Below are 55,730 nucleotides of genomic sequence, written 5' to 3'. Positions count from 1 at the left end.
GTAATAAGAATCCTGAAATAATTGGAATCAACAAAATTGATGTTTTCATGTTTGCCCTCTCAATCATTAAAATCAGGAACAGGCGCGGCGAGTTGCTGCTCATTGAAAGCCTTTTGCCGCTGCTGAGTCAGCATAATGGAACGTTGCTCTGCCTGTTTGACTGACATTTCCCACTGGCTGGTCAGCGCATTCAATTGTACGCTTTTGGCTGCGATGGCGTTAGCCAGGTCCTGCGACTCTTTCGTATCCTGCGCATTAGCAATACGGTCTGATAAATCTGATATATCGTCGAGCGTGTCCGTGATCTTGTTTTCAACCTCGGACGTATTTTCTATCACTACAGCCTGATTCAGGATCATCTGTTTGCAGCTGTCCAGATAGCGTGGTGAAGCGCTGGACGGGTTACAGGTATCGAACGTTTTATATTTGTTATACAAGCTATTCAGTTCAGACGAATATGACCCGCTTTGGTTGCTCAGCAGGTCATCCAGTGAAATACCGTTTTGACGAAAATTTTCAATATCGGTTTTCAGACTTTTGGCCTCGCGGAGAAATGCCTGAACGTCCCGCACGCCCGTTGCCGTGGCTAATTGCTGCTTGTAGGCATCAAGTTCACTTCTGTAATGGGTGACGGTTTCCTGCCATTGCTGGAGTTTCTGGATCCACTGATTCATGGATTCGGTATTCTGTACGGCGTCGAATACCGGTATTCCGGCGCTCATCGCCTGGGTGGACATCAACAGCGAGAATGCCAGTATGAGTTTTCTGAACCGCATTTTCATTACCTCCGTCGTGAATATTACATGGCTTGTTCAAGGAAGGCGGCTTTCCAGTCATCAGGCTGCATACCTTCCTGATACAGGGTGTCGAACAGTTTCAGGTTGTCTTCGCTCCCGCTCAGCATTTTGGTGAGTTTCCCGAGGCCCGATAAATCCATTTTCGCCACAGCCACAAAAGGCCGGGTTTCACCTGCGCGTAATGGCGTTTTCAGAACCACCATGTAGCGCTCACCCGGATCGAGGTTTCTGACGATGTCGTACACGCTTTCCGGCACTTTCATCTTTTCCACGTAATCCGCCCGGCTGGCCTTCGGGTTGGCGAGAAAAATCTGCGTACTGCACTGCTCGATAATCGCCGGGGCAATAGGGTGCTTGACGATTTCGTCAGGTGACTGGGTGGCGGGGACGAAGATGCCGTTCAGCTTGCGGATCACTTTCAGCATATTGAGCGAGAAGCGGGAGAATTCGACATCGGCCAGCCATTTCCAGAACTCGTCCATGAACATCACCAGCCGGCGACCGTCCAGCAGGCCGGTGACGCGGTACAGCAGATAAAACGTGATGGGGCCGCGAACATCGTCATCATCGAGAAATTCCGTACCGTCGATACCAAAATTTTCGACGTCGCTGATGTTGAAGGTGTCCTCCTCATTGTCAAATACCCAGCCGAACTCGCCGCCCTGCGCCCACTGTTTAAGGCGAATACGTAGCCCGTTGATGCGGGCGTCGGGGGTTGGTGGCTCCGGCAGGACTTCCAGCAGCCGGGTGATACCGAATTTGCGGTATTCCGGCGGGTAGTCGAGCATAATGGTATCCACGGCGGCACTGATGCGCTCCTCATCGCGCGGATCGAGCGGCTTGCCGTTGCGGCCGCACAGCATGCGTACCAGCCGTTTGATAAAGCTGATATTCCGCCGGGTTGGGGCCAGCGAAAACGGGTTGAAACCGGTAGGCACGCCGGTGCGAATACGAAAATAACGCCCGCCCATCTGACGTATCGCCATCTCCGCCGCCCGGTCCTTATCAAAATACACCGTGGTGAACCGCTGGATTGTGGCTGAGGCGCTGAACGTCGCCGGATTGCGGTACTTCTGCATCAGTTGCTGCATCATGGTCATCAGCATCGTTTTCCCTGAGCCGGTTTTCCCGATAATCGCCGTATTACCCGGCGTTTTTTCGTTGAAGTCATCCCGCCCGCTCTGGCTGTCGTGCAGGTTCAGGTAATACCCGCCACCACCCGGTGATTTGAGGATGGCGATGGCATCGCCCCAGGGATTACCGCTCCGCTTGTGGGAATGAAAATTGTGCAGGCTCGCCAGGTCGGCAAAGTTCTGGCTGCTGACGGCCACCAGACGGGGGCGCAGCGTATACACCCCCGGCAGTTGCGCCAGGTACGCGGCGGGCAGCGACAGCGTGGACAGCGTCGTCATGATGCCGAGGTCGGCGAAAGGCTGTGCCAGCGCGTTGGCATCCTTCACCACCAGCTCGGGGCTGTCTGAAGATACCAGCAGGGAAAAGTGGTATTTTCCGCAGGAGACATGCCCGGACTGGAGCAGGTCACGCAACACAATCAGCTCTTCGCGCTGCGAAATGGCGTCGTCATCTGCCGAAGTCAGGCGCTTTTCCGCTAGGCGAATATGCTTCTGCGCCTCATCGCGGGCCATGCAGGTGAAGGACTGCGTCAGCACATACTCGCTTTCGGCATACAGCAGCGCGTCCAGCAGGCCGGTCGCGGTCTCCGGCGAATAATCTTTGATTTCCAGACTGCGGAAAAAGCGGGAGCCGCTGACCGTCTGGCACTCGGCGGTGTCGGTGGTAAAAAAGACATCCGGCGTGCTTAATGTTTCGTAAAATGGTGCACGCGTGACCGCCACCTTTTGCCATTGGCCAGTGAGCAGGCGGTGATAAAAGGACAGTTGGGCGGAATACACCCGCCGGTTTTCTTCATACATCCCCAGCGGCGTCGCCGTATAGCGGGACAGCGCCGAATCCAGCGCCTCCAGGTGTTCCAGCATTACTTTCAGGGCATCATCCAGCGCCGCTTTGCGTTTACCCGATGGCTGCGCCTTCATGGCCTGTTTCTCAAGCGGAGAGAAGGGCACATAGCAGACGGTGAAAAACAGCCGGTGCCGCCAGAACGGCTTTTCGTTGATCGGCTGGTAATACCGCCGGGTCACTTCATCAGAAAAGGGAATACCTGAATTCGCATCAAAGCCATCGTGGTATTTCTCCCGGATACGGTGAAGATAGAAAGTGACCGGCAGACCTTCATACGCACGAATAACATTATTGAGATGCGTCGCCATTAACGTCAGGTGATGTTCATCCTCGCAATCAAAAATGGTGCCCTCCAGCTCCCAGCTGGCAACCAAATCACCCTGGCGGTTTCTGATGACGTGCGGGTGAAGATGGGAGGAATACGGAATGTATTTATCCAGCGTAACGTGCTCGTTTAACTTCATTTTTTCAATAAACTCCGAGACGTCGACGGCGTCATATCGGTTTGCCAGCAGGGCATTGGCACCAAAATGTTTATTGGTGCCAAACCGGCCACGGGTTTTAAAGGCCAGCCAGAGCAGGCCGAAATAGTGAATATCGGTTCTGGCCTTTGCCTTCATCTCCAGCCAGGCGGGAATAAGCAGTAATATCAGGTAATAGCTGACATAGACCGCCAGCAGGACGATGGCCCCGCTGACCATCACGAACGGCACGAGGGGAATGCCGGCTATGGCGGCAGGTCGCGTCAGCGCTTTGTTCAGCGTAGCCATCGTTGCCTCCCTTATGACGCCCAGTAGGCACCGAAACCTGACGCACCGACGATAAGGATGGCGCCAATGATGACGTTGCGCATGTCATGCAGGCTCTTGCCGTCAAATAAGACTTTGTATCCCACCCACATGGTGGCTAGCGTGATGGTGACGGCGGCCAGTCCGAGCAGGCCGGTAGAGGTGTTGCTCAGCGTCTCATTGGCTTTATTAAACCCGCTGTCTGCTGCCAGCACCGGGCTTGCCATTAACAGGCAAGTGAGGACGGGCCAGTCAGTCTGTTTTCGTTTCATCATTGTTCCTCCTGGGGGCCGGGGATGGGTAACGCGCCGCGTATCACGGCGTTGGGGTAGCGCAGGGATGTCAGAACTGGCGTGGCGTTATCGGTAAGCTCGCCACGCATGACGGCGGTGGGGTAATGGATTTCAGGCACGAGCTTTTCGGCAGGAGGTCGCTGCCGGTCTTCCCGCGTTGACGGTACGGCGTAGCCGATGCGCTGGATGTAACTGGTCTGGTTAAACGCGGATTCCGGCTGTTGGCCGGTCGTGAAATTTCCTGAGTAGTAGCAACTGAGCGCACGCTTGAGGGAACCGCCGCGGTGGTAGCAGTCGGTGAGGATGTGCTCAAACACGGACAGGTTGGTACATGGGTCAAGAAGGTCACTGGCGGTCACGCCGTAATGACGGAAATTGGTGCTGGTGATTTGCATCAGCCCGACCGAATAACGTCGGCCCCGTGCCGCCAGCCGTCCGGTGAGACTGACGGCCTCATCCCTGCTGGTGGGGAAATGTGAAGTCACGGCTTTGCTACCGGGCAGAATTTCGGCGATGGCATACGGACTCAAACCGGATTCGACACGTGCCACATCAAGTGCCGTAGACGGGTGAACGCTGGCGGCGCACTGCATCGACAGCGTAAGAAAGGCTGTGGTGGATAGCATGGTGGCCTCTTAACAGTCAGCCCGGCGGGTGTATACCAAGCCCCTGCCGGAGGAAGGTCAAAAGCGGATTAAGCAGAGGCGGTATCCTGCGAAATGCCGCTATCTTCTCTGGGTTCAAGCAGCACCAGCTTGCCGGAGACAGCAATACCGGGTGTCAGCATGATATTCAGGCCAGACTTACCGTTATGAGCGAACGCCACGCCAACCTTGGTCCAATACGTGTTTATTTCGCCCTGTGCATCGGGTTGACTTTCCTGGGTGACAAATACGTGATAAATGGGTTTTCGCATGTGGCCTCCTCTACTAAAAACAACGATGAGTTAAAGAAATGTCACATCCCAATTCTGCATTCCGGTTTTAACGGGTCAGCGAGAACATTCAGCGGCACCCTGAATTGTGGTTTCGTGACAGCCCGAACCTTATTTTTAAAGAGCAACGCCTGATTCAGGCGAATTTACGTCAATACGGGTAACTATTATGTAATGACGCTTTCAGGATCAGATATCCGGGGCGGTATATAAACGATAAATTCAAAGTTAAAATGAGAGAGATGAATTAGCGGTAGAAGGGGATAAGCTTTGGGGTAAATAAATGGAAGTGAAATAGTTAATAAAGAAGACTGTGTATTCATAGTTAATGATAGAGACATGCAGGGGAAATATTCCTGCATGTCTCTGTGACCATTATTAACGTCTTCGGCGTTCAAGTTTTTCCTGACATTCCGTGCAGGTGGTTATGCCCGGAAGTGCCTGCCGTCGCTTTTCAGGAATGGGCTTACCGCATACACGACAATGGAATAATGATGGCGTAGACCCTGGCTTAAAACGACTCTGTTCAATCATATCCTCCAGTCGTTGCTCATTAAATTCCTGATCGCGGTCAATCTCATCTGGCATGGGCGGCCCTCCGGTCTGACGCCTCCTGTTCGCAAAGTGCGATACGCTTCCAGACGATGGTCAGTGACAACCCTTCGACTTTCGGCAGCAGGGTTTGCGTTACCTGCATCATGGCGGCCAACGCATCGGTCGATTCCAGGTTGGCCACCCGGCATTGTTGCCATTGCCGCCAGATGGCCGCATCCGTCTCTTCGTCCGGCTCTGGCGTCCGGCCATAAGGCACACGGACGCCCAGTAAGCGGCGGCGAAGGCAAACTTCGTTGGAGGTGAGGCCAAAATACTTATTGAGGAGCGCAATTGACCCACCCAGCCGGATAGCGTGGTTGATACGTTGCTGCTGCAGAACCTCCTCACGGGATTTCGCCAGAAGCAGGTGTAACGCGTCGTGATGAACCGTCACAGCCAAAAACTGCGCAGACTCCCGACTGAGGATAAACAGCTCGTCTAGTGATAATTGGTTGAGGGCATTCATTTCGTCGAAAGTGAATCCTAGCGATTCACAGTAACGAATGTTGCCCTCCTTCAATGCATGCAGGGCATCGGTTAATACGGCGTAATTAAGTGATGGGATAATCATGGTATTATCTCCCTTCAGCCTATTGAGCGGCGGACTAATTTAATATTGATCCATTCGTCAATTTCCGATTCGAGCCAGGCGACACTGGCCGGGCCAATCTTGATTGAGCGGGGGAAGGTGCCGTCTTTCATATACAGATAGATTTGAGAGCGCTTCAGGCCCGTTTTTTCCTCAACCTGTTTCAGACGTAATAACTGATGAGATGTCACGTTATTCTCCTGTGGCAGATATAGCGCTAGCCGGGAGATAACACGACAACACAAAGTCGTGGTGTGGAGAAAGTTGATTAGCCCGTATTACGGGAAATACAATCCTTAATACGGGTTTTCATAGCGAAGGGCATCATCTTACTTTTGTGTTGGCAGGGAAGGGGGCGAGCCGCGCTCAAGCGCAGTCTTGAGCGTGTCGCCACTGAATCGATCGGTAATGCCTTCCTCAGATGCCCATTGTTCAAAAATGGACAGTAGTTTATACGGTTGCATGATTAACGGACTGATAGTTTCATTATTTTTGCAGGCAAGCCAGAAGAGGCGTGATAGAGGGGTGGATATCCGAGTTGGAGACGGTTGAAGTATTTCTTTTTCGATCGGTTTGTTGATCAACTTATCAAGTTCACTTTTTCTGAGGACAAAGCAGGCATCACTCGGTAATTCATGCATAGGAAAATAATATTTATGCGAATCTTTCTTTGTAGCGTTTAGTATTATATCTTCGTAATCATCTGATGAAATATCTTTAGGTAGCCTTTTTACGTGTCGTTCGATTCTTTCATGCCATGTCATCTTTTCGAAAAGTTGAAACGATTCCCCCAATAAACAGACGGTAATACCATAATTATTCGACTTTGCTCCTGTTACAGGTGATGGTATCTTTAATGAATGTGCAAGTAAACGCTGTATAAGGACATATTCATAGCCGAGTAATGTTGTGTCAATGACTCTTTGTACAGGGTGGATATATCTTCCTTCAGTACTGAAAGTTAAATTGTTCTCGTTGACAAAGGAACTTTCGGCAGGCATGAATGATTTCATCGTTGACGAATTTTTTATTGGTCTTAGCTTTAATTTATGATTTCGTGATTTAATTTTCCTCAATATTACTGGGGATTGAAAATATATTGAAAACCGAATTTTCCCTTGCAGAGCAAATCGATAAAAATCACTTTTTCTTATTTTACACCCATTCAATGCATTGAGAAGTCTTACCGCCTCCCTTATAGTTATCCAGTCTGGAATTCCATCTCTAATGTTTAGGCAAGTTGGATTGTCTGACATAATACATCTCCTTTCACACAATGATATTGCTGATGAATTTCGCTGTGTTTTTGAAAGATGTTTAAAATTCTGATTGATATGAAATAGATCAGAATGACATGGGCGGATTTTATAAAATAAAAAATAACCTATGTTTGGTTGTGACATTTTTCAAAGAGGTAAAATAAAATGGCTCAGTGATTTGGTGTTCACTGAGCCATTTTAAATGCTATGTGTACTATCAGGAGTAATCGGAGGTGGTGCGTCTTTTATTAGAATTTATTTGTAATAACATCCATAAAATACCAACGATTACTACTCCGCCTCCAACCCAAGTAGGGCTTGTAAGACCAGTAACATCCAGTGCTACCCCCCCCAATAGCGACCCTAATGCAATTCCTCCGTTAAAACCGGCAATATTCAGTCCTGCTGCCACAGCTGGAGCTTCAGGTGCATGTATGTGAGATAGCCCTATCACTCTTGCTTGCATTGAGGGGACCGCTGCGTATGTCAATGCTCCAAGCAACCCAATAAACAGTGCCATTAACATTAAGGATGAGACAGAGAACCACATAGCAAAGAGGACGATCGCCAGACCAATAAGAATTGTCATCACGGCACGATCTGCACCTTGCTTGTCAGTCAGGCGACCACCCCAAACATTCCCGATAGCGGCCATCACGCCGTAGACCAACATAAGCAAACTACTCGTACGCTCGTCTACATGCGTTACCTGAAGTAGAATCGGGGAAATATACGTATACAGGGCAAAAGATCCTGCATAGGCCAAAACTGTAATTCCTGCTCCCGCAAGCAGTAGTGGGTTGAACATGGCTTTTAAACCGTCCATGGCATTTGCTTGCAAGGAGGGATCATTTTGATCCGTGGGCATCAGCATTGCCAATCCAATGAAACCGATCGCTCCACTTGCCGTTACTGCCATGAATATAGACTGCCAACTCAACAGACTACCGATGTAGGTACCAAGTGGTACGCCTAATGCCAACGCAATTGTAAGACCGCCAAAAACGACCGAAACAGCGGCGCCAGCACGATGTCGCCCAGCCAGTTGGGTTGCCACACTTGAAGCAACAGCAAGAAACACTCCGTGCCCTAAACCGGAAGCAAATCGTGCAATCAACATAGGCGTTAGGGACTCAGACGCACCGACGATACCATTGCCAACTGTAAACAGGCCCATAGCAACAAGTAATAATCTTTTACGAGGCCATCGTGTTGCCAACGCAGTTAATCCCGGAGCACCAATTACGGCACCGAGGGCGTAGGCTGTCACCGCTGTACCTACATGACTGACACTGACGTTTAGATCAGCTGATATCCTGGAAACTAAGCCGATCGTGACAAATTCAGTGAATCCCAAAGCAAAAGCGCAGAGTGCAAAGACATATATAACAAAAGGCATGCGTTCTTTCATAACTCAGGCTCTTCTATTTTCAATAGAAGCCAACAAAGGCAGCATTGCCTCAGCGACTCCTTTTGCGGAAGCGGGATTCTGTCCGGTCACTAATCTCTCGCTGACAATCACCTGTGGCTGAAAATTTGCGGTTGCAAGATGCTCAGCACCTCTTTGCTTCAGCGTGTCTTCAAGTAAGAATGGAACAATGTCGTACAACCCTACAGCACGTTCTTCATCGTTGGTAAAAGCTGACACCTTTTTGCCCGCAACCAGATATTCATTATCGGAAAGCCGAATATTCACCAATCCGGCGGGGCCATGACAAACCGCAGCGACAACGCCACCCTTTTCATAAATTCGTGATGAAACACCCGCCAACTCTATATTGTCAGGGAGATCCCACATCGTCGCATGCCCTCCTGCATAGTAGACGGCGTCATAGACGTCAGGATCAATCTGCGAGGGTTTTAATGTGGTTTTAGTTGCCTCGCGTAAGGAATCATTATTCCAAAAGGAGGCGTTAACCGGATCGCTGAGGTCTAAACCGTCAACATGTGTCTTGCCTCCCTTGGGACTCACGAAATCAATTTCATATCCTTCTTTTGTGAGTACATCGTAGGGGTGAGACACCTCAGAAAGATAGAAACCACTGGGTGCGGCATCTTTACTCTCGGCTTGACCTTTACGGTCATGGCTGGTCAATACAAACAGGATACGTTTGGGCATTTTAACTTCCTCTATATGGGGGGACTTAAAGCAAAATTCTTCTGATTGCATGCGACATAACAGACTTGTCATATTGAGTCTTATTGTGGAACAATCTATTTATCCTTTAAATAGACCTAAACGGACAAACACTTACCCCAAAATGAACAAAATAAACTTGAGAAATGACGACCTTGAAGTGTTTTTACACGTCGTCGACAGAAACAATTTCTCTGCCGCAGCACGAGACCTACAGATACTCCCCAAGATGGTGAGCAAGCAGATAGCCAGGCTGGAAACTGCACTTGGCACTACACTTTTTGAAAGAAACACCCGTAATCTACGTATTACAGACGAGGGCAGAGCTATAGCTGAGAGGGCTCGCGTAGCGTTGGCCGTTCTGGATGAGATGAAGGAACTTTCCCGAGGGGATAGTGAGGAGTTAAGCGGAAATATTCGTTTGACTGCGCCCGCACCGTTTGGCCGAAAATATGTTGCTCCTGCGATCGCTGCATTCTGCCAAGTACATCCGAGGGTGGGCTTTGATTTAAGGTTATCTGACCAAATCCAGGATCTTTACAGTGGTGATTTCGATCTGGCTATTCGTATGGGGGATCTGGCTGATTCTCGCCTTCTGGCCAGAAAAATAGCAAATAATAGACGTATTCTCATCGCATCGTCCGAATATCTGAAGAATCATCCACCCATTGAGCGACCAGAAGATCTTTTAAATCACAACTGCTTAGTATTCGCTTACCCGGGTTTTTTACACAACTCATGGACGTTACGTAAAGCCGGTCATGAAAGAAGCATCAGCGTTACTGGCAACCTTATCAGTGACAACGGAGACGTATTGCATGCCTGGAGTTTGGCGGGGCTTGGCATATCTCTTCGAGAAACTTGGGATATTCATGATGAATTGAGAGCTGGGAAACTTTGCCGAGTTCTGCCTGATTGGGAAGCAAACACATCTCAGATCAGTGTTGTCCGGGCGCGGCGAGAACCAATACCCCGTAGGCTAAGTGTATTTATTGATTTCATGACTGAAAAATGGAAACGGGCACCATGGGATGATGATTAATGTTCCGAGAGGTAGTCCGAACCGGTCTAAAAGAAGCTAACCGCTTCGCTGACCAACGGAATTTGTGATAACTCGATTTGAGTTGAGGTCGTCAACGTTAATAGATAAAAATACAATGATTGTTTAGTCAATTTAAAGGTTTAGCGACTATCACTCCCCAGAGTATGTAATAGAAGACAACACGCCAATCCGAATCTCATGGCATGCTTGAAACCTTAATGCCAACCAGTATAACGCACGTAAAATATAGGTATATCAATGGGTTATCTTGATATGTTCTATCCTTGCCCTATAAAATCCTTTAATTGTTAAAATAAGTTAATATGTATAGAAGCATTAACGGAACATGTTTATAACATAATACTGTGCAGGCTTTCGATTTTATGTCGTAATCGGAGAGCTTCAGGCTCTTAAGGATGCGCAGTATGAGCTATCTGGTTCAGTTACGAAGTTTTGTTGAAGTATACAAAGCTGGTTCGATTTCAAAAGCGGCAATGCGGTTGGGCATAAGCCAGCCTGCAATGTCTGCCCACATTCATTCACTTGAGGCTTTTACCGGGTGTGTTCTCTTTACTCGTCGTTCACATGGTGTGGTGGCTACAGTGGATGGGGAGGAATTGGCGAGATTGGTGGCTTCAGATTTAGAAACTATTGAACTGAAGTTGTCGATGCTTAGATCACGTACAAGAAAGTCCTCGGGGACAGTATCTTTCATCGGGCCAGCAGAATTAATGTGGTCAAAATTACCGTACTTGGTGAAAATATTATTCAATGAAGGTATTAAATTTAAAGTTTTGACAGGAAATAGGAAGCGCATATACAGCTGTCTTCTGGACGGAAGTTGTCAACTAGGTTTCACAACTTCTATGCCGGATAAACAAAAATTTGGATATGCTGAAATTGGAATGGAAAAGTTAATAGTTGTGGTAGCGTCACTCATAGCAGACAACTTCAAAGAAAATGAGGACGTGATTGATACGCTGTCGAAGCTTCCTCTAATAGCTTACGATGAACAGTTACCCTTGATAAGGGAAGTTTTCCAGGATTCTTCGCGATTTTTTGCACTGCTTCGTCCGTCTATTACTGTACCGGATTTGCGGATTTTAGAAAGAATGATCCGAGAAAATATTGGTTGGACTGTGATGCCTGAGTATTTATGCGCCCAAAGCATAGCAGGAGGTCAGATCGTTGAAGTGAATGTCCATGAGAGACTCCCTATAAATTCAATCTATTTGGTATGGATTGATAGCTCATTACGTAACCCACTCGTTTCAGGAATAAGAGACAGAATTCTCGAACTATCAAAAAATAGCGGATTTATGGTTTGAGATACATAAAACAGGCAGCCTTATCGGCTGCCGTGTCATTATTTTATCCGTGGAGATCGCTTGGCAAAGTCATCTGCAATGTCATTCAATTTTAGGAATTTCACCCCTGGATGACCAAGCATATGAGTTAAGAGGCGTTCGAGCATCATTAACACGTGCGGGCGTCCAGATACGTCCGGGTGAATCGTAAAAGTAAAGATCGCATATTCATGCTCACGGTAGACCCAATCAAATTGATCTCTCCACAACTGTTCGATGTCCCTGGGATTCATGAAACCTTGGCTGTTGGGTTTTGTTTTCATGAACATGAAAGGAGGAATATCGTCGATTGTCCAACTGGCGGGTAATTCAATAAGGTCCGTCTCTTCTCCGCGTACCAGCGGTTTCATCCATTCGGTCGGTGTCTTGGAATAATCTATCTTGGTCCAGGAATCACCTTTCCTGACATAATAAGGCTGATGATCATGATGCATTAGTGAATGGTCATATTTGATGCCATTTTCTAATAGAAGATCTGTGGTTACAGGAGAAAATTCCCACCATGGAGCGACATACCCAGTAGGTCTCTTCCCTGTTAATTTTGTGACCATGTCAATGCCTTTTAGAAGGACTTCTCTTTCTTGGTCAGGCGACATAGATATTGGGTTTTCATGACTGTAATTATGAACCCCTACCTCATGTCCAGCATTGACAACTGCTTCCATTTGCCGAGGAAAGGTTTCGATGGAATGACCAGGCATAAACCAGGTGGTGGGGATATTAAACTGGTCAAATAGATTCAGAAGACGTGGAGTACCTACTTCGCCAGCGAACATACCGCGAGATATATCGCTTGGAGAATCTTCTCCCCCATAAGAAGATAGCCAGCCTGCAACGGCATCTACACCCACTCCAAAACCACATAGTATTTCTTTCGCCATGAGTTATTACTCCTCATACAGAAAAAATTGAAATAATATTGCGTTAAGAGGGTTTCTTGACTAATTTCAAGAGATCCTCGGTATCTAATTCATTAATTCCTTTTTGAAGTGCCATTAATTTATGCTCAGGGATGTTGTATCCCCAATTAGCCCAAAATGATTGAATGCCATGATCTAATGCATCAATAACATTTTGGATATTGTCATCAATAAATAGAATATCCTCGTTTTTATCGAAGGCTATTGATTTTAGCAAGGTAAGAGTCTTGTTTTTGTCAGTCATCCTCCCATATATTTTATTCGCGGGTATGTTTAAACCATATTTACTTAGAATGTATAATATAGACTCTTCATCCTTTCCTGATACAATATAGATATCATTAGCTGTTTCAAATAAATTTGAAACATCCAATAGCGGACGGTGTAGTTCAGCCCAAAAATCAGGGTAGAGACTTCTTGCCAGCTTCCTATAATGGATGAACTTATCCCTGAATATTTTCTTATCTTCAGTTGGAATTGATTCATATATAGCAGTGAATCTGTCATTATCTATAGCTTCATTACCAAATTCAGTGAATGAGGCAATAAAGTGACCGTCATGGCGTACAAAATTCCTTAATTTCCTGAATCGTTTAGCCATCAGGCGTGGGATGTTTTGAAGTACATCTTGGTTAAAATCACTGAGAGGTCTGTCATGTAATACATTCCATGTAATTAGCATGCATTCGTCTACTCCATCAACCACGACCCCGTCGAAATCCATTGCTATTAACATCGAATTATACCACCAGCGGTTCTTTAAGAGTTTCGCCGCGCTTCCATCTATCTATTGCATCGAATGTCTGACGCATAAATTTTCCACATTCAGCATAATAGGAGCAAGTTATGATATTCCCGTCGACAACTACATCTGCTTCAATTACATTGGCGCCGGAATTAATCATATCGTCTTTCAGACCAACATAAGCGCAGGTGAGTTTGTCTCTTAGAATACCGGCAGAAATCATAATCCAGGGACCATGGCAGAGCCCAGCCACAACTTTCCCCTGTATTACCATCTGCTTTAGAAAATCTTTAACTCTCTGATCTTGGCGAACTCTATCAGGCGCTTCATGACCGCCAGTGAGAATAACAGCATCAAAATCAGTGGCGTTGAGTTGATCAAAATTAATATTGTCTTTGGATCTTTTATCCATAGGAACAGTGATGCCATATTTCCCTGTCACTGCACTTCCATCCTTTGTTGCAATAGATATATCGTATCCTTCCTCTTTAGAACGATAGTAAGTATAAACTACATCGTGATCCTGAAAACCTGGACCAGTGATTATCACTACTCGTGTCGGATTAGACATGTTATTTTCCTTCTTATTGCGTTACGGGACGTTAATTAAAAATACATTCTGACCACAGTACATTTCTGAGATGGCATCTTTAGCTCGTAGGATATGAATCTTTCCCATTAGATGGCTTTTTACATCTAATGAAATAAAAATAAAATCATCCTCGTCATTCAACATTTTTCTATCAAGATTTTTGACGGAAAAGTATGCTAATTTGTGTAGGTCATGTTCTCTGATCAATGTGCCTGCAGCTATCTGTTGCAAAGGAGGTAAAAGATCATGTTCCTGTGATTTCTTTTCATATGCCATATTTTGCCGGCCATAATTATCTTTAAGTCTGAGTAAGTCGAATTTGTTTCTTGGATTTTCAACTTCGATTAATTCGATGCCTGATTTTCCCGAAATAGTCTGATGGAATACACCTTTTGCAATATATATGCTGTCCCCAGATTTTAACGCCTGATGTGTACCATCAAGAAATCTGGTCTCGCCATCACCATGTAGGCATATAAGGACGGTGTCTTTGAGTATATGACAATGCATTGAAGTGGATTGATTCTTTGATATATGAAGGCGCCATACATCAAAAATAGAATCACAATAAACTCTATACTCATATCCCCATGGTTTTTCTATGAATCCATTGAGATGTAAGTCTTTCTCAAATGACTCACCATTATTTGAAGTTGAAAGTAGGATTTTGTTTATTTCAAGCAAGTCATATACATTTGGAGTCCGGTTGTGGATTTCCATATGGTCGCTCCCCCGCTAATTGAATTGCTGAATGTTGATTTCACTTCGGTCAATCGTTCTGTGATTTCAGTCTATAACGGTTATTTAGTACGAGAGAAATAACTTTTATGATGATTGCCTATATTGTTTCTTTTGATCAGTCCTTCATACTCAATAATTACTGAAAACTATGCTTCTATACTTGGGTACTGTTAAAGATGCATAGATTCTATGCCGTCAGGAGGTCATAGCTCACAAGCGATTAAGATGCTTAGCAAGATGCCGAACTCGGACGTCAGCACGATACATCGCATAATGTAGATATCGCAGCGTTTACGTCCCTGTTTGTAGCTCTATCTTAAGAAGTTGCCCCCATAGTGGTAGACAACACCTCAATCTTAAAGTAATCTACCATCTAGTAGGTTGATTGCGTTTGGCACCAACCTTATCTTTGAGATCACTCGACACTTCAGGAGTTGTCATGACTAATTCAAAAAAACCTTTTGCTGACGCTAATGTTATTCGCGGTACACGAGAAGCTATTCGCCAGCAGCCAGAGCTGGGCAATCTCACCTTTAACATGAAGAGTAAATCCAACGGTGGGGTATCCGTCCGGGTGGAAACTCATGCGACTATCCAGAACGGCCAGGTTGATACCAGTCGCGCCGGAAAATTTGCTAATGTTGGCGATGAACCTGCTGATTTATCGGGTACTGATAGCGGTATGGGCCCAGCTGAGTACATTTTGCAGGCACTTGCCGGCTGTTATACCGCGACTCTGACTGTGATGGCGGCAGAAAAGGGCATTGAGCTTGATGGTATTGAACTTGACCTGAACTTCGACATTAATCTGAACGGTTTCCTGGGTCTTGACGAAAAAGTTCGCAACGGGGCGAAAGCGATCCGTGTTGGCGTTAAGCTCTCCAGTCCGACCGCCAGCCGTGAACAGCTTGAAGAAATGGTTCGTGCACTGCCAGAAAGCTCGCCGATCCACGATACGTTGGCGAACCCGGTCAATATTGATACTCGGTTGGCGTAGGTAAAGCTCAGAGAGGGAAATGACTGAACACTGTCATTTCCCTACTGCCTGATGGCTATTAACTCCGACCAAAACGCGTTATCAGAGAAGGTTAAATTACTGTTGTGAACTGATGTCCCCTTGCAGGGAACAACAGGCGCAGATAATATCTACCAACTAGTAGATTATAATTGTGAGGATTATATGTCAGTCATGACACGAGAAAGGCTTCTGAATGAAGCGGACCATCTGATGCGCGAACGGGGTTACTCTGCATTCAGCTATGCTGATTTGTCAAAGAGCATTGGTATCACTAAGGCCAGTATTCATCACCACTTCCCAACCAAAGATGTTTTGGGCGAACAAGTGGTGATTCAGGCCCATACCGATACCAAAAACCGATTTGAACAGATTGAAGCGACGGAGAATACGGTTGCGCAGATGCTTACCGCCTACGTGGAGCTTTTCATCGAAAGCTATCGCACGTCGCGTATGCCGCTGTGCTGTGCTTTGTCTTCGGAAATGGCCAATCTGCCACCGAATATCAGAGTTCGGGCGACCGAATATTTCGATATGCAGATTGCCTGGCTGACCAGGATTGTCAGCCGTGGCGTTGATGCAGGGGAGCTGACTGCTGACCTGCTGCCATCAAAAATGGCTCTGCTTATTTTGAATTTATGCGAGGGCGCCAGCGTTGTTTCCCGGGCGATTAATAAGCCTGAGCTTTTCAACGATACGCTTGAACAGATCCTAATGATTGTTAAAAGAAAATAATTCTGGAGATGACCCCATGTTAGATTGGAATGAATACCGCTCAGAAGTGATGCAACGTGTTGGTGATCTGGGTAAGTTGACCCCGGAAACACTAAAAGGCGTCATGGCTTTGGGCAACGCCGGCAATAAGACCAACCTCCTGGGCGCGAAAGTGCGTGAACTGATTGCACTGGCTTGTGCGGTGACGACTCGCTGTGATGGTTGCATCGCCGTCCATGCCGAAGCTGCCGTTAAAGCTGGCGCCACAGAAGAAGAAATTGCTGAAGCCCTGGGTGTGGCAATCAACCTAAATGCAGGCGCTGCCGTTGTCTATTCCGCACGTACGCTGGATGCGATTAAGCAACTGAAAGCGCAATAGTTATCGCGTTGAAAATATAAAAGGGCATGACTGCCCTTTTTTCACTTCTGACATACATTTTCATCATGCTCTCTGGCATTAGGTCTGATATGGCTTACATTGCCCTTTATCAGAACGAAAACAGACTTTATTCCTCGTTAAACACATTTCTTACCCATTCGGCCAAAGCCTGAACGCCCGGTCGGTTAAGGTTTTCTCGTGGCATAATGAGGTCATATCCTCGCCCGGCGGGTATTTCTATTTCAAAAGGGGCAATCAGTCGGCCCTCATCGAGGTAATGTCGAATGAGTCGTTTTCTGCCCATGATGATACCGCCGCCATTGAGTGCCGCTTCAATAGACATCTGACAATTGTTGAAGCTCAAAAAATTATCTTCAACAGGCAGGTTTTTGCCAGACTCCCTGCACCATTCTCGCCATTCGGAAAAAACATTCTGGGAGTCAACGGATTCAGACGTATGAATGAATGGGACTTCAGCTAACCAATGGTTTGCTTGCCTGATTTTTTTTGCAAGAGATGGAATACAGACGGGAACCAGCGTCTCTTCAGATAACCGTTCGCAGTAGAGATCGGGGTATTTCAGATTACTGTAGTATATAGCGACATCTACTCGTTCGAGATTAAAATCTACCAGACCGGCTCTCACTCTGAAATTGATATTCAGCCCCGGCCACCGTTCGGTAAATACCGGTAAGCGCGGCATCAGCCAGAGAAAAGCGAAGGTAGGTGGAAGGCCGACAGACAAGGTTCCTCTCAGCCCCTGCACGCGAATATCTTCTATTTCATCACTGATGCGTTTAAGTGAAAACGCGAGTACGCCAAGTAAACGCTCCCCTTCATCGGTCAACTGAAGCTTTCTGGTCATTCTAATAAACAGTCTGAATCCGAGCATGGATTCAAGAGAACGAATGCGTTGGCTAACGGCCCCTTGCGTCAGATTGAGAGTAGTCGCCGCCTTAGTAAAGCTCATATGCAGTGCTGCCGTTTCAAACGTATGCAATAGTGCCAGTATGTTCTGTTGAGCGAGCATTCATCATTTTCCTTCTTAATTTTCTCTTATGCATTATTTACAGTAATGCATACCCCGGAATTGATCGTTTGTCCACTAAGCCCCTTGTCCTCTTTAATTGGCCCAACAGACGTCCTGACAACAACGATGAGGGGAATATCTAATGAAGGGTCTTAAGTTAGTGGTTATTGGAGCGGGTTCAAGCTACACACCTGAACTGATGGAAGGCATTATCAAGCGTCAAAATGAATTTCCGATCCGCGAGTTATGGCTGGTTGATATTGAGGATGGCCGTGAAAAAATGGCGATTATCGCGGGCCTCACCCGACGGATGCTGGAAAAAAATGGGCTGGATATACCGGTTTATGAAACCCTTGACCGCACAGAAGCACTGCTCGGTGCCGATTTTGTTTGTTCTCAGTTCAGGGCCGGCTGCCTGGACGCACGGATCAGCGACGAAAGGATATCGCTGAAATACGACATGATCGGTCAGGAGACCAATGGTCTGGGTGGATTTGCCAATGCATGCCGCACTATCCCGATTGCATTGGCTATAGCGAAAGAAATGGAACAACTGTGCCCGGATGCCTGGTTGCTGAACTTCACCAACCCGTCGGGAATGGTCACTGAAGCGATACTGAAACACAGCACAGTCAAAACCGTAGGGCTGTGCAACGTGCCTGTTATTATGCAAAAGGGTATTGCCAGTGCTTTAGGTGTCAGCGATATCAATGAATTTATCATGCAGGTCGCGGGACTTAATCACTTCATTTTTGCGCGCCATATTTATCATGAGGGTAAGGATAAGCTTCCTCAGGTCATTGAGCTGATTTCAGAGGGGAATGATCCGTTGGTGCCTAAAAATATTCCTCCTTTCAAATGGCCGGATCGGTTGTTGGCGAATATGGGAATGATACCTTGCCCCTACCTGCGTTATTACTACATGAGCGACGACATGTACCGTCAGGAGCTTGGCGAAGCACAAGGGGAAGGGACTCGTGGTGAGATCGTAAAGGAGCTCGAAAGAGAACTATTCGAAATTTATCGAAACCCGGAACTCGCCGAGAAACCGAAAGCGCTGGAAGGTCGGGGAGGGCAGTACTATTCGGATGCGGCATGTGAATTGATGAGCGCAATATATAACGACAAACGCATCATCATGCATGTCAATACGCGAAACGATGGTGCGATTGCGGGCCTGCCGGATGACTGTGCGGTTGAGGTCAGTTCAATGATCACCCGTTCTGGACCGATACCACTGAATGTCGAACCTTTCCCGGAAGATGTACTTCGTCTGATTCAACTGATGAAAAGCTTTGAGCAATTGACCATTGAGGCAGCCATCAGTGGTAATCGGTATACGGCATGGCGTGCCTTGGTTATTAATCCCCTAGTCAAAAGCGGTCAACTGCTTGAAAATGCATTGGATGAAGTGATCGAACATAACAAAGCGTTGATGCCGGCCTTCCAACGCAATAAATAACGCTAAGCAGACTGGTCGGTTATTTTATAACAAAGCGGTTATCACTCTGAACGAGGGGTAACCGCTTGCCGATGATGCATCAGACCGCTAAGAGACTTTTTTAAACATAGATAAAATGGCATCACTGCCCTTTTTTCAGCTCTGACAATGCTTGCTGATAAAACCCTGCCGATTTAACACCCGGTATACGCTGGACCAACTGCCCATCCTTGAACATCAGTACGGACGGCAGTCCCCAAATTTCATATTTGGTGGTCAGTACCGGTGCCAGATCCACATTCACTTTGCCGACTTTGACGTCGCTTTCTATCTGCTCGGCAAAATGGTTAAAAATGTCTTCGCTCATCTGACAAGGTGGGCACCAGGGGGCAGAGAAGCGCACCACCGCAACCCCTTCATGCCTCTCGATTTCTCTAAAATTATCTTCATTGTAAAGGGGTAATTCACGCATCATTCACTCCTGCAGGATGTAACTTAATAGTAATGCTACCTACCAGTTGGTAGATTTGATTAACATAAAAAGCTATCATCGATAGAAAGGTGCTTAAGCGAAGACAATGCCATGTTTTATCAAGGGCTAAGCGTCATCTTATGTGGACGGCGTGCTGAGGATTATGATATTTCACTCCATCTGAATGAGAAAACTGACGTATTGCAAAATCGGGATTACTTTATAAAAAAGCAAGCCCATCCATAAAGTGTCGGCCTACAGGGCAGGCCTATTCCTTTTCGTAAGGCGATGATGGAAAGAACATTATCCAGTCGTATTAATGTGGGGAGTACAGCGCATGTGCTGCATACGCAGCCCCTGATGATGCGCCATATCACTATAGATGAACCCACAATCATCCTGGTCCGCCATGGCAGGAAAATAATCCGCTGGGCGCAAGAGGAGATAACGCTGGAAGCGGGGGACGCGGTGGTCATCGGGGAGGGGCACTCTTTTGATATCATCAATACACCATCACCTTTAACGGGTACGTACGAAGCATCATGGCTGAGTTTTTGTGCCGATTTCGTCCAAAACTACTGCTTCATGCATGCCCCACGTATGAGCATGAACGAAGCAAATAAAATGGCAGAGCCAGGCAACAGTTTTCGCCAGGCCTTTTATCACACTGCGGAGGCCATTACAGATACTGAAAACATACCTGAAAGTATCGTGGCCAGGCGTATGGAAGAGATGCTGAGTTGGCTGGATGAATACCGAATTTTCTTCGCGCTGAAACAACATACCGGACTGGCGATAAAAATCCGCAAACTCGTTGCAGCAGACATATCACAAGACTGGAATACTGCGCAGGTGGCGGCTGAATTGGGTATGTCGGCCACCACCCTGAGACGCCATCTGCATGCCGAAAATACGTCATTCACCCATCTGGTGACTGACATTCGCATGTGCCGCGCCCTGACACTTTTGCAGGTGACCGATCTTTCAGTCACCCGCATATCCCTGGAAGTCGGCTATGAAAATCCGTCTAAGTTCGCCGCCAGATTTCGAACTCGCTTCGGATTCAGCCCCAGCCTGGTCCGGGTTTCCGGCCAGGCTATCGGCAACCTGGCTGCGGTTAGCGGCCCTGCGTAATCTGAAGATGCGCTTCGCCCAGTGAGTTCGCTTTTGCCATAAAGCCGACCAGGGCGGGCGTCGAGTCCGCCGTTATTCCCGGAAGTTTGTCGACACGAAGTGCCGTCAGCGTGATCTCATAACGGTGCGTTTCACCCTTCGGCGGGCAAGGGCCGCCATAACCCGGGATACCGAAATCAGTCCGGGTCTGAAGAGCCCCTTGCGGGAGATTTTTGTTATCCGCCGTTATCCCAGCCGGTAACGAGTGAAGAGATGAGGGAATATTCACCACCTGCCAGTGGATCCAACCGAGGCCTGTCGGCGCATCCCTATCATAAATTTTGAGAGCGAAGCTTTGAGTTCCTGCCGGCGCGCCACTCCAGTTAAAAGAGGGGGCAAGGTTTCCACCACTGCACCCAAATCCATAAGGTGAACTCAGGGTCTGAGCTGCGGGGAAATGGTTTTTTTCAAGCTCATGACTTGTCAGCGTAAAACTGGCTGAAAAAGCGACCTGGCTCGACAACGCCAGGCATAATGTACTGATAACAGTAAGGTGAAGTTTGGACATTTACTCTTCTCCATCGGGGTGATTAATATCCCAATGATAAGGGGAGAGAAAGACTCCTCGCCGCCCTGAACCGGCCAGTCTTAGCTCCATAACGCCCAATAATGATATTTGTAATTCCCTGATTTCACAGGATGACAACCATCTCACCGACGGGAGCTCACCTTACACAGCATTCCCTGTGCCTGTCTCCGGTGACAAAAGGACAGCATGATTTGTTCTTTTACCTATTGACCAATCAACTAGTAGGTAGGTATAGTGCAGCCATACGCTTAACCGGCATCAGGAAGTGATCGTCAGCTCCCCGGCCCGCTAAGTATTAACTCCGGCCCCAGCGGGGCTTTTCTCACTTTCGCCTTGCGAGGTATACGATGAGTAAGTTGTTCACCCCCTACAATCTGTCAGGCATGCAGTTAAAAAACCGCGTGGTCATGGCCCCGATGACCCGCACCCGCACAATGAACGACGTGCCGGATGACGTCGTTGCACTTTACTACGCCCAGCGCGCCTCTGCGGGGCTGCTTATCACCGAAGGCATGCCTGTTTCTGAAGAAGGGCGCGGCTATCTGTATACCCCGGGGATCTACAACGCTGCACACGTTCAGGGCTGGCGCAAAGTGACCGATGCGGTACATGCGAAGGGCGGTCGTATTTTTGCTCAGTTGTGGCATGTGGGCCGGATGTCTCATACCTCAATTCAGCCGGGCAACATCGCGCCAGTTTCCGCCGGTACCGTACAAGCGGTTAACACCACCGTCTTTGCACTGACCGAGTCTGGCGAACCGGGGCCTGTCGTTCCAAGCCAGCCGCGTGCGCTGGAAACCGCAGAAGTTCGACGCGTTACCGCTGACTTTGTCCATTCAGCGCGTCTGGCAATGGAGGCCGGGTTTGACGGCGTGGAAATCATGGCGGCTAACGGCTTCATTTTCGACCAGTTCCTCAGCAGTGAACTGAACCCTCGCACTGATGAATACGGTGGCTCTGTGGAAAACCGTCAGCGGTTCCTGCTGGAAACGGTTGATGCCATCTCTGCGGCTATTGGTAGCAATAAGGTGGGCTTGCGCATTTCACCGTTCGGGCGGATTTACGACCTGGCGCCTTATGAAGGTGAAGAAGAGATTTGGGCAAGTATCGCTGCGGCCCTCGGCCAACGTGAGCTGGCTTATGTGCACCTCTATTATCAACCTGTTTATACCCAGGCACCGGTACCTGCCGGTTTCAAAGCCGCGTTCCGTAAAACCCTGAGGGGCACCGTTATTGCCGCCGGCGGTTTCACCCGCGAGATTGCCGAAACCGCACTTGAGGCAGACGAACTGGATCTTGTTGCGTTTGGCGTGCCGTACATCGCCAACCCTGATCTGGTCGAAAGAATGCAGAACGGCTGGCCGCTGGCTGAAAGCGATCGCACGACGTATTACGGCGTGACGGGGTCGCCGGAAAAAGGCTACACCGATTATCCCGCCTGGGAAGCCAACTAACGCCACGTAGCTGGTGGTATTTGCGGTGCCCACATAAAGAGGCACCGCCAGACGACATTAATGGGGTATTCAGGAGCCAATATGCAAACCCTTAAGCCGATTATTACGATAGATATCTGGTCAGATCTGGTCTGCCCCTGGTGTTGGATTGCCAAAAAGCGTTTCGAACAGGGCCTTGCCGCCTTTGAACACAAGGAGCAGGTCGTGGTCCGCCACCACAGTTTCCGTATTTCCGGCGACCGGCCTGCCGTGCCGTTCCGCAAAGCCCTTTACAAGAAGTTTGGCGGGGAACATGGGGCGGAACTGATGATGAATCAGGTGGGCACGGCCGGGAAGGCAGAAGGGCTCCAGTATAACTTTGACACCATGCTCTTTGGCGATACCGAAGATGCCCATACGCTGCTCGCGGCTGCACGTCACGCCAATATGGGCGACGCCATGGCAGAACGGTTTTATCGGGCCAGTGTGACTGAGGGGCGTTCCATTTTCGATCCGCAGGAGCTCATTGCGTTAGCTACAGAAGTGGGCATGTCCAGAGCCGACGCTGAAAGTGCCCTTGCCAATGAGGCCTTCCGTGCATCGGTGGCTGAAGATGAAGCCCATGCCCGGTCGATCGGGGTCAGCGGTGTCCCGCTGTTCCTGCTCAATGAAAAATATGCCATCAGCGGCGCGCAATCTGCGGACAACTTCCTGAACGCGTTGAAGCAAGTCTGGGAAGAAAAAGCGGCTGAATTGGCAAAAACCGACGGCCAGACCTGCGGCGCTGACGGTTGCAGCATCTGAAACCTGAACGAGCCGGCTGCATGACTGCCGGCAAATCTACCCTGCAAATAACGGAGTTCAAAATGAGCGATGACTTTAAAGGCAAAAAACTGCTTGTCGTGGGTGGCACCAGCGGCATGGGTCTGGAAACGGCGCGTATGGTGCTGAAAGCCGGTGGCAGCGTGGTACTGACGGGCAATAAAAAAGACAAGGCAGAAGCGGTACAGAAAGAGCTGAGCCCACTGGGTTCCGTGTCCGTGATTGCGGCAAACCTGATGACCGAAGAGGGCATGAACGCCATTCGTCAGGAGATTAATGCTAATCATCGCGATATTAGCCTGATGGTCAATGCGGCCGGGATCTTCATGCCGAAAGGCTTTACCGAGCATTTGGAAGCCGATTACGACATGTACCTGATGTTGAACCGGGCAACCTTCTTCATCACACAGGACGTGGTGAAGAACATGCTGGCCGACGGCCGTGAAGGGGCGATTGTGAACGTGGGCTCCATTGGCGCGCAAGCCGCACTCGGCGACTCACCGGCTTCCGCGTACTCCATGGCCAAAGCCGGTCTCCACGCCTTGACACGCAACCTGGCCATTGAGCTGGCCAGTGCGGGTATCCGCGTGAACGCGGTCTCGCCAGGGATCGTGCATACCCCGATTTATGAAGGCTTCATGGCGAAAGAAGACATTGCCGGCGCAATGCAATCGCTGAACGCTTTCCATCCGCTGGGGCGTGTCGGCACGCCGGAAGATGTGGCCAATACCATCTTCTTCCTGTTGTCCGACAAAGCCTCCTGGGTGACTGGCGCAATCTGGGATGTCGATGCCGGTATCATGGCCGTTCGCAGATAAGCTCGTCGTAACCTCGCAAAGCCGCCCCATGATGGGGCGGCTGATAGGTATCTTGCTTGTAATTCAACCATTCTGAAAGTTAACATAATGAAAAAATTGAAATTTACCTTCAAAAATGCAGAAGGTGAGGAACTTGCCGGGTTGCTTGAATTGCCAGAAAATCCAAAAGCCTTTGCCCTGTTGGCGCACTGCTTTACCTGCGGGAAGGATCTGAAAGGTGCTGCACGCATTGCCAGGAAACTGACAGAAAATTCAATTGCGGTGCTTCGCTTTGATTTCACGGGGTTAGGCAACAGCGAAGGCGATTTTTCCAATACTAATTTTTCCTCGAATATTTCTGACCTGCTGTGCGCGGTCGATTATCTTCGTCGGGAATACGAGGCTCCTTCGCTGCTGATTGGTCACAGCCTTGGCGGTTCGGCAATCCTCTCTATTGCAGGCAAAGTGCCTGAGGCCAGAGCGGTCGTAACCATAGGTTCGCCAGGCGAATTGACGCATGTACAGCGGTTGTTCAAAGACAATATCGAAGATATTAGGAACCATGGCGCTTTCCCGGTAGAGCTTGCAGGCCGGGTATTCACGCTCAAAAAGCAAATGCTGGATAACATTCAGGAGCATAAAATAGCGGAAAAGGTATTTACCATGAATAAGCCGCTGCTGATTTTTCATGCTCCCAATGATGATACCGTGCTGATTGAACAGGCAGAGAAAATTTTTAAAGCCGCCAGACACCCGAAAAGCTTTATCTCACTGGGTGAAGCAGATCATCTTCTGACGCATCCTCAGGATGCGGAATATGTTGCCGGGATTATCGTTGCCTGGAGTTCTGCTTACATTTAGAGGGAGTGTAAAGCTTCGCGAAGCTGCTGGTGATGTCGTTGGCCACTGAATAAACGGGCGTAGCATTTTGATTGCACATACAAAACTGCGTAGCATGCTTTCTTTACGCGAAAAAAGCCCTGCTTAGATGCAGGGCTAAGGGCATTGTTGCTATGGTTTATTTTTATTATTTCCCTGGCATTGCTCAACTTCCAGGTTTATTACCTTCAAGTTGAGATTCAATTAATTTAACTTTAACGCTCTCTTATTTTCCTGGAAAAATTGAAGTCACTTCGCGGGCGGTATCGACCAGAAGCTCACCGTTTTTGTACCTCTCGCTCACTTCTCCATTGTTGCCGGTAGCATTTTCAGGTCGTTCAATAAACTGCCCCAGCGGAGTCGCGTTCTCATCCAGTACCACGGCAAACGGAATTTTGACTTTATCGACACCAAAGTGTGCCTTAAAGACGGCTTCAGCCTTGTTGCGGGTGATAATACCCAGACGTATTGCCGGCGCTGACGCGGCAATGGCATGGATTACAGGCAAGTTTTTATGGCAGTCGGGGCACCACATTTCAGCAGCTACCAGAATGCTGTACGAACCCGGAAGTTGCGAGAGCTTACTAATGACATCGTCAGGTAATGCCTCGTTGGCAAGCCCCTCAAAATGCCGCAATGCGTTGCGGTCTTCTTCTGCTCCGCTGCCAACAAATTCGTTATAATCTGATGCTGCTTCGAGCAGTACGTTGAAATCTTGCATATGTTCTCCTTTGTTAGTAACAGGTCTACGGCTTCACATAAATCTGGCAATGATAAAGGCCAATGCTCCAGGCATGACCTGAAAAGGCGTACCATTTTAGTCTGGCTGCCATAAGTAGATATTGCCATCCTACCTACTAATTGATAGATTGCCACGTAATTTATTAATTTTGAGGCGTCACGCTGATGGGGCGGTCTGTTGGATTCAAGATAGTGATAGCAATGATGGCATTCGCAGCCAATTCTGTGCTCTGTCGGATTGCGTTGAAAGGCGAACATATTGACCCGGTGACGTTCAGTGACCTTCGCCTGATGAGCGGGGCGGTGGTCTTGTTACCACTGTTGTTGAGACGTGAGGGGAAAAAGCAGGGCGTCTGGAGCTTGAAAAGCGGGTTCTTTCTTATGACCTACGCCCTGTGTTTCTCCCTTGCCTATATCCATTTGGATACAGGAACAGGTGCTTTGCTCTTGTTTGGCGTTGTGCAACTGGCGATGGTGGCTCATGGCCTTTTCCATGGGGAAAGGCTGTCTTTTTCCAGAGCAACGGGGCTTGGGCTGGCTGTAGCCGGCATGGCTGCTCTTCTCTTACCTGGTGCCAAAGCGCCCCCCTTGGGCAGCGCTGTTCTGATGGCGCTTTCAGGCCTTGCCTGGGCGGCTTATACCCTTTGCGGAAAGCGCTCTCCCAGCGCAGCGCAGGCCACTGCGGCAAATTTCATCCTTGCTGTACCTTTTGCCCTGGTGTTGTCGCCGTTCATTAGCCAGGGAGCGCACTTCGACGGTATCGGAATTGTCCTGGCAATACTCTCTGGTGCCGGTGCTTCTGCCGGAGCCTATGTACTCTGGTATTCACTTTTACCTCGTCTTGAGTCTGTTGCAGCCAGTACGGTTCAGTTGAGTGTGCCCTGTCTGGCGATGCTGGGAGGCGTAACATTTTTGGGCGAGTCACTGAGCCTCAGAATGGCATTTTCAACGCTGGCAGTCCTTGCGGGCATTCTGTTGGTGATCAAGGCACCGGGTCAGAAAATACGACACTGATATCAACGTGCCAGTGATGACTTGATCACTCTGCAAATGGTTTTTTAGGTTTTAAAGCAAAGGAATATCTAATCGTTAGCAAAATCAGTGACGCTGTGACCTCTTTGGATAAACTAATCGGGTAACCTCTATGAAATACGATTTTGATGAAGCAGTGGACAGAGCAGGGACAGACAGCTTAACCGTCGACGGCTGGCGTGAATATATGTTTGGTGCCCATGAAGGCCCCGCGCCGGAAGTACCGGCGAATGGTTTTATAAACCTCTGGGTAGCAGATATGGCTTTTTCCACACCCGAGCCGGTGCTTGAAGCCATACGTTCCCGGTTAGATAAAAAAATTCTTGGCTACACCCGCGTTTATGACAGGGACTACTATGAGATTTTTGGGGCCTGGTGTGAAAGGCATTACGGATACCGGTTTCAGGAAGAAAGCATTGTTTTCTCCCCCGGTATTATCCCTGCGCTTAACCGATTGGTGCCGTTACTCACCCACGAAGAAGATAGCATCCTCATCCTGACCCCTTCTTACGCACCGTTTAAAAAAGCCGGGGACTATAGCGGTCGTCGCGTCGTCGATTGCCCGCTTAGAAATAACGAAGGCCACTGGGCGGTAGATTCTGAGGCAATGGAACAAGCCCTGAGCGATGACCAGCAGCGAATTAAAGCCTTCTTTCTCTGTAACCCACATAATCCCACCGGGCGAGTTTGGCGACGTGATGAGTTGCAGAAAATGATAGCGTTATGCCTTAAACATGATGTGTGGGTTATTTCTGATGAAATCCACTGTGATTTATCCCGCTCGGGCGTCACGCATATCCCCGCCGCGTCAATTTTTCCTGAAAATCATAAAATTATCACCTGCATGTCGACCAGCAAAACGTTCAACCTGGCGGGTAACCTGCTTGCAAACATCATGATCCCTGATGCCTCAGTGAGAGCCGAATGGCTTCGCCTGCATGATGATTTTATCTCTCCGCTGAGCCTGGTGGCTAACAAGGCCGCCTGGTCCGAGTGCGATGAGTGGTTGACTCAGGTCAGGCACTACATTGACGAGAACTTCCGTTTTCTGCAGGACTACCTAGGGACATATCATCCGCTGGCCCGTTTTATCATTCCGGAAGGGACTTATCTTGCCTGGATTGATATCTCTCGTCTGGTAGATGACAGTAATCAGGAAGAAGTAACCCTCTTTTTTGCCAGACATGCGGGTGTATTGCTTGAAGGGGGGCAAATGTTTGTCAGTAACGGCGACGGGCACATCCGCCTTAATCTGGCTTGTCCACGCGCTATGCTTGCTGAGGGGCTCAACCGTATAAGCAAGGCATTGAGTGCGAGTTCTGGCGATGCTACCTGAACGATGACCGCAGCGATGCTGCCTGGAGAACAAAATGACGAAACACTATGACTATATCGCGATTGGTGGTGGTAGCGGTGGTATCGCCTCAATCAACCGTGCGGCGATGTATGGGCAGAAATGCGCTTTGATAGAAGCGCGGGAGTTGGGCGGGACTTGCGTCAATGTGGGGTGTGTACCGAAAAAAATAATGTGGCACGCTGCGCAAATCGCAGAGGCCATTCATCTTTATGGCCCAGACTATGGCTTCGATACCACATTAAACCGCCTCGACTGGACTAACTTGCTAAAAAACCGCAGTGCCTATATCGATCGTATTCATACTTCATACGAAAATGTGTTAGGTAAAAACAAGGTAGATGTCATCAAAGGTTTTGCCCGGTTTGTGGACGGACATACGGTGGAGGTCAACGGGGAAACGATTACCGCTGACCATATATTGATAGCCACCGGTGGTCGCCCTAGCCATCCCTCTATTCCGGGGGCGGAATACGGAATTGATTCAGATGGTTTTTTTGCGCTTGAGGCGCTACCGGAGCGCACTGCAGTTGTTGGTGCAGGCTACATTGCTGTTGAACTGGCAGGTGTTCTCAATGCATTGGGGTCAAAAACCCATTTGTTCGTACGTAAGCATGCGCCTTTGCGCAGTTTTGACCCGTTGCTCACAGAAACACTGGTTGAAGTCATGAACGTCGAAGGCCCAACGTTGCACACCCAAGCGATCCCCACTGCAGTGGTCAAAAACCAGGACGGCAGCCTGACACTGAAGCTGGAAGATGGTCGTGAACAAACGGTTGACTGTTTGATCTGGGCGATTGGCCGTGAGCCAGCCAATGACAAGTTGAACGTTGAGATGGCGGGTGTTGAACTCGATGAAAAAGGGTACGTCAAAGTTGATAAATATCAGAATACCAACGTGCCGGGTGTTTACGCGGTGGGTGATAATACCGGTGCGGTTGAGTTAACACCGGCAGCTGTTGCTGCGGGCCGTCGCCTTTCAGAACGCTTGTTTAACAACAAGCCGGATGAGTATCTGGATTACAACAATATCCCCACAGTCGTCTTTAGCCACCCAACAATAGGTACCGTTGGCCTGACTGAACCCCAGGCGCGTGAGGAATATGGTGATGATCAGGTGAAAGTTTATCAGTCATCTTTTACCGCCATGTACACCGGCGTGACGCGTCATCGCCAGCCATCCCGCATGAAGCTGGTATGTGTGGGGTTGGAAGAGAAAATCGTCGGTATCCACGGTATCGGTTTAGGCATGGATGAAATACTGCAAGGCTTTGCTGTTGCGCTGAAAATGGGAGCAACGAAGAGAGACTTCGACAATACCGTGGCAATTCACCCAACTGCGGCAGAAGAATTTGTCACGATGAGATAAGGGTGAGTAGTGCCATTTAGCACGTGACGGGAGGGCCGGAGGTTTGTTAAACAACGGCCCGTAATGAGTACGTATTATATTGAGATAAGAATGAACAAATACATCCTCGCGTTATCTGCTGCACTTATCGGCTCGCAGGTTCAGGCAGCAACGCCCGCAGCGCTTCCCGCACCGGTCAAGCAGTTGGAAAAACAAGGTATAGAAATAATCAAACCCTTCACGGCTCCAGGCGGGGTCCAGGGCTGGTTGGGAAAATATCAGGGAACGGGGGTGACAATTTATCTGACCCCCGATAAAAAACATGCCATATCAGGTTATATGTACGATGAGAATGGAAGTAACCTCAGCGAACAGGTCATAAAAGAGGAGATTTACATCCCTGCTGGCCGCGAGATGTGGAAAACACTGTCCAAAGCTGCCGGTATCACGGAAGGCAGTAATAATGCAAATTGCCAGATTGTCGTGTTTGCCGATCCCTTCTGTCCTTACTGTACAAAATTCAGACAGGACGTGCAGCCCTATATTAAGGACAATAAAATCGCTTTGAAAACGCAGTTAGTGGGTGTCATGCAGCCCGACAGTGGCCGTTACGCGGCTGCGATATTGTCTTCTGAAAACCCCGCGAAGGTCTGGCAGGATTTCGAGTTGTCGGGTGGCAAAAACAAGCCTGCACTTTTGGAGAAAACGCCGCAGCCGATTTTCTCGCAGATCCAATACAACCAGAAATTGATGGAAGATGTGGGGGCAAGCGGTACGCCAGCAATTTATTATCTTAACCACGCCAACATGCTTCAACAGATCGTCGGTCTGCCGGACCAGGAACAGATGGCCAATCTTATAGCGTGTAAATAGTTTCTGAGTCACTGGCTACGAAATGGGTAAATTCACACATGGAAGTGAGAATTTCATAAGTGCATCCCTTAAAATTCTATGTTTTATCTTGCACCTAAGTGGCTATCAGATCTTTTCGCTATGTGTTTTGTACTGATTTAGAATGGCGCAGCGCAAAGTGAACGGATTGAAATGTAAATCAGCTACCCTAACTAACGAAACCCGATGCAACCTGGAGAAAAGACATGAACAGAGCTCAATTGTTTTCTTATCTTTTTTTAACGGGATTTTCCGTTATAGCGTTTGCCTGTCAGGGAGGTGAAGGCGGGAAAGGCGGAACTGGAGGAAAAGGGGGATCCGTGGTAATCGGTAATCAAAACGGTGGGGCTGGTCTTAATGGAAAAAACGGAAAATCTGGGATGAATGGTTGTCCCGGTGGAACTCAGGCCGCACCCGATGGGCATTTTTATCTGCGAGGAACACATGAGCAATGTAACCCGTTTCACGCCAAAAAACAGAAATCACAGGCCACAGCGTCACTGATTGAGAGCACATAATGTAAAGCCTTGCCACCGTCTAAAAAACTCTGGTCTCTTCACCCATTATCATCAGATGTGTCAGCTATCACACCGCCAAAAGATAAGACTCATTTGCTCATGTCAAAAGAGCAGGTAAAAGTGTACTCTTATGAGTAAATTGCAGGGGTAACAGTTTAACTCAGCTGATATTGTCTTTGGATGAAGATGGAATGCTCTATGCCTAAACGTATAAAAAACAGCCGCTGGTCAGGTTACGATCCCCGCTATATCTATTCTCTCGTCGTCCGACGTTACTTTGTTGAGATGAAGACCAAAACTGAGATTGCTGAAGAACTCGAGATTTCGAGATTTAAAGCGGCGCGTCTTATCGATGAGGCAATAAAGGAAGAGTATGTGAAGTTTCTCTTTCCAAAGCAGCAACTGCTTGACGAAGAGATCGCACTTAATCTCTGCGGAAAGTATGGTCTGCAGAAGGCAATCGTGCTTTCCGTGTCAGAATCCTGGTCCAATCAGGAAGAACTGAATGAGAAGCTGGGGGGTATCACTGCAAGTTATCTCAACAATAATCTCGCTGAGGGAATGAAGGTTGGTATTGCCTGGGGACGCGTTTTATCCAGCACAGTGAGTCAACTCACCAGCTTGCCGGCATTAGATGTTGTTCAGCTATCTGGCGTTCATCCGGGCATTGAATTTAGCCAGGGCCCGATCGACCTTATCCACAGACTGTCGACTATCTCTCAGGGCAAGGCACATCCTATGTATGTGCCGATGTGGGTGGATGATGAAAGCCTGGCCCAAAAACTGGCCAGTGATCCGGCTGTGGTGGATACCCAACAATATTATTCTCAGCTGGATGTTGTCATCACCGGTATTGGCGCCTGGAAAACGGGCTCATCCAGTTTGTGTGATATTTTTCCCGAGTCGTGGCAAAAAAATCTGTTTGAGAAAGATATCGCTGCGGATGTCTGCATTACTCTCGTTAACAGTAAAGGCGAGATCCTTGATAGCCCGATGAGCCGTCTTGGGTTTGGTATTTCAACCGAACAATTGCGTAACACGAAAACCGTGATTGGTGTGGCGGGGGGAGAACAGAAGTATGAAGGCATCGTCGCTTCACTGAAGTCAGGCCTTTTAGATGTGTTAATCACTGACTTCGATACTGCGGTGAAGCTTGTCAATTCCTGATTGAAATAGATCCCGGAACATCAGCAACAGGGGCGTAGCCCGCGCCCTTGATCACCTTCCTCTCAGGCATGCATCAGGCACTGCTATCAGTCATTCTGTAAACCCTCATGACTTAGATCAGAGCATTGCCAAATCCTCTGACATAGGTCAGTTCGCATATATAAACCTTCAAAAAATCTACTATCCGTCTGATTTATAATAAAAATTTCACTTTCCCTCTCCGGTTGACTTGATTGATCTAAACGATGAATTACTCGATATTGCTCATATGAGCAATTATTTGCGTGCACTTATGCATTTATTTTGTGATCAGCTTATAACTTTTGCATGTTTTCTGTTTGCGCGGAAAATTGGCATGCTATAACTGCTCATGTGATCGATTATATTTGCTCTAATGAGCAAAAAGGCGAGGTGAAAAGGTGAGTACAGTCACTATTAATGTTGCAGATGGTGCAGCATTCAAAAATTACGATGAGGTGCTGCAGCACATCCATGAAAAGCTGTATTCAGAAGGGATAGTGAAAAAGACCTATCTGGCAGCACTGCGCGAACGCGAAGCCATGTATCCAACCGGTATTTTGCTTGATGGTTATTCTGTGGCGATCCCACATTGCGACAGCAACCAGGCCAACAGCCCGTCGATTTATATTATTCGCTTACCTGAACCGGTTCAGGTTGATCAGGCTGATGGCGACGATAAATTGTGGGTCAAACTCATTATCAATTTGGTCGTTACCGATCCGGCTAATCAGCTGCAACTGCTGAAGGCCCTTTTTAGTAATCTTCAAATGGAAGACTTTTATCAAAATTTACTTGAGCTTCCTTCCGAGAAAGCGCAGGCACTTTTTATTTCCACCGTCATGCAATAAGAGTTCAGGAGCATAATGATGATTAATATCCTCGTAGCCTGCGGGAGCGGTGTCGCAACGTCAACTATCGCTGCTGATGAAGTGAAATCCGTGTGTACAGAATATGGCATTACTCAGTTCAAAATAAATAAATGCAGCATGTCAGAACTTCCTTCTGAATTACAGAATGCTGATGTGATTTTAACCACGAATAACTACAAAGGTGATATCGGAAAACCGCATATGAGTGTGGCCGGGTTTATCACCGGGATTAATGAAGCTGTGTTACGAAAAAAACTAGGGGATTTATTAACAGAGCTGGCTAAAAACTAATAAGAAAACACAGGGGATGACAAGATGGACATGTTAAAAAACATAATGCTAACGATAACAAGCATGGGGGCAACGGCAATCCTACCACTTGTCATCTTCATTTTGGGTTTGGTTTTCCGCATGAAAGTCGGTGCTGCCATTAAGTCTGGTATCACCGTGGGTATCGGTTTTATTGGTTTAGGTTTGGTTGTTAATCTGTTGAGTACATCCCTGCAGCCGGCAATTGCCTACTATTCAAAACTGGGAAGCGGATTCACTGTGGCTGATATCGGATGGCCTGCGGTGGGCGCGGCTGCATGGGTGGCACCCTTTGCCGCTTTAGTTGTTCCAGTGGGTATTATTCTTAATTTGCTACTTGTTCGTCTTAAATTAACCAAAACGCTGAACGTTGATATCTGGAATTATATGCACTTCCTGGTTCCCGGCGCGCTGGCCTATTTCGTGTTTGACAGCTTCTTTATCGGTTTTGGCGTGGCAGTCGCACTTAGCGTTATCGCTCTGTTTATTGGCGATTTAATTGCTCCCCGTTGGCAGAAATATTATGGCCTGGAAGGGACGACCTGTACCACCATGATCCATATAGGCTGGACATTACCTTTTGCACTGCTGGTCAATAAAATTATCGACCTGATCCCCGGCCTGAACAAGCTCGACGTTGATTTGGAGAGCGTACAGAAACGTCTGGGTGTGTTTGGTGAACCCGCTATCATCGGTGTCATTGTAGGTTGTCTGCTTGGACTGCTGACGAAACAGCCTGTGACCACTATTGTCCCGATGGCAATGGGGGTGGCTGCGGTAATGGTGCTCCTGCCTAAAGTGGTGGGTGTCCTGATGGAAGGACTGTCTCCAATTGGGAAAAGTGCCAAAGATATTATGCAAAAGCAGATGGGTAAAGACGCCGAACTGAACATCGGTATGGACTGTGCCCTGGCATTGGGCGACCCAGCGACCATCACCGTCACCGTTATCACCATTCCGTTGACCATGCTTTGCGCACTGATTTTACCGGGGATCATGATTTTCCCCATCGGCGTTCTGATGTCAATCATCTATATGACAACCATGACCGTAATGGCCAGCAACGGAAACGTCATCCGCTCAATTATTTCAACCTTACTGTTCAGTATTGTCGTGATGTATTTAGGAGGGTATGTGGCTCCGGGTGCAACCCAATTCCTGCATGGCGCAGGCGTCGGCTTGCAGGGGCAGGGTACTGACTTTGTACTGACTGGCCCGTGGGAAGTATTGACGTATTGGTTGAGCACTGTATTCCATTGATTTTAAAAATGAGGTTTGCTTACCATGGCACAGATTTTACCATCAATTTTTGGCGCGAATATCTTAAGTCTGCAAGATGAGCTGCGTTTTTTAGAAGAAGAGAACACTGAAATATTGCATGTTGATTTAATGGATGGAACCTTCGTAAATAATATTGCCTTTGGGCCGAATCAAATTTCTGCAATGAAAAAAGCCAGCAAAATGACTTTCGACGTACACATGATGCTGGCTAATCCTGAAAGACATATTGATGATGTTATTAATACCGGCGCAGAAATGATCTCAGTGCATTATGAATCAACGCCGCATGTGCATTTTATTTTACAGAAAATAAAAAAGGCCGGGCGAAAAGCCGGTGTGGTCATCAATCCGGGTACGCCTGAAAGTGTTCTGGAATATTTGTTGGGCGATATTGATTACATCCTGATTATGACCATTAACCCGGGGCAACCCGGGCAGACTTTCATCGAGAAAAGCCTGGAGAAAATCAGGAAAACCAGAGAAATGATTGCTGACCGGCACATTCAAATTGAAGTCGACGGTGGCGTTAATCTGGAAATAGCGAAAAAAGTACAGGAGGCGGGTGCTGATTTAATTGTTGTCGGTGGCGCGTTATTTAATGACAACCCTAAAGCAAGCTATCAGGCATTAAAGTCTGTCATGCATTAAGTATCCAACATATATTCACGCGCTCTTAATTGAGCGCGTAATCATTATGTAGACCGCAGACGTGGGGGATTTCTCTCACGTTAAGTACAAAGATTCAGGAGAACAACCGATGAGTCATTTTGAAGGTAAAGTTGCGCTAATTACCGGTGGTGCGCATGGGATTGGTAAAGGAATTGCAAAACAATTCGCCGAACGCGGTGCGCATACCGTCATTGTCGATTATAACGAGGCTAATGGCATCAAAACTGCGCAAGAACTGACCTTTGGCAATGTTAAATCGCTCTTTGTCAAAACGGACGTCTCTGATCCGCAGGCACTGGCTGAAGTGCGCAGAAAAGTTATCGAGGCTTATGGCCGTATCGACATTCTGGTTTTGAACGCAGGTGTCGCTTTTGCTAATAAAGTCAAAGACATTACTTTCGAAGAGTGGAACAAAACACTCTCAATCAACCTGACGGGTTTATTCAATACGGTCAAAGCATTCTACGATGACTTCTTAACTAACCAGGGTTCAATCGTTTACATCTCCTCCGGTTCTGCGCTGTCAGGTACTGGCGGGGGGGTGAGCTATCCGGCCAGTAAAGCGGGGGGGGAAGGCCTTATTCGTGGTCTGGCGAAGGAATTGGGGCCAAAAGGTGTTAACGTCAACGCTATCGCGCCGCGTCTTATCGACACCGGCGAAATGATGCGTGTTAATTACCCGACGCAGGCAGATTTAGATGCAGTACTGGAGAAAATTCCGGTCCGTCGTCTGGGCACCATCAATGATGTCGCAAACCTGGCCATTTTCCTTGCTGATAAGTCGAATTCCTACATCCAGGGACAGACGATCCTCATGGATGGTGGCCGTACAATTGCCTGACCGGAGGGAAAGAAAATGGGTGTTCAGGAAAATACAGTCAGTATTCTCAGGGAACTGGAGCAAAACGCGCTCAATATCGACAATGATCAGGCGCAGCATTTTATCGGGCAGATTAGAAATGCGAAGCATATTTTCCTGCAAGGGGCGGGGCGCAGCGGTATTGCCATCCGCGCGTTCGCTAACCGTTTATTGCATTTAGGCTTCTCGGTCAGCGTAGTCGGGGAAATTTCATCACCTCATACGAAAGCGGGTGATTTGTTAATTATTGGTTCAGGCAGTGGCGAAACAGGCAGTCTCAAGAGCCTGGCGCAGAAAGCCGTTGAGTGTGGTGTCGACGTGGCGCTGGTTACCATGAAGAAAGACTCTGCGATTGGCCAGTTGGCCAACTGCGTGCTGGTATTACCGGGAACGGTCAAAACTGAAAACGATCGCACACCGGGCCAGTTTTCGCAGCCAATGGGTTCCTCTTTCGAGCAACTCTGCTTTATCACCTATGATGCCATCGTGCTGGAACTCATGGAACAACTGCGTGAAACCAGTGAAACCATGTTCAAACGACACGCTGATTTTGAGTAATGACACTGAGCGCTTCGCCGGAAGCGCTCATTCGCTTATAACATCGCATCATTAAAATTAACGTGCTGAATGTGTTGCCCTGCATTGTCTCTGCGCATACCCGAGATGTAAAAGTCTGCCATTTTTTTGCCCTCTCGCCGCTGGCACGTTAATTAAACGCTGAAACAAAAACGGCCAGCTAAGCTGGCCGTTGGATGCGTTCAGTTCCGGGGAACGAGTGCCCTAAGCCTGGGCTTCAGCATGCTCCCATGCGGCTTTGCGGAGATCTGCGGGTTTAAGGTCGCGTGCAGGAATGATCACACCATCGCATTTACCCTGTCGGAACACCGTAATGGTATCTGCCACGTCCAGCAATTCCTCTTCCTCACTCGATACCACGATGACGCAGCAGCCTTTATCCGCCAGCTGATGGATGATGCGATAAATATCCGCTTTTGCCCCAATGTCGACGCCTTTGGTCGGCTCATCCAGCAATACCAGATTGGCGTTTTGCGCAATGACCCTGGCGAGCAGAACTTTTTGCTGATTGCCGCCGGAAAGCGATTTAATCGGTCCGCTCAGCGTTCCCAGCGTATTCATCTTGCTCAGCAACTCAGCGGCGGCCTGCCGCGCCGCGCTGTGACTGACAAATCCGCCAGAACGGAATTTTTTCAGAACCGGCAGCATGGCGTTGGCATAGCTCGACATCTGAGGAATGAAGCCATCTTTTTTACGTTCTTCTGTCAGGTAAGCAATCCCCTTATCAATGGCTTTTGCCGGTGAAGAAGGATGGTATTCTTTGTGACCCAGCCGGATGTCACCACCGGTAACGGTTTCCAACCCAAACAGCGTCTGGCACAAGCGCGTTCGCCCTGCGCCGGCCAGCCCGTATATACCCAAAATTTCCCCGCGATATGCCTCAAGGTTGATGCCTTTCAGGCGATCAGTCTGCAGGTTGGTGACCGAGAGCCAGGGTTTGCCCATCGCGCCGCGTATCAGACTACGGCTGTTAGACGGCGCCTGATAGGCATTTGCATCGCCCACAATAGCGTCAATGATGGCGCTTTTGCTCAGCGTCTTTTTGCCTTCGTTGTAAATCACCCGGCCGCCGCACATGACGGTCGCTTCATCACAAACACCCAACACTTCATCTAATTTATGAGAAACCAGCACCACGCCAATCTGCTTTTCGCGTGCGATACGTTGTACTGCCTGCAGCAGTTCTTCTGCCTGCGCACCTTCCAGCGCGGTCGTCGGTTCATCGAGGAAAAGAAAACGGGCGTCGCGATCAAGGTTAGAAACCACTTCCAGCATCTGCTTTTCAGGATGTGACAGATTTTTGACCAGCGCGGTAGCGCTGAAACTCAGATGGTAATCATTCAGTACTTTCTCGGTATGCGCGATCATACTTGCATCATCTATAAAGCCACTGCCTTTACGACATTCACGTCCGAGAAAAAGGTTTTGCCAGACGCTCATGCCGGGAATGAGACGGAGTTCCTGATACACACAAGCAATACCTTTGTTGAGTGCATCCCGTGGCGAAGCAAGGTGCACCGGCGTTTCGCCGATCATCAGCTCTCCACTATCCTGCGTGTTAACGCCCGCCAGGATTTTCAGTAGCGTTGATTTACCCGCTCCATTATGGCCAAAGAGGCCGTGGATCTCGCCAGGCTTTACGCTGAAATCCACACCGTGGAGAACCTGCACACCCGAAAAACCGATTTTGACCTGCTTCGCCACATAATTCATCATTCTTCGCCTTTCACTTAAGTCAGTATGCTGAACCCATTACCGATGCTGCGTTGTCTTTGGTGACCAGCAGCGGTGGGTTGTTGATCATGGCGGGAACCTGTTCACCGTTCAGACTCTTCCTGGCATTTTCAACCAGCAACTGAGCCAGTTTAACCGGCTCCTGAATCGCACCGGCTTTCAATATGCTGTTGTTCTGAACGGCTTTGACGCCTTCTTTATCCACAAACGCATACAGCTTCACTTTGTCACTGACACCCAGTTGCTGGATTGCCGCCAGTGACCCGAGCGCGGAAGGTTCGGTGTCTGAGTACACGACGTTAATTTCTGGCCTGCCCTGCAGCATTTCAGTGGTGACTTTCAGGGAGGTTGTTTCTTCTACTTTGCCATTGACCAGCGCGACGAACTTAATGTTTTTGTTGGATGCCACGGCTTCCCTGAAGCCTTCATCACGTGCATTTGCGGCAATGGATGTTGGTTCTCCCACGATACCCACTGTCGCCGTGCCATTTTCACCAATGTCTTTCAACAGCTGCTGGCCAATGAGCTTGCCGCCTTCACGCTGATCGGTCTGAACACCTTGAACCAGCGTGACGTTTTGCTGCTTCATCCCCTCGGTATCCGGAAGGATGTTGATGGCAAACGCCGGAATTTTTGCCTGATTAAGCTGGTTTATGATCGACACGCACGGGCCTGAGGAGACGCAGTTCACTGCGACCGCATCCACCTTCTGTTCAATGAAGTTCTGCACCTGCGAAAGTTGCTTGGCGTCGTCATTATCAGCAATCGAAATTTTTACGTTCAGGCCCTGTGCCGCTGCATTGTCTTCAAAGCTTTTTTTCATGGCAACGTAATAAGGGTTGGTGAGGTTCGGCAGCGTAACGCCCAATGTTTTTTTGCCGGCACCCACGGTGCTTTCAGTATCCTCACGGTTACAGCCGGCGAGCATGCAGGACAGTGCGACTATCGCTGCACCTGCGGTGATTGTGGTACGGAGTTTCATGTTTATCTCCTGGATATATGTAGGTCAGGGTTTAAGAAGCGTTATTGTTGTGTTTTGCGTGACTTCCTGACTTTGAGCCAGGGGATCACGATTTTTTTCGAGGTACGTAAGGTATCGAAGGTGACGCCGAACAGGATGATCAGGCCGATGACCAGCGGCTGCCAGTAGGCACTGACGTTCAGTACGTTCATCAGATTCGATATTGAGGCAATAAGCATGGCGCCAATCATCGCGCCGATAAGGCTGCCGGTGCCGCCAAACAGACTGACGCCACCGACCACCGCACCCGCGATTGAGAAGAACAGTTCGTCACCACGGCCCGCCGTCGGATAGCCTGTCATCAGACGCGATCCATAAATCAGGCCGCCGCATGCCGCACAAAGCCCGGAAATGGCATACACCAACAGGGTGATGCGTGGAATGCTGATCCCCGATAAGCGTGCAGCATCTGCGTTACCGCCTACCGCATAGATGTGAGTCCCGGTGATGGTGCGGCGCAGGAAGATGACACCAATAACAATGGCCAGCAGCAGCGCTATGACAGGGAACGGAATACCCAGCGGTTTTGACTGACCGATGAGGCTGTAACCAATTTGCGTCACGCGTATCGATTCGGCGCCGGTGATAATTTGTGGTATGGATGCCGCAACCCCCATCATCGCAAAAGTGACAATGAATGGCGGCACGCCGGTGCGTTCGATTATCAGACCATTTACCAGACCACTCAGCGCACCCACCGCCAACACGATGGGTACGGCAAGCTGCCACGGAATGCCAAATTTCTCCATCAGCAACGCCGCAACCACGCAGGTCATCGCCACGATGGAGCCGCAGGAAAGGTCGATACCCCCGGTCAGCAGGACAAAGGATTGTCCCAGGCAAAGGAAGCCGATGACCGCGCCGTTCAGAAGCAGCACCATCATGTTCGAAACAGTCAGGAAGTTAGGCGTGGCGATAAACCCGCCCAGCATGACCAGTAAGAAAACCACGGCGATACCCGCTTCTGCAGGGACTTTGAGCGGCTGCTTAGGCGGTTTGATTTTGGCAGGGGTAGTCATTGAACTCATTGCAGCTCTCCTGATAATGCATTGGCATAGGTAACGTAAGCGTCCAGGACATGGCGCGCATCTTGTTGTGGCCCGGCCACTTTCTCAAGCGGCACACTCCAGCGATCGGCCATTTCAATATTTGTGCATCCCAGCACGGCAGCGGCAGCCTGAATGGCTGCACCCGCGGCTGCCGTTTCACCCACCGGAGAAATCCATACGGGCCTGCCCGTCAGGTCAGCCAGAATCTGACGATAGGCGCGCGACTTTGCGCCACCGCCGGTGACAACAATGCGACCGTCGTCAGTGAAACCGTGTTGTTTCAGTACCAGACCGCCCGCCAGCAGGCCGCACAGCACGCCTTCCACGGTGGCGCGTGCCATATCCTGCATCGTTGTGGTGGTACGTAATCCGCGCATGTGTCCCGTGGCGTCAGGAAGGTTGGGCGTGCGCTCGCCGTCCAACCACGGAACAAGCTGAAGACCGTTGGCGCCGGGTGGTGAACTCAGCGCGAGCTCGTCGAATTCGTCAGGGGTAACGCGCAGCATTTTGCGAAACATATCGGTGACTTTGGCGGAGTTCAGTGTAGTAATCATGGGGATAAAGCGATCGGCCGCATCGGCATAACCGTTGATGGTGCCGGTGCTGTCGGTAATCCCCTTATTGGTGATGCCATACAACGTACCGCTGGTCCCGATAGAGATACCGGTATCACCGGTTTTCAGGTTCATCCCTAACGCGGCGGACATGTTATCGCCGGTCCCGACACCCACGATTGCACCCGCCAGTTCCTCCAGCTCAGGCATCAACTTCACCACGCCTGCAGGTTGATGCGACGGGATGATAGTGGGCCAGCGGGAAATCCAGTCAATTTGACTGTTAACCACCGCTGCCAGCTGTGGTTCCCAGCTATTGGTGAAGGGGTTGAAGTAACCCGTACCGGATGCCCCGCCGCGCTCGCACACAAAGCTACCGCTCAGACGGTAAACCAGATAATCAAACGGCAGCATGATGCGGTGGGCTTTTTCCAGCAGCCCCGGATAATTTTGTTCTGTCCAGGCCAGTTTAGAAATGGTCATTGCCGGCCCCGGAACGGAACCCGTCAGGCGTGCCCATTCTTCCGGAGCAATCTTCTCGCACAATTCACGCGCCTGCGGCGCAGACTCCGTGTCATTCCACAGCTTCGCAGGACGCAGCGGGCGATCGTGATTATCAAGCATGACGAGGCCGTGCCCCTGGCCACCGACAGCCAGACCTGCAATACGTGGCCACCATTGTTTTAATTCAGTGAGCGCGGAGACTAAAGCATCCCACCAGGCTTGCGGATCCTGCTCGCTACACGGCGGCGTGGTCGGTGGGTGCAACTTACGAGCCTGTGCGATCACCTTGCCATTTTCAAGACTACGCAGCATGACGGTGCAAGACTGGGTGGAGGAATCTATACCCGCTACAAGGTCCTGTTTCATAGAACTACCTCTGAACTATCGTTAAGAAATGACAGAGCTGAAAGTGATAACTGAACGACAAACAAACGGGTTTATGGTTTTAGATACTCAGCTTTTTGCTCATATGATCAGTTTTGTTTGCTCGTTTGTAAGATATAGACAATACCCACGGCAAAACATTCGTCAATTGTCGTGTTAAGGGAACGTTACACAGCTCTCACTTTTAGTTTCACCTGACAGCTCTGACGGTTTGTTCATTTGATCAGTGGAAAAACCTTAATTTTTTGCAGTAGGGTAGAAATTAGCGCTGAGAGTCATCTTCTGTTCGGTGTTTAAGATTGTTTATTTTGGCGAGGGCAGTGATGTGAAGAGGTTTTATTTGCAAATAATCAGGTGAGATGAACGTGCCGGGGATGTGGTACAGAAAGCTCATAATAAATCGTCTCAATGTTGAAGAGACGGTTAATCTCGGAGACTTTAAAGGGTTTATCAGAAGGCCTGAGACTGCTCATTTATTTATCATCCGGAGACATTGGGTAGTCACGCCATCATCGAACCGCAAATGCCACCCGGTCTGAGCACCAATCGACGCTGATGAGCGAATCAGGGGGCTGGCACGTACTTACTTATTGTTGGAGTTGGGAACATGCTGCTGCATCAATTCAACGATCCAATCAATAAAAACTCGCAGTCTGGCGCTGACATGGCGGTTTGGCGGAAATGCCAGGTACAGGGGCATTGGATTAATACGCCAGTGTTCAAATAGCGGGATCAGGGAGCCACAAGCCTGATGTGCTGCCGCCATATAGACTGGCAGCGCAATCACGCCTAACCCGGCCAGCCCAGCTTCGAGGTAAGCATTGCCATCATCCACTGCAAGCACATAACTGCTCTTGATTTCAATACGTTCACTCTCACAGTGCAGTACCAGAGAATCAATCTTGCCGGTGCGTGAGGACAAGAATCCCACTATGCGATGGTCAGTGTTTTCCAGCTCTTGCGGGTGCGCAGGGGCGCCAAGGCGTTCCACATAACTGGGGGCGACGTAGACGCCGATTTGCAAATCGCCGACATGACGGGCGATCAGGGACTGGTCGTTGATTTCGCCACCGCGCAGGACGCAATCCACATTGTCGCCGATCAGATCCACCACCCGGTCACTCACGCCCATGTCGAACTGGATATCAGGGTAGCGCGCGTGGAAAGCCGGTAACGCCGGCACCAGCACAAGGCGGGCCAGCGGACTGGGCACATCCACCCGTAGCCGTCCTCCGGGCGTAATCGCCGTCCTTGACAGGCTGTTTTCAGCATCATCCATGTCCGCCAGCAGGCGAAGGACGCGCTCGTAGTACGCCGCTCCATCAGGAGTGACACCAAGCTTGCGGGTGGTGCGATGGAGTAACCTGACGCGCAGCCGCGCTTCCAGCTGCTGAATGAGTTGTGTCACCGTGGTTTTGCTCATATGAAGTGTTTGGGCAGCCTTTGTGAAGCTACCTGCCTCCACCACACGAGCAAAGGCGCGCATCGCATCGAAACGATCCATTCCTTACCCTCTCTTTTCACCGATTGTTTGGATTTTACAAACAATGATGAACAAAGTCGCTTGTTTATCCACCCGATCTGGCACCTGTAAAGTGTCTTTATATTCATTGGGCAGATTTCGCCCCATTGCAAAGGTACAAACATGACAACACGTGAAGCAGTTTTTCCCTTCGGGCGACAGGCGCTCTATGAGCGCAACCGGTATTCACCGGCCATCAAATCTAACGGCTTCTTGTTTGTTTCGGGGCAGGTGGGTAGCCGGGAGGACGGTTCGCCTGAACAGGATCTTAAAGAGCAGATCAGGCTGGCATTCGATAACCTTAATGCTGTTCTCACGGCTGCGGGCTGCACGTTCGGAGACGTGGTTGACGTTACCCTCTTTGTCGTCGATCCCGAGTCAAACCTCGACGCTATCTGGAGTATCCTGCCAGAATATTGGGGGGAAGCGCCTTACCCTACGTTGACCGGGATCGGCGTGACGTGGCTTTACGGATTCAAGTTCGAGATTAAGGTGATTGCCAGGCTGCCCTGAGCGTTACGGGTCTTTCCGCCCGTCGAAAATTCAACAGGGCAGCCCGCGCAGCCTGCAGAGGCAACAGAGAGATTTCTGACGTGCTATAGGCCGGACCGGGATGGTTTGCCGGACCGGTCCGGATTGACTGATGAGGCAGAGGAAAATTTATGAAAGCAGCGGTTTATGATGTGGAAGGCGCTCCCGGCGTCCTGAAATATGTCGATATCCCGGATCCGGTCACAGGGCCTGACGACATCCTGATTTCTGTCGAGGCTATCTCGATTGAAGGTGGGGATCTGATCAACCGCCGTTCAACTCCGCCGCCTCATCCTTTATGGATCGTCGGCTACGCGGCCGCGGGCACAGTTATTGCAGTCGGATCGAAAGTCAGTAGCCGTAAGGTTGGGGACAGAGTCGCCGCTTTTAACATACAGGGATCACATGCGGAACGTTGGGCTGTGCCTGCGGAACGAACCTGGCTGATACCCGACGGGGTGGATACGGCAGAAGCGGCGGTGTTACCGATTTCTTTTGGAACCGCGCATCATTGCCTTTTCACACGAGGCATGCTCCGGCACGGGGAAACCGTCCTTATTCAGGCAGCAGCGGGTGGCGTGGGGCTCGCGGCCGTTCAGCTTGCCTCACAAGCAGGCGCGACGGTCATCGCCGTGGCAAGCGGGACGCAGCGAAGAAGCCGGTTGCTTGAACTTGGTGCCCATCATGTCGTGGATCGTGCAGAGAATAACGTCGTGGACAGTGTCCGACAGTACACCCATGGCACCGGTGTTGACCTCGTCGTCGATCCGGTGGGGACGACGTTACCTGCTTCGCTTGCTGCACTCGCTCCGCAAGGACGTCTCGTCTTCGTCGGTAATGCGGGCGGTGGCAGCCTGACTGTCGACTTGTGGCCGCCAATGCAGTCTAACCAGACACTCATGGGGGTATTTATGGGACCCCTTTTTGAAAAGCCCGGAGTTCGGGCAAGTGTGGACGACATGTTGCAGGCTCTAGCCGCAGGGCGCATCAGGGTTGTCATTGACCGCATCTTCCCCCTGGCCAGCGCTGCTGCGGCCCACGAATTCGCCGAGACAGCGAAACCGCTTGGCCGCATCGTTATGAAGCCATGAGGCGCGTTTGACCAGTATGAGTGCGCTGGGCTAATTACTGGGTTCTGGTATCAAGGCTAAGTTCAGATGTCAGGGGTAGGGCAAAGCTGAAATGCCCGCTCTGTGCCAAAGCAGACATTGCTAGCTCTACACTGCATTAATTATTGGGGAACATGTCAGCATGGCTGTTGATAATATATCCAGAATGGGTATCGCCAAAGTGGCACTTTTGATGGATGAATCAGGTCATCAGGTAGTCGAGAAATGTCCTGTCAGTAATGTTGAGTATAGTTTTTATCAACATGCAGCAAAGAGCCTCGCTAAGGTAGACATTGCCACCCCAAAGCTCTTGTACGCCGATCCATCCTTAAGCAAGCTGAGACTGGAATATATCCCACATAAAGTTGGTCAGGACGAAGTTGCAGGAGATGAAGTTTTGTCATTTCTGTCTCGCTTGCATTGCTATCCATCTGACCCTTCGTGGGTTTATCACAATCACACTTGGTCAGAATCAGCGCTCGAAAAATCGCTCAATCTTTTGGCATTACCTGGCAGATCAGCACAACAGTTACGGCATTTCCAGCAGGCAAGTGATGCTCTGTTTAGTGGTCAGTGCTTAATTTCAGGTGATAGTAATGCCGGTAATTGGGGAAAAAGGGATGACGGTGATTTAGTTCTTTTCGACTGGGAGAGGTTCAGCATTGGAAGCCCAGCAATTGACCTTGCCCCCCTAATAAAGGGAATGGGCTCTATACAAAAATTTACCGATTTTTCAGAACGCTATAACTGTATATCTCGCCATTCTAAGCCTAATGATTTGGCTAAAGAAATTGCAATTGCCAAAGCATGGATTGTTACCGAGGTAGTGGTACTGCTTAATGAACGGCAGAAAAGTGATTTTCATTTATATCTCAACTGGTACAAAGAAAATCTTCCCGCTTGGTTAGATTACACTGTAAAAATGCTTTGATGTTCTCAAAACCACAGATCTACCATTGATGTGGATTCAAGTATGAATAGCGATGTCCGCTCCTCGCTCTTAACAAGCAATGAATTCGACGTTTAGACAATTTCGGGTATGAAACGAATGCTAAAAAATGAGTCATTACAGGGGGATTGTAAATTGAAAATAGATTGGCATAGCTCATTGCTTACACGTGCTACGAATGTTGATAAAAACTACAAAAACACTCAAAACGTCCGTCGTTTCATGATTAAGGAGTGTGGGGACGACTTTCGATTTAATCGAGAATTTATGGCCTGGATACGTAATGATGTTCCAAAAAATTTAGGTGATGTAGTCGATGAGTGGAAACGCAGACAGTAATTGCAGGTCTGCATTTCGCTCATAGGTGCCCTGTTCCTGTTTGGCCGTTGTGTGCCAGAAGCGGACGTTGTATCTTTGCACGCTGCGATAACTTTTTGATAATTTTGCAAACGCATTAAAAAGACAATTATCAGAGTGGCCTCTTAAGTGTTCTTATGCAGATTGCGGTAGCCTCCTGGCGTTCTTCCGGTATGACGTTTGAATGCCAGCGAAAAAGAGGGAACAGATTTATATCCGGTTAATCTTGCTATCTCACTAATACTTAAGTGATGTTTCCTGAGTTCAGCGCATGCCAGCTCCATTCGCCATGACGTCAGATAATTCCCGGGCGTTGAACCGGTAAGCTGGTGAAACCGACTAGCGAACGCACTGCGGGACATGGCTGATTTAGCAGACAGACTTGCCAGCGTCCAGTCTGCAGATGGAGAAGAATGTATCAGTGACAGTGCGGTTCCTATTTTCCTGTCACCGAGCGCTTTCAGCCAGGATGTCCCTTTCTGATTACCCTCTAAGTATTCCCTCAGCATCTGCACCAGAACAAGTATTGCCATGCTACTGGCCACAATGTCGTGTCCGGGACGAAGCGCTGATGTTTCATGCGAAAGCAAAGTGATAAGGGCGGTGAGTGCAGGAGAAGAACTTTCCTCTCGTCGTGAAACCAGAACCGGAGGCAGATGTTTTAAAAGCAGCGGGCTGGAAGCCTCCTCAAATACGAATCTTCCCCCAATCCCCTCACTGATAAGTTCTCCCTGGCCGTAGCGGACCACGCCATCCGCTTCACGGTGAGAAGAGAATATCTGCCGTCCGTCACTCACCATCAATGCCGGACTTGAGCCACAGCAGTAAGCGTCACCCGAGGTCAGAAGATAGAAGTCCCCTTTTTCAAGCAGCAGAGGCTGCATTCCGACCATCCAGAGCCAGAAGTTCCCCTCAAGCACAGTGCCGAACTTAATGTGTTTATAAGAGGGAAACCGCATTGCCCAGGGGCCACGTGCTTCCATACGGGCCGTAAGAATGGCCTCTACCTTCAGGAGTGAAAGAATATCAGACAGCGGATCCATAACATCCTGGACGAATGAATAATAAAAAAGGGATTTCTATAATAAAAGAAAGCTTTTATCTGCGTCATTATCATTTGGAGCTTAACGGAGAAAACCAAATGAAATACGCAGAACTGGGTAAAACAGGGGTTTATGTTTCACGCATTTGTCTCGGGACGATGACATTTGGCGGGGCGGATAATGCCGCCGGTAATGCCATCGGCCGTCTGACGGGCAAAGAGGCGGATATTATCGTTGGTGAGGCGCTGGACGCCGGCATCAATTTTATTGATACCGCCGATGTCTATGGTTCGGGGGGCTCTGAAAGCGTGCTGGGCGAAGTGCTGGCGCAGCGCCGCGGTCAGGTTTTCCTTGCAACAAAAGCGCACAGCAGAATGAATGCGGGCCCAAATGATGCAGGCCAGTCGCGCTATCACTTGATGCAGGCGCTTGAAGCCAGCCTGCGGCGGCTTAAAACCGATCACATTGACTTATATCAGGTTCACAACTTTGATGCTGCAACGCCGCCTGAAGAGGTTTTACGGACACTGGATGATATGGTGCGACAGGGTAAGGTCAGGTATATCGGCTGTTCGAATTATGCGGGCTGGCAGCTTGCCAAAGCCCTGGGTGTCTCGGCTGAACATAAGCTTGAGAAATTTGTCAGCGTACAGTCTTTTTATTCGCTGGCCTGCCGCGACATTGAGCATGAACTCCTGCCGGCAATCAAGGACAGCCACAGCGGACTTCTGTGCTGGAGTCCACTGGCAGGCGGGCTGCTTTCAGGCAAGTTTGATCGCAGCGGCAATCATGACGCTTCGGGCAGGCGCGCGAAGATCGAATTTCCACCCGTCGACAAGAACCAGGCATGGGATATCGTGGATGTGCTCAGAGCAGTTTCTGAAAAACACAACACCACACCAGCCTGCATTGCGCTCGCCTGGCTGCTTTCGTCACCGCAGGTGACCAGCGTTATAGCGGGCGTGCGTAATGTGGAGCAACTCAGGGGCAACCTCTGCGCACTGTCTGTTGAGCTCAGTGAAGAAGAAAAAGGAATGCTCGATGAGGTCAGTCATCCAGGGATTCGTTATCCGGGCTGGATACAGTCATATAATGCCGCGAGTCGTTTCCCTGCGGGCTTTACCGATACCGGACCCAGTTGGGTGCTGGGCGAGTCACCCGTCTGAAATAAAATATATATGGGATGTCCGGTTCGTATTTAGGCCGAAAAGGGCTGGTACAAAATAAATGCCAGTAGAAGCTGAATATCTCAGTGTCAAAGATCCGCTGCTCGCTCGAAGCAGCCTGATGGGCTTCACCTACAGCAGTTTGGTGCCAGAAGCGGACATTACTGGCAGACTGAAGCAGATAAAGTCCTGCCCGCATGCGGCAATTAGAGCTCTCACATTGTTTATGCTGCAAACCGGCTTTCTGGTAAACCGGCAAAGACTGCAGATTCGGCCTTCAGTAAAGCACCGTCATAAATTGATGGCGCAGAAAGCCCCACAGAAGCAGTGGTGCAGTAGAGGTTGGTGAAGCCCTCACCGGCCAGTATCGGACAGGTGCTCTGGATACCAGGGGATGGCAGGATAGTGTCTGTGGTCCCATCCGGACTGTAACGAACAATACGATTCCCTCCCCATTCAGCATTCCATAAATAGCCCATCGCATCCACGCAGGAGCCGTCAGGTGCACCATTGCCTGCTGTTTCGGTGAACACGCGCGGGTTCTCCAGAGATGGATAATCGCAGCAGAATATTTTGCCCTGCATCGAGTCGCTGTAATAGATCGTGCAGCCATCGGGGCTGAAACAGATGCTGTTCGGGATGGCGACCTCGGGCAGCGCAAGCGTTTCAACAGTCAGCGTTGCAGCATTTAGTCGGTGAAACTTACCGATGACTTTTACGGGATAACCTTCATCCATAGTCCCAAAGACAAAATTACCGGCACGGTCGCACCGTCCGTCACCTGTGCGGGTGCCTGTTTCTCCCGGTGAGGCTGCCACCGTTGTAAGAATACCGGTGTTGAGATCATAGAAAGCCAGCCTGGACGCGAGTCCCATCAGCAGAATGTGACTCTTTTCGGTCAGGGCAAAGGATCCAAGGCGTTCTGGCAGCGACCAGCGCATCACAGCGTCATCGCCTTCTTCTAAGGCGAGTAGTTCACTGCATTCAATGTCAGTCCAATAGAGTCTGCATGTTCTTTCACACCACAGGGGGCACTCTCCCAGCGTATTCCTGACATCAGCTGCAATTGAAAACATGTTAATCCTCCGGATAAATAAAGGTCGTACTGCACATTGAGCGTGACTCACCCGCGTCTGCGCTGTGGTAAACGTGGGTAAACGCAGTTACTGCAGATAACGCGCAGAAAGTCGATCGCTGAAAAGCATGACGGCAAGTCCGATCAGCATAACCAGCATTCCCCCCAGCCTGAGTAACGAAACCGGACGCCGCACAGCGCCCAACAAGCCAAAATGATCAATCATCTGCGAGGAAAGTAACTGTCCGACAATCGCCAGCCCGAGCAGAGCTGAAAACCCAATTTTCGGCGCAAGCACGACATAGCTGAACAGTGCACATGCACCTATCATTCCGCCCGCCAGACTCCAGAGGGGTTGCGACGGGATCGCCGCTAGCGATGTCATCAACCCACCCCGCAGCAGCGCGTAAATCCCTAGACTGAACGCGCCCGCCGTAAATGAAAACAGCGCCGCAGTGACCGGGTCGCCGCCCAGTCCCTTTGCCAGCTGGCTGTTCAGGGTCGTCTGCAGGGTGATCCCCAGACCTGCGGCAAAAGCGATTACGTAATAGGTCATGCCCATGCTTTTCATCCTGGTCAGTCGGCCTGCACCAGCGGCAGGAAGGTGTCAGCAAAAATGTCAGGCTGGTAGCCAGAGGCTGCAAAAAGGTGCTCACGCGACTCATCAATCGCCGCACGTAGTCGCGCGCTGTCTACGCCCAGCACCTTACCGTTCTGTTTAACGATGCGTCCGCCGATCATGACGGTGTCGATGTTGCTGCGCTCGGCGGCATGAACCACCGTGCCAAAGGCATTGCCGGACGGGTAAAGATTGAGATCACTGACGCTAATCAGCACCAGGTCGGCTTGTTTGCCTGGCGTCAGGCTGCCAACTTTGTCCTGCAGCCCTGCACAGGCAGCGCCATCAAGAGTCGCGGCTTTAAGGAGTTGCGCCGCCGGAAGCGTTTTCAGCGCATGTTCAGAATCGCAGCACTGCTGCTGATGCATGCCCATCACGCGCTGCAGGTAAAAGGCGACGCGCATCTCCATAAACATATCGGTGCTGTACGACGTTTCATTGTCTACGCTCAGGCCAGGGTTGATGCCATGACGCTGCGCGGCCTCAATGGCGAACATCCCGCTTTCGATGCCATAGTGCGAATCTGAGCGCGGGCAGACGTTCACCCGGACACCGGCCTCCCGCAGAATTTCCCATCCCCTGTCGGGCAGCGCCGTGCAGTGATTGAAAATATTGTCCGGACCCAGAAGCCCCTGCTGATGCAGCGACTCAAGTTCAGACCCCATCTCAGCGCCAAAGAACTCAGTGACAATCGACAGTCCCAGCCGGCGGGCTTCGGCCCACAACTCCGGCTCCAGCTGGGCCATGACGGCGAGAGAGACCAGGCTTTCAGGGTTGTCGGTGAAATACTTATCCTGCAGACGCTGCCAGTTTCCCGGCCAGTGCGCTTTATCCCATTCGCCAGCTACCGGTGCGCCGGAAGCATGAATGGCACGAATGCCGGTATCAAGCAGGGCCTCGACGGCGGCATCGGAATGCGCTGCGGTTCGGCTGTTGTGCGAGTTATCGATCATTGTGGTGATGCCCGCGTCAATAGCGCCCAGCGCCGTCAGCAGGTTGCCAACATAGATATCGGCAGGACGGTAATATTTAGCGAAGGAGAAGTGCGTGGCGTTGCTGTAGTCGTCCAGGCAGGTGGCGTTTGGGTTAATGCGGCGCAACTGTCCTTCCCATGCGTGACGATGAGAATCGACCATTCCCGGCATGGCGATCATGTTGGTGGCATCAATGACATGCGCACCCGGCACATCAAGGTTCTGGCCGACGGCGGTAATCGTTGAGCCGTTGATGAGAATATCGCCGCGCTCAATGTTACCGACGTTCCCGTCCATGCTCAGTATCGTCGCGCCACGAATCAACGTAGCCTGTGAAGTGACATTCTGATTGTTAACAATATTTCGGATGTATTTGGTCATTAAACCTGCCTCTTTCCTGATTAATGGGGAAACGATACACCACGTTATTAGCCTGAATAAGATGCTTAAAGCGTTTTCATAATTCATAATTCGCGAATAATCAGACTCACTTTTACCCAGGAGCAGGACGATGGATCGGATTCAGGCTATGCAGGTTTTTATAAGGGTTGCTGAAGCCGGAAGCTTTGTGCGCGCGGCAGAGACACTGTCACTGCCAGCTTCCACCGTCACCAGCACGATTAAAAATCTGGAGAAATACCTGCAGGTACGTCTGCTTAACCGGACAACAAGACGGGTCAGCCTCACACCTGAAGGACTGCAGTATCTGGTGCAGTGCCGGGAGATCCTGTCGCTAATTGAACTTAGTGAATCCAGCCTGAGTGATTCCGTCAGGCGACCCCAGGGACGGCTGCGGGTTGATATGCCAGGGGGTATCGCCCACTTCGTCGTCATGCCCAATCTGAAAGAATTTTACCGGCTCTATCCGGATATTTACCTGATGATTGGCGTCAGCGACCGGCAGGTCGATCTTGTTCAGGAAGGGATAGATTGCGTGATCCGAACCGGAGAATTAACCGACTCCACGCTGGTTGCGCGGCCACTTGGCCGGTTTCGCTGGGTGACCTGCGCCTCGCCTGACTATCTCAGGCAATACGGTGTGCCTGAGACGCCGGAAGCGTTGTCGCTGCATCGGGCGATTCATTACTTTTCCGGTTCGGGAAGACGCACTAATGAACTGCGTTTCACACGAGGCACTGAGGCCTTCTCTGTGCCGGTTGAGGGGGATGCAGCCGTTAACGAAACGGGACTCTATATCAGACTGTGCCTTGAGGGTTTTGGGCTGGCGCAGCTTGCTGAGAATGTGATTTCGGAGAATCTGCGGCAAGGCAAACTGGTCGAGGTTCTGGCGGACTGGCAGCCACCTTCCGTGCCGGTGACGATGCTCTATCCGCATCAGCGTTTTCTCTCTCCCGCCGTGCGTGCTTTTGCTGACTGGGTCGGCGAACTTTTCAACGATGTCGCAGGTGAGAAACGGCCTTCCCGGTAAGAGATGGTCTTGAGAGCAAGAGTACGCTTCAGAACGATAATGGACAGCATCCACAGCAGAGGAACCGATCGTTCCCCTGTGGTGCCAGCCAATTCAGCCCGTCTGCTGTACAGGTTCCAGATGCGCATTTCGTCCGGCAGCCATTCCGGTGCAGGCACCTGCGACCGCGATTGCTGCGGTCATCAGTAATGGCAATGTCCAGCCTCCGGACAACTCCTGTACTTTGCCCAGCAGCAGCGGACCCATCGCCGCCATCAGATAACCGACGCTCTGCGCCATGCCTGACAGCGCGGCGGCGTCACCGGCATTTTTGGTACGAAGTCCGATGAAGGTCAGGCCCAGCATCATACTGGCACCCGAGCTGAAGCCGAGAAGAGCAGCCCACAGCATCGCCAGATTCGGCAGGTACATGATGCCGATAAAGGACGCAGCGGTTAACAGGCTGACGCCGGCAGCGGCTGCTTTCTGATCGTTGAGGCGACGCAGCGTGGCGGCCAGAATCAGGCCGGGAATGGCGGTGGTCAGCTGAAGAATGCCGTGTACTTCACCGGCCTGGGCTGAGGAGAGTCCACTGTCCGTTAGAATGGCGGGCAGCCAGCCGACAGCAACATAAAACGGCATCGCATTCAGGCCCATAAACAAGGTGACCTGCCATGCCAGAGGCGAGCGCCAGACCGCGACGGTCGCCGTTGTTTTCTCACCCGCTGCTGGCAACTGATGCTTCATCTTTAACTGGGGCAACCATAAAAGCAACGCAAGCAGCGGTGCAATAACCAACATGGCTAACGCGATGTTCCAGCCCCAGTTCTGCGTCAGAGGAATGACAACGGCTGAACCAATAGCACCAGCCGCGCCCATGGTGATGGAATATGCCCCCGTCACGGAAGCCACGTTGCCAGAAAAGTCGCGTTTGATAAGGCCAGGCAACAGGACATTGCCGAGGGCAATCCCGATACCTATCAATATGGTTCCGCCATAAAGCGCCCAGACACTGCCTGTGGAGCGAAGCAGGATGCCAGCTGAAATCACGGCCAGGGCACCAAAAAGGGTGCGTTCAAGACCGTACTTGTGTGAGATGGATGCGCTCAGCGGTGAAAAGGCGGCAAATGCCAGTAAAGGCAGCGAGTTAAGCAACCCAACGGCAGTAATACTTAGCCCAAAATCATGGCGAATAGACTCTAAAACGGGTGCGATAGCGGTAAAAGGAACACGCAGGTTGATAGCTATAAAAAGGATGCCGGTCACAAGTATGATTGAAGACCACTTGTTCGTAGTGTGGGACATAAATTTTGCTTTCTCTGGTAAAAAGAAAGACTTTAAAGGACGCATGAGTTACAGAATATAGATAACCTGACAACATATAACTAAATCATGCCACTTAATAAAAAACCGGTGACCTCACCGGATGAGTTTAATTCCGATGCTTTCAGTCAGGCTGCTATCGCGCTGCATGTATCATCGTCAGGCGAGTATGCAGGTCAGAGTCCGCACGCTCACCGTAAGGGACAACTTATTATCTCTTTGCGCGGTGCAGTGAGCTGTGAGGTTGAGGATGCGCTGTGGCTTGTTCCACCCGGACATGCTGTCTGGGTTCCGGGTGAAATCCCCCACAGTTGCCGGGTCACGAAGAATGCAGATACCTGCTTTCTGTTTATCGAACCCGGCGCGGCAGCGATGCCGGAAATCTGTTGTACCCTGGCGATGACTTCTCTGGTCCGCGAGCTTGTTCTGTATCTGGCAGAACAGGGACAGGCTTATTCTCCTGACAGTAAAACTGCCAGGCTCGCAGCGGTGCTGCTGGAGCATATTCCGGATGTGCCGGTTGAAGCGCTCCATCTTCCCGTATCCGATCATCCTAAAATCCGGAATATGGCGGAGGCACTTTTTAATGAGCCTGATGATCGGCGAACGTTAAAGCAGTGGGCTGCACATCTGGTCACCAGCGAACGATCGCTGGCCAGGCTGATAAAAGAGGCGACAGGAATGAGCTTTGGTCGCTGGCGTCAGCAACTGCATTTGATGATTGCCCTGAGCCATCTGGCTGAAGGTCAGTCCGTGCAGCGCGTAGCCGGAACGCTGGGATATGATTCGGTCAGCGCATTTATTACGATGTTCAGAAAAGCGCTGGGTAAATCACCGACGCAATATTTTTCGTCTCTAAACTAATGCAAAACAACACAAACCGAATTTTTATAAAGAACCCCAGCGTCCGCTGTTCACTCTCAGCAGACCTTCAGCGTCACGTGTTTGTCTGGTGTGTGCCAGAAGCGGACTGTGCTGACGTCGTTCTATGTTAATTTAGGGTTGCAGCTCATATCCACACAAAGGAATCTATAAAAAACTGGCTCATACCAAGCGAATGAGCCAGTTGAAAATGATCACTTCAGTGCAGCGTTTATCGCATTTATGAGATTCGTGCAGCCTTGGATCTCATTAGCAGATAGATCAGTGAACGAATGATCTCGAGACCATCTTAAGAAAGCCTTTGACCTGCTCCCCGTTGATTAATACACCACGATGTTAGTAATGTCTTCATAAGCCACATGAGGACATCCCCATGAAGAAGCGTTTTTCCGACGAACAGATCATCAGTATCCTCCGCGAGGCTGAAGC

General features: G+C 49.7%; 60 protein-coding genes (1 of these 60 running past the window's edge). 30 read left to right on the top strand and 30 right to left on the bottom strand.

The window, feature by feature from the left end:
• The 12 genes from EVX52_RS09235 to EVX52_RS09180 form a co-directional block, all read right to left on the bottom strand.
• Window positions 1-49: the start of an EexN family lipoprotein gene (locus EVX52_RS09235; protein ID WP_071823624.1), read on the bottom strand. It extends 176 nt beyond the left edge of the window; 49 of the gene's 225 nt are visible here — the first part of the coding sequence; the start codon lies at window positions 47-49; the stop codon falls past the left edge of the window.
• Window positions 50-59: 10 nt separating this feature from the next.
• Entirely contained in the window at window positions 60-776 is a 717-nt protein-coding gene (locus EVX52_RS09230) for a type IV secretion system protein (protein ID WP_049264912.1), read from the bottom strand.
• Between the two features lie 23 nt (window positions 777-799).
• Window positions 800-3,547 (bottom strand): VirB3 family type IV secretion system protein, encoded by a 2,748-nt coding sequence (locus EVX52_RS09225; RefSeq protein WP_094898019.1) that lies wholly within the window; start codon window positions 3,545-3,547, stop codon window positions 800-802.
• 11 nt (window positions 3,548-3,558) lie between these two features.
• Window positions 3,559-3,837: a TrbC/VirB2 family protein gene (locus tag EVX52_RS09220; RefSeq protein WP_047611357.1), complete on the bottom strand. Its 279-nt coding sequence runs from the start codon at window positions 3,835-3,837 to the stop codon at window positions 3,559-3,561.
• Complete coding sequence (locus tag EVX52_RS09215) at window positions 3,837-4,484, bottom strand: lytic transglycosylase domain-containing protein (RefSeq protein WP_094898020.1); 648 nt, start codon at window positions 4,482-4,484, stop codon at window positions 3,837-3,839. The genes EVX52_RS09220 and EVX52_RS09215 overlap by 1 nt, the downstream gene beginning before the upstream one ends.
• 68 nt (window positions 4,485-4,552) lie before the next feature.
• Window positions 4,553-4,774, bottom strand: coding sequence for a hypothetical protein (locus EVX52_RS09210; protein WP_094898021.1), 222 nt, complete (start codon window positions 4,772-4,774; stop codon window positions 4,553-4,555).
• A 396-nt stretch (window positions 4,775-5,170) separates the two neighbouring features.
• Window positions 5,171-5,380, bottom strand: a complete 210-nt coding sequence (locus EVX52_RS09205) for a TraR/DksA family transcriptional regulator (RefSeq protein WP_009635174.1) — start codon at window positions 5,378-5,380, stop codon at window positions 5,171-5,173.
• Window positions 5,370-5,957: a DUF2857 domain-containing protein gene (locus EVX52_RS09200; protein ID WP_094898022.1), complete on the bottom strand. Its 588-nt coding sequence runs from the start codon at window positions 5,955-5,957 to the stop codon at window positions 5,370-5,372. Before EVX52_RS09200 ends, EVX52_RS09205 begins: the two co-directional genes overlap by 11 nt.
• Window positions 5,958-5,971: 14 nt before the next feature.
• Window positions 5,972-6,166, bottom strand: coding sequence for an AlpA family transcriptional regulator (locus tag EVX52_RS09195; protein WP_009635172.1), 195 nt, complete (start codon window positions 6,164-6,166; stop codon window positions 5,972-5,974).
• A gap of 138 nt (window positions 6,167-6,304) precedes the next feature.
• Window positions 6,305-7,231: a hypothetical protein gene (locus EVX52_RS09190; protein WP_120150989.1), complete on the bottom strand. Its 927-nt coding sequence runs from the start codon at window positions 7,229-7,231 to the stop codon at window positions 6,305-6,307.
• Between the two features lie 220 nt (window positions 7,232-7,451).
• Window positions 7,452-8,645: an MFS transporter gene (locus EVX52_RS09185; protein WP_024359931.1), complete on the bottom strand. Its 1,194-nt coding sequence runs from the start codon at window positions 8,643-8,645 to the stop codon at window positions 7,452-7,454.
• 3 nt (window positions 8,646-8,648) lie between these two features.
• Window positions 8,649-9,353, bottom strand: coding sequence for a type 1 glutamine amidotransferase domain-containing protein (locus EVX52_RS09180; protein WP_094898024.1), 705 nt, complete (start codon window positions 9,351-9,353; stop codon window positions 8,649-8,651).
• A 142-nt stretch (window positions 9,354-9,495) separates the two neighbouring features.
• Between EVX52_RS09180 and EVX52_RS09175 the strand changes: the two genes are divergently transcribed.
• Both EVX52_RS09175 and EVX52_RS09170 read left to right on the top strand, forming a co-directional pair.
• Complete coding sequence (locus EVX52_RS09175; protein ID WP_032693554.1) at window positions 9,496-10,413, top strand: LysR family transcriptional regulator; 918 nt, start codon at window positions 9,496-9,498, stop codon at window positions 10,411-10,413.
• A 425-nt stretch (window positions 10,414-10,838) separates the two neighbouring features.
• The gene (locus tag EVX52_RS09170; RefSeq protein ID WP_015689822.1) at window positions 10,839-11,741 is read left to right on the top strand and encodes a LysR family transcriptional regulator; all 903 of its coding nucleotides are present in this window, start codon (window positions 10,839-10,841) and stop codon (window positions 11,739-11,741) included.
• Window positions 11,742-11,779: 38 nt separating this feature from the next.
• Here the strand turns inward: EVX52_RS09170 and EVX52_RS09165 are convergent, their stop codons facing one another.
• The 4 genes from EVX52_RS09165 to EVX52_RS09150 are packed head-to-tail and all read right to left on the bottom strand — an operon-like array spanning window position 11,780 to window position 14,757.
• Entirely contained in the window at window positions 11,780-12,661 is an 882-nt protein-coding gene (locus tag EVX52_RS09165; RefSeq protein WP_015689823.1) for a polysaccharide deacetylase, read from the bottom strand.
• 43 nt (window positions 12,662-12,704) lie between these two features.
• Window positions 12,705-13,436 (bottom strand): HAD family hydrolase, encoded by a 732-nt coding sequence (locus tag EVX52_RS09160; RefSeq protein WP_024359928.1) that lies wholly within the window; start codon window positions 13,434-13,436, stop codon window positions 12,705-12,707.
• A gap of 4 nt (window positions 13,437-13,440) precedes the next feature.
• Window positions 13,441-14,016 (bottom strand): DJ-1/PfpI family protein, encoded by a 576-nt coding sequence (locus EVX52_RS09155; RefSeq protein ID WP_094898025.1) that lies wholly within the window; start codon window positions 14,014-14,016, stop codon window positions 13,441-13,443.
• Between the two features lie 21 nt (window positions 14,017-14,037).
• Window positions 14,038-14,757 carry a cupin domain-containing protein gene (locus tag EVX52_RS09150; RefSeq protein WP_024359926.1) on the bottom strand — a complete coding sequence of 240 codons (720 nt, stop codon included), beginning with the start codon at window positions 14,755-14,757 and terminating at the stop codon, window positions 14,038-14,040.
• A gap of 460 nt (window positions 14,758-15,217) precedes the next feature.
• Between EVX52_RS09150 and EVX52_RS09145 the strand changes: the two genes are divergently transcribed.
• The 3 genes from EVX52_RS09145 (at window position 15,218) to EVX52_RS09135 (ending at window position 16,886) form a co-directional block, all read left to right on the top strand.
• Window positions 15,218-15,775 (top strand): OsmC family protein, encoded by a 558-nt coding sequence (locus tag EVX52_RS09145; RefSeq protein WP_129991140.1) that lies wholly within the window; start codon window positions 15,218-15,220, stop codon window positions 15,773-15,775.
• A gap of 183 nt (window positions 15,776-15,958) precedes the next feature.
• Window positions 15,959-16,528 (top strand): TetR/AcrR family transcriptional regulator, encoded by a 570-nt coding sequence (locus EVX52_RS09140; RefSeq protein ID WP_094898027.1) that lies wholly within the window; start codon window positions 15,959-15,961, stop codon window positions 16,526-16,528.
• A gap of 16 nt (window positions 16,529-16,544) precedes the next feature.
• On the top strand, window positions 16,545-16,886 hold the full coding sequence (locus EVX52_RS09135; protein ID WP_032693558.1) for a carboxymuconolactone decarboxylase family protein: 342 nt from the start codon (window positions 16,545-16,547) through the stop codon (window positions 16,884-16,886).
• A gap of 127 nt (window positions 16,887-17,013) precedes the next feature.
• Here the strand turns inward: EVX52_RS09135 and EVX52_RS09130 are convergent, their stop codons facing one another.
• Entirely contained in the window at window positions 17,014-17,916 is a 903-nt protein-coding gene (locus EVX52_RS09130; RefSeq protein WP_032693559.1) for a LysR substrate-binding domain-containing protein, read from the bottom strand.
• A 142-nt stretch (window positions 17,917-18,058) separates the two neighbouring features.
• On the opposite strand from EVX52_RS09130, the gene EVX52_RS09125 reads away from it, so the two are divergent.
• Window positions 18,059-19,378: a 6-phospho-beta-glucosidase gene (locus EVX52_RS09125; RefSeq protein ID WP_048284451.1), complete on the top strand. Its 1,320-nt coding sequence runs from the start codon at window positions 18,059-18,061 to the stop codon at window positions 19,376-19,378.
• A gap of 121 nt (window positions 19,379-19,499) precedes the next feature.
• Here EVX52_RS09125 and EVX52_RS09120 read toward each other — a convergent pair whose 3' ends face one another.
• Window positions 19,500-19,829 (bottom strand): co-chaperone YbbN, encoded by a 330-nt coding sequence (locus tag EVX52_RS09120; RefSeq protein ID WP_094898028.1) that lies wholly within the window; start codon window positions 19,827-19,829, stop codon window positions 19,500-19,502.
• Between the two features lie 288 nt (window positions 19,830-20,117).
• Here EVX52_RS09120 and EVX52_RS09115 point away from each other — a divergent pair, with 288 nt between their 5' ends.
• Entirely contained in the window at window positions 20,118-20,963 is an 846-nt protein-coding gene (locus EVX52_RS09115; RefSeq protein WP_049089937.1) for a helix-turn-helix transcriptional regulator, read from the top strand.
• Here the strand turns inward: EVX52_RS09115 and EVX52_RS09110 are convergent.
• A complete protein-coding gene (locus EVX52_RS09110) occupies window positions 20,947-21,510 on the bottom strand; it encodes a YbhB/YbcL family Raf kinase inhibitor-like protein (protein ID WP_015697016.1) in 564 nt (187 codons plus the stop codon). The two genes, EVX52_RS09115 and EVX52_RS09110, sit on opposite strands and share 17 nt — an antisense overlap.
• 368 nt (window positions 21,511-21,878) lie before the next feature.
• Here EVX52_RS09110 and EVX52_RS09105 point away from each other — a divergent pair, with 368 nt between their 5' ends.
• From EVX52_RS09105 to EVX52_RS09090, 4 genes are all read left to right on the top strand, one after another.
• Window positions 21,879-22,985, top strand: a complete 1,107-nt coding sequence (locus EVX52_RS09105; protein ID WP_049264864.1) for an alkene reductase — start codon at window positions 21,879-21,881, stop codon at window positions 22,983-22,985.
• Window positions 22,986-23,066: 81 nt separating this feature from the next.
• Window positions 23,067-23,768: a DsbA family oxidoreductase gene (locus EVX52_RS09100; protein ID WP_032693563.1), complete on the top strand. Its 702-nt coding sequence runs from the start codon at window positions 23,067-23,069 to the stop codon at window positions 23,766-23,768.
• Window positions 23,769-23,830: 62 nt separating this feature from the next.
• Window positions 23,831-24,604, top strand: coding sequence for an SDR family NAD(P)-dependent oxidoreductase (locus EVX52_RS09095; protein WP_015697019.1), 774 nt, complete (start codon window positions 23,831-23,833; stop codon window positions 24,602-24,604).
• An 87-nt stretch (window positions 24,605-24,691) separates the two neighbouring features.
• Window positions 24,692-25,444, top strand: a complete 753-nt coding sequence (locus tag EVX52_RS09090; protein ID WP_049264868.1) for a S9 family peptidase — start codon at window positions 24,692-24,694, stop codon at window positions 25,442-25,444.
• A gap of 244 nt (window positions 25,445-25,688) precedes the next feature.
• Here the strand turns inward: EVX52_RS09090 and EVX52_RS09085 are convergent, their stop codons facing one another.
• A complete protein-coding gene (locus tag EVX52_RS09085) occupies window positions 25,689-26,183 on the bottom strand; it encodes a thioredoxin family protein (RefSeq protein WP_049264871.1) in 495 nt (164 codons plus the stop codon).
• A gap of 185 nt (window positions 26,184-26,368) precedes the next feature.
• Between EVX52_RS09085 and EVX52_RS09080 the strand changes: the two genes are divergently transcribed.
• The 12 genes from EVX52_RS09080 to hxlB all read left to right on the top strand — a co-directional run bounded on the left by EVX52_RS09080 (window position 26,369) and on the right by hxlB (window position 37,079).
• Entirely contained in the window at window positions 26,369-27,217 is an 849-nt protein-coding gene (locus EVX52_RS09080; RefSeq protein ID WP_049264873.1) for a DMT family transporter, read from the top strand.
• A gap of 130 nt (window positions 27,218-27,347) precedes the next feature.
• A complete protein-coding gene (locus EVX52_RS09075) occupies window positions 27,348-28,571 on the top strand; it encodes a MalY/PatB family protein (protein ID WP_094898030.1) in 1,224 nt (407 codons plus the stop codon).
• 34 nt (window positions 28,572-28,605) lie between these two features.
• On the top strand, window positions 28,606-29,958 hold the full coding sequence (gene gorA / locus EVX52_RS09070) for a glutathione-disulfide reductase (protein ID WP_032693568.1): 1,353 nt from the start codon (window positions 28,606-28,608) through the stop codon (window positions 29,956-29,958).
• 90 nt (window positions 29,959-30,048) lie between these two features.
• The gene (gene dsbG, locus EVX52_RS09065) at window positions 30,049-30,810 is read left to right on the top strand and encodes a thiol:disulfide interchange protein DsbG (RefSeq protein WP_032693652.1); all 762 of its coding nucleotides are present in this window, start codon (window positions 30,049-30,051) and stop codon (window positions 30,808-30,810) included.
• 224 nt (window positions 30,811-31,034) lie between these two features.
• Window positions 31,035-31,346: a hypothetical protein gene (locus tag EVX52_RS09060; RefSeq protein WP_071825604.1), complete on the top strand. Its 312-nt coding sequence runs from the start codon at window positions 31,035-31,037 to the stop codon at window positions 31,344-31,346.
• A 198-nt stretch (window positions 31,347-31,544) separates the two neighbouring features.
• Window positions 31,545-32,513, top strand: coding sequence for a sugar-binding transcriptional regulator (locus EVX52_RS09055; protein ID WP_015697025.1), 969 nt, complete (start codon window positions 31,545-31,547; stop codon window positions 32,511-32,513).
• Window positions 32,514-32,932: 419 nt separating this feature from the next.
• A complete protein-coding gene (gatA, locus tag EVX52_RS09050) occupies window positions 32,933-33,382 on the top strand; it encodes a PTS galactitol transporter subunit IIA (RefSeq protein ID WP_020439342.1) in 450 nt (149 codons plus the stop codon).
• A gap of 18 nt (window positions 33,383-33,400) precedes the next feature.
• Complete coding sequence (locus EVX52_RS09045) at window positions 33,401-33,694, top strand: PTS sugar transporter subunit IIB (RefSeq protein WP_024359913.1); 294 nt, start codon at window positions 33,401-33,403, stop codon at window positions 33,692-33,694.
• Window positions 33,695-33,718: 24 nt separating this feature from the next.
• Complete coding sequence (locus EVX52_RS09040; RefSeq protein ID WP_015697028.1) at window positions 33,719-34,972, top strand: PTS transporter subunit IIC; 1,254 nt, start codon at window positions 33,719-33,721, stop codon at window positions 34,970-34,972.
• A gap of 24 nt (window positions 34,973-34,996) precedes the next feature.
• On the top strand, window positions 34,997-35,641 hold the full coding sequence (gene rpe / locus EVX52_RS09035; RefSeq protein WP_129991139.1) for a ribulose-phosphate 3-epimerase: 645 nt from the start codon (window positions 34,997-34,999) through the stop codon (window positions 35,639-35,641).
• A gap of 109 nt (window positions 35,642-35,750) precedes the next feature.
• Window positions 35,751-36,503 carry an SDR family NAD(P)-dependent oxidoreductase gene (locus EVX52_RS09030; protein WP_129991138.1) on the top strand — a complete coding sequence of 251 codons (753 nt, stop codon included), beginning with the start codon at window positions 35,751-35,753 and terminating at the stop codon, window positions 36,501-36,503.
• Window positions 36,504-36,518: 15 nt separating this feature from the next.
• Window positions 36,519-37,079, top strand: a complete 561-nt coding sequence (gene hxlB / locus EVX52_RS09025) for a 6-phospho-3-hexuloisomerase (RefSeq protein WP_047611324.1) — start codon at window positions 36,519-36,521, stop codon at window positions 37,077-37,079.
• Window positions 37,080-37,301: 222 nt separating this feature from the next.
• Here hxlB and EVX52_RS09020 read toward each other — a convergent pair whose 3' ends face one another.
• From EVX52_RS09020 to EVX52_RS09000, 5 genes are all read right to left on the bottom strand, one after another.
• Window positions 37,302-38,813 (bottom strand): sugar ABC transporter ATP-binding protein, encoded by a 1,512-nt coding sequence (locus tag EVX52_RS09020; protein ID WP_223226851.1) that lies wholly within the window; start codon window positions 38,811-38,813, stop codon window positions 37,302-37,304.
• Window positions 38,814-38,832: 19 nt separating this feature from the next.
• Window positions 38,833-39,813, bottom strand: a complete 981-nt coding sequence (locus tag EVX52_RS09015) for a substrate-binding domain-containing protein (RefSeq protein WP_047607858.1) — start codon at window positions 39,811-39,813, stop codon at window positions 38,833-38,835.
• 41 nt (window positions 39,814-39,854) lie between these two features.
• Window positions 39,855-40,880 carry an ABC transporter permease gene (locus EVX52_RS09010; protein WP_047611322.1) on the bottom strand — a complete coding sequence of 342 codons (1,026 nt, stop codon included), beginning with the start codon at window positions 40,878-40,880 and terminating at the stop codon, window positions 39,855-39,857.
• The gene (gene xylB / locus EVX52_RS09005; protein WP_129991137.1) at window positions 40,877-42,325 is read right to left on the bottom strand and encodes a xylulokinase; all 1,449 of its coding nucleotides are present in this window, start codon (window positions 42,323-42,325) and stop codon (window positions 40,877-40,879) included. The genes EVX52_RS09010 and xylB overlap by 4 nt, the downstream gene beginning before the upstream one ends.
• Window positions 42,326-42,926: 601 nt before the next feature.
• Complete coding sequence (locus EVX52_RS09000) at window positions 42,927-43,847, bottom strand: LysR family transcriptional regulator (protein ID WP_129991136.1); 921 nt, start codon at window positions 43,845-43,847, stop codon at window positions 42,927-42,929.
• Between the two features lie 141 nt (window positions 43,848-43,988).
• Between EVX52_RS09000 and EVX52_RS08995 the strand changes: the two genes are divergently transcribed.
• The 4 genes from EVX52_RS08995 (at window position 43,989) to EVX52_RS25540 (ending at window position 46,793) form a co-directional block, all read left to right on the top strand.
• Window positions 43,989-44,378: a RidA family protein gene (locus EVX52_RS08995; protein ID WP_015697037.1), complete on the top strand. Its 390-nt coding sequence runs from the start codon at window positions 43,989-43,991 to the stop codon at window positions 44,376-44,378.
• 149 nt (window positions 44,379-44,527) lie between these two features.
• Entirely contained in the window at window positions 44,528-45,487 is a 960-nt protein-coding gene (locus EVX52_RS08990; protein ID WP_129991135.1) for a zinc-binding alcohol dehydrogenase family protein, read from the top strand.
• A gap of 160 nt (window positions 45,488-45,647) precedes the next feature.
• A complete protein-coding gene (locus tag EVX52_RS08985) occupies window positions 45,648-46,436 on the top strand; it encodes a phosphotransferase (protein ID WP_112198283.1) in 789 nt (262 codons plus the stop codon).
• Between the two features lie 153 nt (window positions 46,437-46,589).
• Window positions 46,590-46,793, top strand: coding sequence for a DUF6434 domain-containing protein (locus tag EVX52_RS25540; protein ID WP_112198305.1), 204 nt, complete (start codon window positions 46,590-46,592; stop codon window positions 46,791-46,793).
• A gap of 143 nt (window positions 46,794-46,936) precedes the next feature.
• Here EVX52_RS25540 and EVX52_RS08975 read toward each other — a convergent pair whose 3' ends face one another.
• Window positions 46,937-47,854, bottom strand: coding sequence for an AraC family transcriptional regulator (locus EVX52_RS08975; protein WP_013199736.1), 918 nt, complete (start codon window positions 47,852-47,854; stop codon window positions 46,937-46,939).
• A 98-nt stretch (window positions 47,855-47,952) separates the two neighbouring features.
• On the opposite strand from EVX52_RS08975, the gene EVX52_RS08970 reads away from it, so the two are divergent.
• Complete coding sequence (locus EVX52_RS08970) at window positions 47,953-49,020, top strand: aldo/keto reductase (protein ID WP_013578385.1); 1,068 nt, start codon at window positions 47,953-47,955, stop codon at window positions 49,018-49,020.
• 224 nt (window positions 49,021-49,244) lie between these two features.
• On the opposite strand, the gene EVX52_RS08965 is transcribed toward EVX52_RS08970, so the two are convergent.
• The 3 genes from EVX52_RS08965 to EVX52_RS08955 all read right to left on the bottom strand — a co-directional run bounded on the left by EVX52_RS08965 (window position 49,245) and on the right by EVX52_RS08955 (window position 52,069).
• A complete protein-coding gene (locus tag EVX52_RS08965) occupies window positions 49,245-50,096 on the bottom strand; it encodes an SMP-30/gluconolactonase/LRE family protein (RefSeq protein ID WP_015697042.1) in 852 nt (283 codons plus the stop codon).
• 87 nt (window positions 50,097-50,183) lie between these two features.
• Window positions 50,184-50,657, bottom strand: a complete 474-nt coding sequence (locus EVX52_RS08960; RefSeq protein WP_015697043.1) for a DMT family transporter — start codon at window positions 50,655-50,657, stop codon at window positions 50,184-50,186.
• Window positions 50,658-50,671: 14 nt separating this feature from the next.
• Window positions 50,672-52,069, bottom strand: a complete 1,398-nt coding sequence (locus EVX52_RS08955; protein ID WP_129991134.1) for an amidohydrolase family protein — start codon at window positions 52,067-52,069, stop codon at window positions 50,672-50,674.
• Between the two features lie 130 nt (window positions 52,070-52,199).
• On the opposite strand from EVX52_RS08955, the gene EVX52_RS08950 reads away from it, so the two are divergent.
• Window positions 52,200-53,117 (top strand): LysR family transcriptional regulator, encoded by a 918-nt coding sequence (locus tag EVX52_RS08950; RefSeq protein ID WP_015697045.1) that lies wholly within the window; start codon window positions 52,200-52,202, stop codon window positions 53,115-53,117.
• Window positions 53,118-53,210: 93 nt separating this feature from the next.
• Here the strand turns inward: EVX52_RS08950 and EVX52_RS08945 are convergent, their stop codons facing one another.
• On the bottom strand, window positions 53,211-54,401 hold the full coding sequence (locus EVX52_RS08945) for an MFS transporter (protein ID WP_119261557.1): 1,191 nt from the start codon (window positions 54,399-54,401) through the stop codon (window positions 53,211-53,213).
• Window positions 54,402-54,488: 87 nt separating this feature from the next.
• Here EVX52_RS08945 and EVX52_RS08940 point away from each other — a divergent pair, with 87 nt between their 5' ends.
• Complete coding sequence (locus tag EVX52_RS08940; protein ID WP_015697047.1) at window positions 54,489-55,283, top strand: helix-turn-helix domain-containing protein; 795 nt, start codon at window positions 54,489-54,491, stop codon at window positions 55,281-55,283.
• Window positions 55,284-55,730: the final 447 nt, after the last annotated feature.

The organism is Rahnella sp. CFA14(1/10) (assembly GCF_004195095.1).
GTDB lineage: Bacteria > Pseudomonadota > Gammaproteobacteria > Enterobacterales > Enterobacteriaceae > Rahnella > Rahnella perminowiae.
The sequence above is the reverse complement of the archived record's forward strand: the minus strand, read 5'-3'. Positions and strand labels throughout refer to the sequence as shown.

What these genes read in the sequence shown, in the direction of transcription:
- EVX52_RS09200 (WP_094898022.1), bottom strand. Translation starts at nt 5,957, where the DNA reads ATGATTATCCCATCACTTAATTACGCCGTATTAACCGATGCCCTGCAT.
- EVX52_RS08970 (WP_013578385.1), top strand. Translation starts at nt 47,953, where the DNA reads ATGAAATACGCAGAACTGGGTAAAACAGGGGTTTATGTTTCACGCATT.
- EVX52_RS09215 (WP_094898020.1), bottom strand. Translation starts at nt 4,484, where the DNA reads ATGCTATCCACCACAGCCTTTCTTACGCTGTCGATGCAGTGCGCCGCC.
- EVX52_RS09110 (WP_015697016.1), bottom strand. Translation starts at nt 21,510, where the DNA reads ATGTCCAAACTTCACCTTACTGTTATCAGTACATTATGCCTGGCGTTG.
- EVX52_RS09105 (WP_049264864.1), top strand. Translation starts at nt 21,879, where the DNA reads ATGAGTAAGTTGTTCACCCCCTACAATCTGTCAGGCATGCAGTTAAAA.
- EVX52_RS09155 (WP_094898025.1), bottom strand. Translation starts at nt 14,016, where the DNA reads ATGTCTAATCCGACACGAGTAGTGATAATCACTGGTCCAGGTTTTCAG.
- EVX52_RS09220 (WP_047611357.1), bottom strand. Translation starts at nt 3,837, where the DNA reads ATGAAACGAAAACAGACTGACTGGCCCGTCCTCACTTGCCTGTTAATG.
- EVX52_RS09115 (WP_049089937.1), top strand. Translation starts at nt 20,118, where the DNA reads ATGATGGAAAGAACATTATCCAGTCGTATTAATGTGGGGAGTACAGCG.
- EVX52_RS08940 (WP_015697047.1), top strand. Translation starts at nt 54,489, where the DNA reads ATGCCACTTAATAAAAAACCGGTGACCTCACCGGATGAGTTTAATTCC.
- EVX52_RS08945 (WP_119261557.1), bottom strand. Translation starts at nt 54,401, where the DNA reads ATGTCCCACACTACGAACAAGTGGTCTTCAATCATACTTGTGACCGGC.
- EVX52_RS09045 (WP_024359913.1), top strand. Translation starts at nt 33,401, where the DNA reads ATGATTAATATCCTCGTAGCCTGCGGGAGCGGTGTCGCAACGTCAACT.
- EVX52_RS09140 (WP_094898027.1), top strand. Translation starts at nt 15,959, where the DNA reads ATGTCAGTCATGACACGAGAAAGGCTTCTGAATGAAGCGGACCATCTG.
- EVX52_RS09100 (WP_032693563.1), top strand. Translation starts at nt 23,067, where the DNA reads ATGCAAACCCTTAAGCCGATTATTACGATAGATATCTGGTCAGATCTG.
- EVX52_RS09145 (WP_129991140.1), top strand. Translation starts at nt 15,218, where the DNA reads ATGACTAATTCAAAAAAACCTTTTGCTGACGCTAATGTTATTCGCGGT.
- EVX52_RS08965 (WP_015697042.1), bottom strand. Translation starts at nt 50,096, where the DNA reads ATGTTTTCAATTGCAGCTGATGTCAGGAATACGCTGGGAGAGTGCCCC.
- EVX52_RS08960 (WP_015697043.1), bottom strand. Translation starts at nt 50,657, where the DNA reads ATGGGCATGACCTATTACGTAATCGCTTTTGCCGCAGGTCTGGGGATC.
- rpe (WP_129991139.1), top strand. Translation starts at nt 34,997, where the DNA reads ATGGCACAGATTTTACCATCAATTTTTGGCGCGAATATCTTAAGTCTG.
- hxlB (WP_047611324.1), top strand. Translation starts at nt 36,519, where the DNA reads ATGGGTGTTCAGGAAAATACAGTCAGTATTCTCAGGGAACTGGAGCAA.
- EVX52_RS09180 (WP_094898024.1), bottom strand. Translation starts at nt 9,353, where the DNA reads ATGCCCAAACGTATCCTGTTTGTATTGACCAGCCATGACCGTAAAGGT.
- EVX52_RS08990 (WP_129991135.1), top strand. Translation starts at nt 44,528, where the DNA reads ATGAAAGCAGCGGTTTATGATGTGGAAGGCGCTCCCGGCGTCCTGAAA.
- EVX52_RS09205 (WP_009635174.1), bottom strand. Translation starts at nt 5,380, where the DNA reads ATGCCAGATGAGATTGACCGCGATCAGGAATTTAATGAGCAACGACTG.
- EVX52_RS08950 (WP_015697045.1), top strand. Translation starts at nt 52,200, where the DNA reads ATGGATCGGATTCAGGCTATGCAGGTTTTTATAAGGGTTGCTGAAGCC.
- EVX52_RS09090 (WP_049264868.1), top strand. Translation starts at nt 24,692, where the DNA reads ATGAAAAAATTGAAATTTACCTTCAAAAATGCAGAAGGTGAGGAACTT.
- EVX52_RS09055 (WP_015697025.1), top strand. Translation starts at nt 31,545, where the DNA reads ATGCCTAAACGTATAAAAAACAGCCGCTGGTCAGGTTACGATCCCCGC.
- EVX52_RS09125 (WP_048284451.1), top strand. Translation starts at nt 18,059, where the DNA reads ATGAAGGGTCTTAAGTTAGTGGTTATTGGAGCGGGTTCAAGCTACACA.
- EVX52_RS09040 (WP_015697028.1), top strand. Translation starts at nt 33,719, where the DNA reads ATGGACATGTTAAAAAACATAATGCTAACGATAACAAGCATGGGGGCA.
- EVX52_RS09085 (WP_049264871.1), bottom strand. Translation starts at nt 26,183, where the DNA reads ATGCAAGATTTCAACGTACTGCTCGAAGCAGCATCAGATTATAACGAA.
- EVX52_RS09185 (WP_024359931.1), bottom strand. Translation starts at nt 8,645, where the DNA reads ATGAAAGAACGCATGCCTTTTGTTATATATGTCTTTGCACTCTGCGCT.
- EVX52_RS08955 (WP_129991134.1), bottom strand. Translation starts at nt 52,069, where the DNA reads ATGACCAAATACATCCGAAATATTGTTAACAATCAGAATGTCACTTCA.
- gorA (WP_032693568.1), top strand. Translation starts at nt 28,606, where the DNA reads ATGACGAAACACTATGACTATATCGCGATTGGTGGTGGTAGCGGTGGT.
- EVX52_RS08975 (WP_013199736.1), bottom strand. Translation starts at nt 47,854, where the DNA reads ATGGATCCGCTGTCTGATATTCTTTCACTCCTGAAGGTAGAGGCCATT.
- EVX52_RS09075 (WP_094898030.1), top strand. Translation starts at nt 27,348, where the DNA reads ATGAAATACGATTTTGATGAAGCAGTGGACAGAGCAGGGACAGACAGC.
- EVX52_RS09210 (WP_094898021.1), bottom strand. Translation starts at nt 4,774, where the DNA reads ATGCGAAAACCCATTTATCACGTATTTGTCACCCAGGAAAGTCAACCC.
- EVX52_RS09175 (WP_032693554.1), top strand. Translation starts at nt 9,496, where the DNA reads ATGAACAAAATAAACTTGAGAAATGACGACCTTGAAGTGTTTTTACAC.
- EVX52_RS09120 (WP_094898028.1), bottom strand. Translation starts at nt 19,829, where the DNA reads ATGCGTGAATTACCCCTTTACAATGAAGATAATTTTAGAGAAATCGAG.
- EVX52_RS09015 (WP_047607858.1), bottom strand. Translation starts at nt 39,813, where the DNA reads ATGAAACTCCGTACCACAATCACCGCAGGTGCAGCGATAGTCGCACTG.
- EVX52_RS09020 (WP_223226851.1), bottom strand. Translation starts at nt 38,813, where the DNA reads ATGATGAATTATGTGGCGAAGCAGGTCAAAATCGGTTTTTCGGGTGTG.
- EVX52_RS08995 (WP_015697037.1), top strand. Translation starts at nt 43,989, where the DNA reads ATGACAACACGTGAAGCAGTTTTTCCCTTCGGGCGACAGGCGCTCTAT.
- EVX52_RS09135 (WP_032693558.1), top strand. Translation starts at nt 16,545, where the DNA reads ATGTTAGATTGGAATGAATACCGCTCAGAAGTGATGCAACGTGTTGGT.
- EVX52_RS09130 (WP_032693559.1), bottom strand. Translation starts at nt 17,916, where the DNA reads ATGCTCGCTCAACAGAACATACTGGCACTATTGCATACGTTTGAAACG.
- EVX52_RS08985 (WP_112198283.1), top strand. Translation starts at nt 45,648, where the DNA reads ATGGCTGTTGATAATATATCCAGAATGGGTATCGCCAAAGTGGCACTT.
- EVX52_RS09160 (WP_024359928.1), bottom strand. Translation starts at nt 13,436, where the DNA reads ATGTTAATAGCAATGGATTTCGACGGGGTCGTGGTTGATGGAGTAGAC.
- xylB (WP_129991137.1), bottom strand. Translation starts at nt 42,325, where the DNA reads ATGAAACAGGACCTTGTAGCGGGTATAGATTCCTCCACCCAGTCTTGC.
- EVX52_RS09190 (WP_120150989.1), bottom strand. Translation starts at nt 7,231, where the DNA reads ATGTCAGACAATCCAACTTGCCTAAACATTAGAGATGGAATTCCAGAC.
- EVX52_RS09150 (WP_024359926.1), bottom strand. Translation starts at nt 14,757, where the DNA reads ATGGAAATCCACAACCGGACTCCAAATGTATATGACTTGCTTGAAATA.
- EVX52_RS09095 (WP_015697019.1), top strand. Translation starts at nt 23,831, where the DNA reads ATGAGCGATGACTTTAAAGGCAAAAAACTGCTTGTCGTGGGTGGCACC.
- EVX52_RS09225 (WP_094898019.1), bottom strand. Translation starts at nt 3,547, where the DNA reads ATGGCTACGCTGAACAAAGCGCTGACGCGACCTGCCGCCATAGCCGGC.
- dsbG (WP_032693652.1), top strand. Translation starts at nt 30,049, where the DNA reads ATGAACAAATACATCCTCGCGTTATCTGCTGCACTTATCGGCTCGCAG.
- EVX52_RS09165 (WP_015689823.1), bottom strand. Translation starts at nt 12,661, where the DNA reads ATGGCGAAAGAAATACTATGTGGTTTTGGAGTGGGTGTAGATGCCGTT.
- EVX52_RS09230 (WP_049264912.1), bottom strand. Translation starts at nt 776, where the DNA reads ATGCGGTTCAGAAAACTCATACTGGCATTCTCGCTGTTGATGTCCACC.
- EVX52_RS09170 (WP_015689822.1), top strand. Translation starts at nt 10,839, where the DNA reads ATGAGCTATCTGGTTCAGTTACGAAGTTTTGTTGAAGTATACAAAGCT.
- EVX52_RS09010 (WP_047611322.1), bottom strand. Translation starts at nt 40,880, where the DNA reads ATGAGTTCAATGACTACCCCTGCCAAAATCAAACCGCCTAAGCAGCCG.
- EVX52_RS09060 (WP_071825604.1), top strand. Translation starts at nt 31,035, where the DNA reads ATGAACAGAGCTCAATTGTTTTCTTATCTTTTTTTAACGGGATTTTCC.
- EVX52_RS09030 (WP_129991138.1), top strand. Translation starts at nt 35,751, where the DNA reads ATGAGTCATTTTGAAGGTAAAGTTGCGCTAATTACCGGTGGTGCGCAT.
- EVX52_RS09000 (WP_129991136.1), bottom strand. Translation starts at nt 43,847, where the DNA reads ATGGATCGTTTCGATGCGATGCGCGCCTTTGCTCGTGTGGTGGAGGCA.
- EVX52_RS09080 (WP_049264873.1), top strand. Translation starts at nt 26,369, where the DNA reads ATGGGGCGGTCTGTTGGATTCAAGATAGTGATAGCAATGATGGCATTC.